This window comes from Duganella alba (assembly GCF_009674495.1).
Taxonomy (GTDB): domain Bacteria; phylum Pseudomonadota; class Gammaproteobacteria; order Burkholderiales; family Burkholderiaceae_D; genus Rugamonas; species Rugamonas alba.
In genome coordinates, this window is record NZ_WKJN01000017.1 from 56,787 (window position 1) to 114,457 (window position 57,671).

A 57,671-nucleotide genomic window follows, 5' to 3' on the forward strand; every position below is an offset into this window, starting at 1 on the left:
CGGCGTGGCCTTCGCGCCGGCCGCCGACCGCGCCTACGTGGCCAACACCGACGGCACGCTGGGCATCGTGCGCCTGTCGGACATGCGGCAGCTGCGCCGCCTTGCCGTCAGCGACGCCAACCTGAACAGCGCCTTGCTGGAGCCGGTCAGCGGCAAGGTGTGGCTGACCAGCGGCCGCCGGGCAGCGCGTTCCACCATCTATGTGCTCGATCCGGCAAGCGACCGCATCGTGGCGCAGCACGATTTCGACATCAGGAAAATCGACCCGCCACTGGCCCTGGGCGACGGCTCGGTGATGGTGCCGATGCGCGACGAAGGCAAGCTGCTGCGGCTGGCCGGCGACACACTGGCGGTGCAGTCCACCTGGAGCTATCCGGACTGCAGGCAGCCAAGCGCGCTGGCCGTCGATCAGCATCAGCGCCGCCTGTTCATCGCCTGCCGTGGCGAGCGGCCGGTGCTGGTGGTGGCCAACCTTGACAGCGGGGCGCAGGTCGCTTCGCTGCCGATCGGCCACGCCGTCAATGCGCTGGCGTATGACGCCAGCCGCCGGCTGATCCTCGCTCCCAGCGGCGCCGACGGCAATCTGACGCTGGTGCGCCAGGACGACGCCGATCACTACACAGCGCTCGGCTACGTGGCGACCCGCACCTGGGCGCACAACATGGCGTACGACGCGCGCGCCGGCAGGGCCTACCTGCTGACGATGGACGTGACCCAGCCGGCCACACCGCCGGGCGGCGCCAAACACGACCCGGTATTCCATCCCGATACCTTCACCGTACTGAGTGTGCGCATCGAATGACACGGCAGGGATTTACACGCGGCGTGTTTTATGTGAGAATGATTATCATTAACTTTGATAAATCACGCTGCTGTGTTCACCGCACCTTCTCCTTCCACCCACGATGCCTTTTCCCATATCTACCGGGATCATCATGGCTGGCTGCTTAACTGGCTCTGGCGCAAGCTGGGCTGCCGCAGCGGCGCGGCGGATCTGGCGCAAGACACGTTCACGCGCGTGCTGACCGCCGACGCGGCCGGCGGCCTGCGCGAACCACGCGCTTATCTGAGCCGGGTGGCGAACAATCTGCTGGTCAATCACTGGCGCCATCTGGGCCTGGAACGCGAGTACCTGGCCGCGCTCGCCTCGCAGCCGGAGCTGCTGGCGCCGTCGCCGGAGGAGCAGGCGATGATGATGGAAACCCTGTACCGTATCGACGCCATGCTGCAACGCCTGTCGGACAAGGCGCGCCAGGTATTCCTGATGGCGCAGCTTGAAGGCTTGCCATACGCCGACATCGGCTCTCGCCTCAGCATTTCAGAACGCATGGTCAAGAAATACATGGCGCAGGCCATGTTCGAATGCGCGCTGGCGCTGCCGGCCGACGCGGCATGAGTTCGGCCGCGACCGAGACCTCACAGGAGCACGCCGTCCTGCGGCAGGCGGCCGAATGGTTCGCCATTCTGCACGCCGGGGACGCCAGCGCGGCCGAGCACGAAGCATGGCAACGCTGGCTGGATGCGGCGCCGGAGCACCAACTGGCGTGGCAGAAAATTGAAGCTGTCAACCGGCAGTTCGGCATGCTGCCGGCCGAGCCGGCGCTGGCCGCGCTGAAAACACCCAATACGCGCCGTTCGGCCGCGAAGAAAATCCTGCTGCTGGCCACCACCGTCGCGTTGGGCGCGGCGGTGTCACGGCGCGACAGCCGCGAATACATGGCCGCTCTGGCGGCCGGCGAGCGCACCGCCGTTGGCGAGATGCGCCAGCTGGCGCTGGCCGATGGTTCTGATCTATGGATGAATACCGATAGCGCGCTGGACATCGACTTTGCCGCCGGCCTGCGCCGTGTCGCCCTGCATCGCGGCGAAATCCTGCTGCACAGCGGCCACGATCCGGTTCGTCCGGCGCGTCCGCTGGTGGTCGATCTGCTGGGCGGACGCTTGACGGCGCTGGGCACGCGCTTCAGCGTGTTCCGCACCGGCGCCGCGGCGCGCCTGGCGGTATTCGAAGGAGCGGTACGGATCGAGCTGGATTCCGGGCAGGCGCAAGTCGCCGCCGCTGGCACGCAGATGCATTTTGGCGCGGACTGGATCGGCGCCGCCGAAGCAGCCGACGAACAGCAAAGCGCATGGACCCGCAAGCGCCTCAGCGTCGAGCGCATGCGTCTCGGTGATTTTGTCGCCACGCTGGCGCGCTTCCGGCGCGGCCACCTCAGCTGCAATCCCGCCGTGGCCGACTTGCTGCTGACCGGCAGCTATCCCCTGGATGATCTGGACCGCATTCTGTCGGCGCTCGAGAAGTCGCTGCCGGTGCGGGTGCACCGGGTGATGCCGTGGTGGGTCACGCTGGAGCCTGCCGGCATTGCGCCGGCAGGGCATGCCACTTAGAAGTTGGCGTGCAGGCTGACGCGGTAGGCGCGCGGCGATCCTGGGGTGATGTTGTTGTCACCGTTGGCGTACAGGTAGTACTTCTTGTCGGTCAGGTTCTCGACATTGACCTGCAGCTTGTAGTTGGCGTTGATCGTATAGAACAGCGCCGCATCCACCCGCGTGTAGCTTGGCAGCACCACTGTGTTGCTGGTCGACGCAAACATATCGTCGCGGCGGATCAGGCCCAGGCCGGCGCCGACAGCCTGCGTGAAGTCATAGCGGTTCCACAGCGACAGCGTGTTCTTCGGCACCATGCCGACGATGGCGCCGTTCAGCGCGGTCGTCGAGGCGGTCTCCAGCAGTTTGGCGTCCTGGTGCGCGTAGCCGCCGTTGATGCTCCATGCCTTGGTGATCTTGCCGTTGATGCCGATTTCGACGCCGTTGGTGCGCTGGCCGTCGACCAGGCGGTCGGCAATGCCGGTGGCTGGATTCACCACCGCCACGTTGTTGCGGTTCAAGCGGTACACGGCCAGCGTGGCCAGCAGGTCCGGCGCGACTTCCAGCTTGCCGCCGATTTCATAGTTGATGAATTTTTCCGGCTTCAGGCCCTGGTTGATGCTGGTCAGGCTGCTCAACTGGTCGCCGCCGCGCGGGAACGAGGCCACGCTGTAGTTGGCGTAAATCGTCGCGGCCTGCATCGGCTTGTACATCAGGCCAAGGCGTGGCGACACCAGGTTGTCCTTGCTCGACAGGTCGGCGGCGCTGGCAGGAATGGCGCGCAGGCCGGCCGCCACGTTGTTGTGGTAGTCGAGCTTGAAGCTGTCGTAGCGCAGGCCGGCGATCAGCTGCCATTGCGGCGTCAGTTCGATCTGGTCCTGGATGTAGACGCCGGCGATTTTGGCGGTGCTGTTGCCGTCGCGGTCGGCGCTGCCGCCGCCCAGCACGTAGTTGACCGGCAGCGAGCCGTCCGGGCTGGCCAGTGGCACGTTGATCGAGGCGGTGTTATTCGAGAACAGGCCGGTCATGCGCAGGTAGTCGGTGTCCTGCTTGCCCAGTTCCAGGCCGGTCAGGATCTTGTGCTTGACGCTGCCGGTGTCGAGGTCGAAGGTCAGGTCGGTCTGGTTGAACAGGTTTTTGCGCCACTGGTGGTTGTTGTAGGCCGAAATCGGCACCGTGCCGGCTTTGACGTTGACCGCGCCGGCGTTGTAGTTCTGGTAGAACTTGTCGTAGTCGGTGTAGCGCGTCTTGTTCGACAGGTGCACGCCGCCGCCGAAGTCATGGTCGATGGCGGCGCTGAAGGCGTTCGAGTTCAGGCGGGTAGGGCGGCTGTCGGGGCTGGCGTCGCCGAAGAAGGCGTCCACCGGCAGGTCCATCGGTACGCCGTTCAGCGACGGCACGCCGCGGTCGGCGGCGCGTTTGTCTTCAAAGTGCTCGAAGCCCAGCACGATGTTGGTGTCCTTGCTTGGACGGATCGCCACGGTCGGGTTGATGCCCGAGCGTTTCAGCGTGGCGTTGCGCTGGTAGCCTTCCGAATCTTCCACCAGGCCGGTGACGCGCAGCGCCACGGTATCGTTGATGGCCTGGCCCACATCGACCGTCAGGCGACGGTTCTTGTAGCTGCCCAGCGTGACGTCGGCCGAGCGCACCGGCGCGCCGAAGTTGGCCTGTTTGGTGACGCGGTTGATCACGCCGCCCGAACCGCCACGGCCGAAGATCATCGCGTTCGGGCCGGTCAATGCTTCCACCTGCTCGACGTTGTACAGGTCGCGGTAGTACTCGACGTCGTCACGCACGCCGTCGATGTAAAAATCGCCGGAGGCGTTGGAGCTGCCGCGGAAGATCGGCGCATCGCGGTTGCCTTCGCCGTTGGCCATGCCGATGCCCGGCACATAGCGCGCCACGTCGGCCATGCTCTGCATGCTCAGATCTTTGATCAGCGCCTGGTTGATCACGGTGACAGTCTGCGGCAGGTCACGGATGGCGGTGTCGGTCTTGGTGCCGGCGCTGGTGCGCTTGACCAGGTAGTCGTCCTGGGCGGCCTGGCCGGTCACAGTGACGCTCGGCAGGGTGGTGTCGACCGGTTCGGCGGCGTAGGCGGTGGCGGCGAAGGCGAGTTGCAGCGCCAGTGTCAAGGTGGTGGCGCGGGGGATATTGGTGTTTTGCATGTCGATTCAATCTAAATATAAATGAGAACGAATCGCATTATTGTTTATAGATTGGCGACAAAACAACGAAAAAATTATATTTTTGGCATTCGTCGCTGGGGCGCAACTTTTTAATGCTGCGTTAATTCTCGTTTCGCTACCATCCGCCTCCTGCGCGGCCAGATAGAAGGCTGGCCGCATGAACCTGGGATACGAGAGAGTTATGGAGAACGCACCAACCACCAGCGGCGATTCGCAGGTGTTCGCGCAGTTGCGCAAACTCGGGCTGCGGCCCACCAGCGCCCGTGTCTGTGTGTTGCAGGTATTGAATGAGCATGTGCATGAATCGCTGCCGGCCGAACGCATTTTCCTGCTGTTGATCGAGATCGGCATCAGCGTCAGCCTGGGCACGATTTACCGCGTGCTCAACGAACTGGAACAGCGCGGCATGGTGCACAAGGAATGGTACGCGCTGGACCCGGCCGGCAAGTCGCGCTACGTGCTGGCGTCGGCGGTGGTGGCGCCGATCGCCTGTCAACTGCTGTGCCCGTCCTGCGGCCGCAGCCACAGCGTGACGGACAAGCTGTTCCTGGAGGCGCTGCAGCGCCAGGCGCGCGCCGGCGGTTCCGACCAGGGCCTGGCGTCGGCCGTGATCAGCATTCCTTGTAATCAGTGCGCCAGCGCGGCGCCGACCCCAGCTGCTCAAACGCCAGGAACAGCACCGGCGTAATAAACAGCGTGATCAGCTGCGAGAACAGCAGCCCGCCGACAATGGCGATGCCAAGCGGCTGGCGCAGCTCGGCGCCGGCGCCCAGGCCCAGCGCGATCGGCAGCGCCCCCATGATGGCGCACAGCGTGGTCATCATGATGGGACGGAAGCGCAGCAAACAGGCCTGCCGCACCGCATCCAGCGGCGTGGCGCCATCGCGCTGCGCCACCAGCGCGAAGTCGATGATCATGATGGCGTTCTTCTTGACCACGCCCACCAGCAGCAGTATCCCGATCATGGCGATGAAGCTCAGTTCCAGTCCAGCCAGCCGCAGCGCCAGCAGCGCACCCACCGCCGCCGACGGCACGCCAAGCAGAATCGTGACCGGATGCACCCAGCTCTCGTACAGCATGCCCAGCACCACATAAATCACCGCGATGGCGATGGCGATCAGCCAAAGCTGGCTGTTCTGCGACTGCTGGAACAGCGCGGCCGCGCCGGCGTAGGTGCCGAAGATCGACGTCGGCAGGCCGATGCGCTGCTGCGCGGCGGCGATGGCGGCGGTGGCGTCGGACAGCGACTTGCCGGGCGCCAGATCGAACGAGATGGTCACCGCCGGCAGCTGACCCTGGTGGTTGACCGCCATCGTGCCGCGTCCGCGTCCCACCTCGGTGAAGGCGCGCAGCGGCACCAGCGCGCCACTGGCGTTGCGCACATGGACCTTGGACAGGCTGCTTTCGTCGCGGCGGTACTGGTCGGCCAGCTCCATGATGACCTGGTAGCTGTCCTCCGGCGCGTAGATGGTCGACACCTGGCGCGTGCCATAGGCGCCGTACAGCGTGTTACGCACCGTGGCCATGTCCACGCCCAGCGTGGCGGCCTGCTCACGGTCGACGCTCAGTTGCGCATCCATGCCGTCGTACTGGGCGTCGCTGTTGACGCCGACCAGCACGTCGCCGCGCTTGAGTTCATCCATCAGCCGCTTGGCCCACTGGTTCAGGTCGCCCGGCGTGACCGCCTGCAGCGTGTACTGGTAGGTGCTCTTTGACGAACGGCCGCCGACCTTCAGGTTCTGCACCGGACTGAAGAACACCTTGATGTTGGGCAGGAAGCTGGTTTCCTGGCGCAGCCGCGCCAGCACCTGCGCCATCGGCGGATGGACGTCGTGCAGCGTGATGTAGAAATTGGTGGTGTCGTGGTCGACCTTGGCGGCGACATCGCGCACGGCGGGATCGGCCATGATGACCTGTTGCAGCTGCCGCAGCACGGCCAGCCGGCCTTCATACGACATATCCTGCGGCGCGTCGACGTTGCCGGACACCTGGCCGGTGTCCTCCTGCGGGAAGAAGCCGCGCGGCGCGCTCATGTACAGCCATCCGGTCAGCGCGAAGGTGGCGAGCGCCACCAGCAGCACCGGCAGGCGGTGCACCAGCGCTCGTTCCAGCAACCGCGCATAGCCGGCCAGCAGGCGCGCGAAACCGGCTTCGAAGGCGCGGCTCCAGGCCGGCGCCGGCGCGTGCAGCTGCGCCACCTTGATGAACCTGGGCACCAGAAGCGGGATCAGCGTCAGCGAGGCGGCGGCCGACACCAGCACCGCCAGCGCCACCACGATGGCGAATTCATGGAACAGCAGGCCGATGGTGCCGGGCATGAAGAAGATGGGAATGAACACGGCCATCAGCGATACCGAAATCGACACCACGGTAAAGGCCACCTCGCGGGTGCCCTGGATGGTGGCGGCGCGCGGGTCCATGCCGTCCTCGATATGGCGCATGATATTTTCCAGCACCACGATGGCGTCATCGACCACCAGGCCGACCGCGATGGTCAGGCCCATCAGCGAGATATTGTCCAGGCTCAGGTTGAGCGCGAACATCAGGCCGAAAGTGCCGAGCAGCGAGACCGGCAGGCTGATCGCCGGTATCAGCGTGGCCATCAGCTGGCGCAGGAACAGCAGGATCACCAGCACCACCAGCGCGATGGTCAGCAGCATGGTCAGGTTGACGTCGTGGATGGCGTTGCGGATCGAGATCGAGCGGTCGTTCAGCAGCTGGATGCGCACCGAGCCGGGCAACTGGCTGGCCAGGCGCGGCATCATGGCGCGGATGGCGTCGACCGTGGCGACGGTGTTGGCGTCCGGCTGGCGCTGCACTTGCAGCAGGATGGCGTCGCGGCCGTTGATGGTGCTGCTGTTCTGGGTGTTCTCGATGCTGTCCTGCACGGTGGCGAAGTCGCTCAGGCGCACCGGGCGGCCGTTGCGGCTGGCGACGATCAGCGGCGCGAAGTCGGCGGCCTTCATCAAGCCCGGCGGCAGATGCAGCGTCATCATCTGGCGCGGGCTGTCGAGCTGGCCCAGCGGCGCGTTGGAATTGGCGGCTTTCAACGCGGTGCTGACTTCATCCAGGGTCAGGTCCAGCGCGGCCAGGCGGTCGGGATCGACCTCGATGCGCACGGCGTAGCGTTTCTGGCCGTTGACCGTCACCTGCGCCACGCCGCTCAGGGTGGACAGCGCGGGCACGATCAGGTTGTCGGAATAGCTGTTCAGCTCGGACAGGCGCAGCGACGGCGAATCCAGTCCGATCAGCAGGATGGGCGCGTCGGCCGGATTGACCTTGCGGTAGGACGGCGGCGTGGTCATCTCGGCCGGCAGCGAGCGCGTGGCGCGGTACAGCGCGGCCTGCACGTCGCCAGCGGCGGCGTCAATGTTGCGGCTGGCGTCGAACTCCAGCGTGATCTGGGTTTCGCCCTGGATGCTGCTGGAGGTGGTGGCCAGCAGGCCGGGAATCGAGGTGAACTGCTTTTCCAGCGGCGTCGCCACCGAACTGGACATGGTTTCCGGACTGGCGCCGGACAGGCGCGCGCTGACCTGGATGGTTGGCGTGTCGTAGGTGGGCAGGGCGGCCAGCGGCAGTTGCAGCCAGCAGGCGACGCCGCCGACGATGACGGTCAGCCAGGCCAGCAGTGTGGCGATCGGGCGTTGCAGGCAGAAGGCGGCGATATTCATTGCTTGCCGTCCGCTGCCTTGGCTGCCGAGGCCGGCGCGACGGCGTTGTCGATATGGATGGCGTCGCCGGAGCGCAGGTTGGCGCCGCCTTCCAGCACCACCAGGCTGCCGCCCGCCAGGCCGGCCACCACGGCCTGCCCATCCTGCACACGCAGCAGGCTGACCGGCTTGCGCAGCACCTTGTTGTCGGCGCCCGCCAGATAGACGAAGCGGCCGTCAGGCCCTTCCAGCACCGCCTGCGGCGGCAGCGTGACGGCGTTGCGGTCGGCGCCGGCCAGCACCGTCACGCGGGCGTAGGCGCCCGGCCACAGGTTGTTGCGCGGATTCGGCATGCTGGCCTTCAGGCTGATGGTGCCGCTGTCGGTGTTGACCACGTTGTTGATGAAGGTGAGCTCGCCGTCCACCGGCTTGCCGTCCGGACTGTCCAGTTGCACGCGCACCGGACCTTGGGTGCGCGCGGCCAGGATCGGCGCCAGATACTGCTCCGGCAGATTGAATTCGACACCGATCGGCGCGAACTGCACCAGCGTCACCAGTGGCGCGGTGGCGCTGGTCTGCGCCAGGCTGCCCGGATGCACGGCCACCGCGCCGGTGCGGGCCGCCACCGGCGCCATGATCCGGGTGTGGGTCAGCACCACGCGGGCGCTGTCGATGTCGGCCTGCGCCGCCTTGAGCTGCGCCTGTAGCGCCTCGACCTTGCTGGCGGCCGTATCGACCGCGCTGGAGGTGATGAACTGCGACTTCACCAGTTCCGACGAGCGGCCGTAGTCGCGCTTGGCATCGGCCAGCTGGGCGCGGATCTGCGCCGCCTGCGCCTCGTTGCGCTGCAATTGGGCGCGGGCGTCGGTGTCGTCCAGCGTGAACAGCAACTGGCCGGCCCTGACGTCGTCGCCTTCTTTGAAGTGGATGCCGATGATGGTGGCGGTCAGCTGCGGCCGCACCTCGACCTGGTTCAGCGCCACCAGATGGCCCTGTGCGGTCAGTTCCAGCGGCAGATCCTGCTGGCGGGCGACAGTCACGCTGACCAGTGGCAGCGGCTTGGCGGCGGCCGGTGCGGAAGTTTTGGCGCGCAGCGCGTAGGCCAGGGAGGCGCCGGCGGCGAGCAGCAGCGCGGCGAGGAGCAGGGGACGTTTGAGTATCAGCATGCGGCGATGCTAATCGGCCCAGGGTTAAACCATTATTAAAGCAGCGCGTTAATACGCTGTTAACGAAGCGTTTCGTACACTGCGTGGCAGGTGAAAAGGTAATGAAACGAGGTGCGGTGATGCGGTTGCTCTTGATAGAAGACGATCCGATGATCGGCGAAAGCATGGAAGAAGTGCTGCGCAAGGAAAATTATGCGGTCGACTGGGTGCGCGACGGCGACAACGGCCTGCTGGCGCTGCGCCAGAACGTCTACGACCTGCTGTTGCTGGACCTGGGCCTGCCGAAGAAACAGGGCATGCAGGTGCTGCGCCAGTACCGCGCCCATGGCGGCGGCGTGCCGGTGCTGATCGTTACCGCGCGCGACGCCACCGCCTCGCGCGTCGAAGGGCTGGATGCCGGCGCCGACGACTACCTGGTCAAGCCGTTCGACGTCGACGAGCTGCTGGCGCGTATCCGCGCGCTGCTGCGGCGCGGCAAGGCGCCGAACCAGGCGGTGGTGAGTCATCGCGGCCTGCAGGTCGACATGGCCGGCCACATCGCCAGCTTCAACGGCGTGCCGCTGCATCTGCCGGCGCGTGAATTCGCCGTGCTGCGCGCCTTGCTCGACGCGCCCGGCAGCGTGGTGTCCAAGAGTCAGCTGGAAGAACGCATCTACGGCTGGGGCGAGGAAATCGAGAGCAACACCATCGACGTCTACATCCACCATCTGCGCAAGAAGCTGGGCACCGGCTTTATCCAGAATATCCGTGGCGTCGGCTACAAGCTGGCCGCCGCATGAAAACCATCCGCACCCGCCTGCTGCTGGGACTGATGACCGGCGCGTTGGGATGCACGCTGGCGGCCGTCATGCTGCTGTACATGCTGGCCGACCACGAGGCCGACGAACAGTCGGACCAGCGCCTGCGCCAGCTGGCGTGGTCGCTGCCGCTGCAATCGCCGGTGCCGTGGCGGCTGCCGCACGAGAGCGATCCCGACGACCAGTTCGACGTGCAGGCCTGGAATGCCGCCCAGCAGCCGGTGCACCGCTCGCTGCGGGCGCCGGCGCTGTCCTTGCCGCAGCAGCAGGGCTATGTGACGGTGAGCTACAAGGGCGAGCGCTGGCGCGTGTATTCCGACATGGTGGCCGGCTATTATGTGCAGGTGTCGCAGCCGATCGCCATCCGCCAGCGGGTGGCGATGCACATGGCGCTGCGCATCGTGCCGCCGCTGCTGTTGCTGTTGCCGGCGATGGCCATCCTGATCTGGATCGTGGTCGGCCGCGCGCTGAAGCCGTTGCAGCGACTGACCCACGCTGTGCGCGGCCGCACGCCGACCGCGCTGCAACCGCTGGACTCCGACGGCCTGCCGCCGGAACTGCTGCCGATCGTGGCGGCGTTGAACGGCCTGTTGCGCAAGGTGGATGAAGCCATCAGCGCGCAGCGCAACTTTGTCGCCGATGCGGCGCATGAACTGCGCTCGCCGCTGACAGCGCTCAAGCTGCAACTGCAGCTGGCCGAGCGGGCCGAGGACGACAACCACCGCCAGAACGCCTTCCGCAAGCTGCACGAGCGACTCGACCGTTCCACCCACCTGGTGCAGCAGCTGATGACGCTGGCGCGCCAGGAGCAAGGCGCCTCGCCGCCGGTGTGTGTCGACTGCGACCTGCTGAAGGTCGCCCGTCAGGTGGTGGCCGACCACGCCATCTACGCCGACAGCCGGCGCATCGACCTCGGCGTCAGCGCCGATGCGCAGAGCAGCCGCGTCAGCGCGCATCCCGAAGGGCTGGCCGTCATGTTGAGCAACCTGGTCGACAACGCACTGCGCTACACGCCGCCGGGCGGGCGCGTGGACGTGACGGCCGGGCAGGAAAGCGGCCGGCCCTACCTGCGCGTGCGCGACAACGGCCCCGGCGTGCCGGAGGCCGACCGTGCGCGCGTGTTCGACCGTTTCTATCGCCCCGACGGCAACGAGGTCTGGGGCTGCGGGCTTGGGCTGTCCATCGTCAAGAGCGTGGCCGACGCCCATCAGGCCACGCTGTTGCTGGAAAGCGGCGGCGACGGCCGCGGCCTGGTGGTGACCGTTTTCTTTCCATCTAATTAGAGGAGTACCGATGCAAGAGCTGCTGGCCACCTTCATGGCCTGGTTTATTCACCTGGACACGCACCTGCTGGAACTGATCGGCACGCATGGCGACTGGGTGTACCTGATCCTGTTCCTGGTGATCTTTATCGAAACCGGCGTCATCGTCATGCCCTTCCTGCCGGGCGACTCGCTGCTGTTCATCGCCGGCGCGCTGGCCGCCAAGGGCTGGCTCGATCCATGGCTGTTGTTTGGCTTGCTGTTCTGCGCGGCCGTCAGCGGCGACGCGCTGAACTTCACCATCGGCGCCTGGTTCAAGCGGCGCGCGCTCGACACCAGCCGGATTCCGCTGGTGAAGCCGGAACATATAGAACACACGCACCGGTTCTTCGTCCGCCACGGCGGCAAGACCATCATCCTGGCGCGCTTCGTGCCGATCGTGCGCACGCTGGCGCCGTTCGTGGCGGCCCTGGGCGCCATGCCGGCGCGGGTGTTCTTCACTTATAACGTGGCCGGCGGCTTGCTGTGGACCGGCAGCCTGCTGCTGGCCGGGTATCTGTTTGGCGGCATTCCGTGGGTCAGCAACAACCTGACGGCGGTGGTGCTGGGCATCGTGCTGTTGTCGGTGATGCCGGCACTGGTCGGATGGCTGGGACAAAGAGCAAAGCAATAGCGTAGACTGGCGGAATGCTGGTTTCCGCATAGAGGATTTCTATTCAGGAGTAAGGCATGAGAAACACATTCACTTTCATCGTTGCAGCCACCGCACTGCTGGCCGGCTGCGCCACCGAATATCACCCGCGCAATAGCGAGGGCGGCTACAGCGAGGCGGCGATCGAGCCGGGCGTGTGGCGCGTCAAGGTCGACGCCACACCGTATACGATGCCGCAGCAGGTTCAGGACTACTCCCTGTTGCGCAGCGCAGAGCTGACGCTGCAACAGGGCTACAGCCATTTCACGCTGTCGGCGCCGCCCGGTCCCGAGGTGGTGGTGCGCATGTTCAGGCAGCGTCCAACCGACGCCGCGCAATACGAGGCGCGCGCCGTGTGCGACAGGCTCGGAACCCTGTACGAAGTGCAATGCAAGTAGCGAATTTGCTACGCCAACGCACTATTTGAAAATATTTTTGCGAAATTCTCTTCCAGCAAAAGTTTTATCTCGTTGCGGAAAAGCATGGATATTTTCTTTGGGCAATAATACGTCCATACGCTGACTCACCGCTAAAAAGCCAACGAGAAAGCCGAAAAGCAGCAGAGCAGCACCTGTATTGGCCGGGCCACATGACAGCCCGGTCTTCCGCCTCCCCGGCGGGCAGAACAACTCCCAAGCAGCGAGTTGAGCTACAAAAAATCCCTTAAAAATTTTTGTATATCTCAATCTTAGGAGTTAGCCATGAACACCACCCGCCGCGCACCACGTATCGCCGTCATCGCCTTCGCAACCGCTTCGCTGATCGCCAGCCTGTCCAGCGCCGCTGTGTACAGCAACGGCAGCAAAACCGCCAACTTCGACGTGACGCTGAAGATCATCGCTGACTGCATCATCTCCGCCAACGCGCTGGACTTCGGTCAGTCGCAAGGCGTGCTGGCCACCAACGTCACGGTCAACAGCACCCTGAGCGTCACCTGCACCAACACCACGCCGTACAACGTCGGCCTGAACGCCGGCACCGGCGTCGGCTCCACCACGGCGGCGCGCGTGATGAGCGGCACCGGCGCCAACACCAGCACCGTGGCCTACAACCTGCTGCAATCGTCGGGTGGTTCCAACTGGGGCAACACGCAAGGCACCGACACCAAATCGGGCGTCGGCAGCGGCGTCGCTCAGACCCTGACCGTGTATGGCGTGGTGCCGGCGCAAATGACGCCGCAACCAGACACCTACAAATCGACCATCACCGCTACCGTGTACTTCTGATTGTTCTTCCCAGACTTTCACATGAGGAGCAATCATGGATATGCGATTTCAATGGCTGTCGCCGGCCATTCCTGAAGAAGAACATTCACAGGTTGAGCGGCTGGTGAGCGAGGCCTTGCAGGTAGCGGATTTTCTGGAGAACGAGCGCCGCAGCATCCTGGTGCGCTTTATTCCTGATAGCCCCGTCTGCTCGTCGCTGGTCGCCACGATCGAAGAGGAGCGCACTGGCAAGTTGCTAGGTGTGGTGGAAACGCCACGCAATGATGCGCTGATCAAACTGACGTCGGCGGCGGAAGCCACCGCTAGCGATCTGCCTTGAGGGCGGCGCCTGCCGCCAGCAGTGAAGCGCGCCGTGGTTCGTCCGCCGGCGTGGCGATGGTCAGCAGTTGCTGGTAATACGTCTGTGCCGCGCGCGGATCGCCGGAGCGGCTTGCCGCCAGCGCCGCGTCGTACACCGACCAGTAGCGGTTCGGATGCCGGACCAGCGTCGCCTTGAATTGCACCAGCGCCTGCGCCGGCTGCGCCATGTCCAGCAACAACTCGCCCAGCATCTCGCGCGCCGGCACGAACGGTCCCGGCGTGATCGAAGCGAGTTCCGTCACATCCTCCATTTCCGCAGCGCGGGTAAAGGTGGCAAGCGCGCCGGCGTTGTCGCCGTTGCTGCGCGCCAGTTGCGCCGACACCTCCAGTCGCTGAATCTCCGCCTGATCCGACCAGTAGCCGTCCTTGGCGCCGCGCAGCCGCTCGCGGATGCCGGCCAGCGCATCGATGGACTCCTGCGCGACCGCCGTATCGCCCCGATGCGCCGCACCGAGGCCGCGCGTGAAAATGGTGATCGCGTCGGCGTAGGGGAAGGGACTGGCGCGCGGCGTCAGCGCCATGGCCGCTGTCCAGTCGCGGCGCTCCAGGCAATAGCGCGCCGGTATCGCGGCATTGGCGAAAAACGCCGCCGATGCCGGCGCCGCGCCATTCGCATTGGCCGGATCGAAACGCCTGAACATTTCCGCCGACGCCAGCACCAGTTTTCTTGCCGCCTCGTCCTGCGCGGTTTGCAGATAGGCATAGACCATGTAGTCGCTGGCATGCAGCTCGTCCGCCGGCTGGCCCGCTTTGCGCGCCGCTTCCGCCGAACCCATGTTGGTGGCGATCGACGCCTTCCAGTCGCCCATGCGGGTGAAGGTATGCGACGGCATGTGCAGCGCATGCGGCGTGGCCGGCGCGATGGCGCCATAGCGGCGGGCGGCTTCCGCTGCGCGCGCGGCCAGCTCCGGTTCGTCGTAGGCATGGATGATGTAGTGCGCCAGACCGGGATGATCGGGATACTGGACGAACAGCGCTTCCAGCATGGCGCCGGCCTTGAGCTGTTTCACAAAGTGCTTGTCGGCCGGATCGGCCGCCGCCGCCAGCGCCAGTGCGTAGAAGATACGCGCCTCGATGTCGTCCGGATAGTCGGCGCTGACCTTGGCCATCGCTTTCTCATACGCGTCGAGACGGGACGACTGCGCGATGCGCGCACTGTCGGTGTAGAGCTGCGCCACCGCATCCAGATACGCCCGCTCGCGCGCTGTGGCCGGCGCCTTGGCCCGGCCAGCCTCCACCGCCCGCAATCCCTGCGCCAGCTGCGCCGGCGACTTGAAATTGGCGAACGGATTGCTCCAGCTGCTCAGGGAAATGCCCCAGTAGGCGATGGTGCAATTTGGATCCTTGGCGAGGATGGCGCGAAAGCCGTCAATCGCCGGACCGAACTGGAACGAGTGCATCAGCGCCACCGCCCGGTTGAATTCGGGCTGCACCGACGGCATGCAGGAGGTATCGAAGCGTACCGTGCCAAGCGCTGGCATGGCGTCGTGGTGCTCGTGCTGCGCCCAGGTACAGGGAGCGGCCAGCATGAAGAGAACGCCCGCAGCGGCGGCGGTGAGTCGCATGGATCTCTCCTGTAGGTGGGGAGTACCTCTTCAGTGTAAACCTGATTGCGGCAGTGCGCTAGCGTACCTCGAACACCTGCAAACCTGCCTGCGCCGCCTGCGGACCCCTGGTGTGGACCACGTACAGCCGGTGCAGCGACGGCACATACTGCGCGGTTTTGCCGCCCAGCGTATCGATATGCTGTTCGATGACGTAGTGGTCGGGCGTGGTGGCGGCGATCACATCCAGCCCGCCGGCGCCGGCGATGTACAGGCGCTGGTTTGCAGCGTCGACGATGATTTCGTCCGAGGTCTCGACGATGTCCATGGTTTGCACCACCTTGCCGTCGGCGGCATCCAGCACGAACAGCTTGCCCGGCTTGCGCGAGCCGACGAACAGCCGGTTGCTGCGCGGATCGAAGGCCAGCGCCGAGTTGCGGCTGGGGCCGGGCACCTGCCAGATGCCGGCCAGCTTGCCGCTGGCTAAATCGATGATGCCGATTTCATTGCGATCGCGGAAGTTGACGAACAGGCGGTCGGTGGCCGGATCGATGGCCATGGCCTTGACCTGCCTGGCCGGCACGGCGATGCGCCCGAGCAGCGCGTGATCCGCCAGCGCGATGCGGCTGATGTAGGCGTGATCTTCGCTGGTCTTGCCGCCATTGCCGAGGTAGAAAATCCCGCGCTTCTCATCGACGATGCCGGAATCCGGCTGGGCTTCGACAGCGATGCTGTGGGTGACCTTGAAGCTGGTCGCGTCGGCAATCTTCAGGCTGGCCGCGCCGGCGTCGGCGATCCACAGTTCGTCGCCGCCATGGGCCAGCAGCAGCTTGTGCGGCGAGCGCGCCAGTGTGCGGTCGCTGCGCAGATGGCGGCCATCCGGCAGGCTGAATACCTCGATGGAACCATATTCCTCGGTAGGGACGTACAGCAGTCCGCGTTCGAGGTCGACATCGAAGTGATCGAAGTCGCCGCCGCTGACGTGGGGCAGCGGCGTGGTCGTCAACAAGCGCAGCGGATCGGCCGCCATGGCCGAGGTTGCCAGCAACAGGCCCGCCACCAGGGCGCTCAGTTTCAACAGGGGTTTCATCTTATTCCAATCAAGACAAGAAACCTCCCATCATGCGCCGCCGGACGCTAACGCGATCTCTCTTCCAGATTAAAAAAAGTTCATGTGAAAACGTGCCGCGGCTGTTAATTCAGCCTTAATCTTCGGCCCGATTTAATGAGCGGCATCAATGTCTTACAGCAAGGAATGGAAGTGATGGATCGTTATACCAGCATGCTTAAACTCGTGCGCTTACTGGACGCCGGCCACACGCTGGAACAGCTGCTCGACAGCGCCGGCGCGGAGCAGGACAGTGGCCATTTGCTGATGCGCATGGCGCAGCTGTTCCAGATTTTCGGCCAGCAGGCGGAGTCCGCCGAGCTGCAAGTGCAGGCGCTGCAGCAGCGTCAGCACTACCACCTGGCGGCCGATATCCAGCCGCCGGCCCTGCGCGTGCTGGTGTTCCTGGCCGGCGGCTTCATGCTCGACAACACGCCGGTGGGCTTCCTGCTCGACGGCAGCGATATCGCGTGCGATCTGCTGTACGTGACGCAACACACGCCGCTGCCTGCCGAGTTGCCGCCGCACGATGTGGTGTTTGTCGCCGCCGGCCACTTCGAACGCCACGGACCGCTGTTCGCGCGCATGGCGCCGTTGCTGGCGCAGGCCAGCGGCCCGGTGCTCAACCAGCCGCGCTCCGACTTCGGCTTCGAGCGCGATGCGCTCAACGCCTTGCTGCGCAATATTCCCGGAGTGGTTGTGCCGCGCACCTATGCGGTCAGCCGGGATGAGCTTGAATGGATGGCCTTGAACGCGGCGGAGTCGTTCCCGCTGATCGTGCGGCCGCTGCGCTCGCAGGCCGGCAAGGGACTGGCGCGCCTTGAATGCGCGCGCGACATCGAAGACTACCTTGCGGTGCAGAACGAGGCGGAGTTCTACCTCGCGCCGTATATCGACTACCGCAGCGCCGACGGGCTGTACCGTAAATGCCGGCTGGTGCTGATGGGCGGCAAGGCCTACGTCTGCCACTACGCCATCTCGCAACACTGGGTGGTGCATTACCAGTCGGCCGGCATGGAGCAAGCCGCCGAACGGCGCGACGAAGAGGCGCGCTTCATGGCGGATTTCGACCAGGGCTTCGGACTCCGCCATGCGGCCGCGCTGGAGGAAATCGGCCGCCGCATCGGACTGGATTACGTGGTGATCGATTGCGGCGAAACGCCGGCCGGACAACTGCTGTTCTTCGAAGCCGACAATGTCAGTTTCGTGCATGCGGTTGATTCGGTGGACATGTATCCCTACAAACACGTGCAGATGACCAGGGTCTTTGCCGCCTTCCGCGCCATGCTGAAGGGAGCCGCGCATGGATGAGCTGTTGCGCGCCGCCGTGCCCTTCGCGCCGCTGATCGGCATGGCGCCGCCAATGCGCCTGGCCATGCAGGGCCGCGATCTGGGGCCGCTGGCCGCCACTCTGCTGCGGCGCGTGCGCGATCATCCCGACGACGCCAACGGTCTGCTGGACGCATCCATCGTGCTGCAACTGCTGGGACAGCCCGACGCGGCGATGCTGCTGCAACAGCGCGCGCTCGGCCTGCAAACCAGCTACGCGCTGCCGGCCTCCGCGCCGGAAATGGTCGTGCTGGTCATCATGGGACCGGGCGAACTGATGTGGAATACGCCGGTGGAACTGCTGCTTGAAGACGCCGGCGTGTCGCTCGAACTGCTGTACCTGACGGCCGACCATCCATGGCCGGAAACCGTGCCGCTGCATGATGCGATGCTGGTCGCCATGGCGGAATCCGACGCCAACCGCGCCTTGTTGCAGCGGCTGGCCGAGGCGGTGCCGGACTGGCCGCGTCCCGTCATCAACACCCCTGAACGCATCGCCGCGCTGTCGCGCGACAGCGTCAGCACGCTGCTGGCCGGAGCCGACGGCGTCGCCATGCCGCCCACCTGGCGCAGCGCGCGCGGCGCGGTGCGGGACGAGGGCTACCCTTGCATCATCCGTCCAACCGACTCCCACGCCGGGCGCGACCTGGCGCTGCTCACGCATGGCGGCGAGCTGCGCCAGTACCTCGCCGAGGTGGATGCCGCCGAATTCTACCTGTCGCCGTTCGTCGACTACCGCAGCGAAGATGGGTTGTACCGCAAATACCGTATCGCCCTGATTGACGGCCAGCCGTTCATCAGCCACCTGGGCATTTCCTCGCACTGGATGATCCACTACCTGAACGCCGGCATGGAGCACAGCGCCGCCAAGCGCGCCGAAGAAGCCGACCGCATGCACGATTTCGACTCCGGCTTCGCGCTGCGGCATGCAGCGGCAATCCGGCAGATCCACCAGCGCGCCGGACTGGACTACCTGACCATCGATTGCGCGGAGACTGCCGACGGGCAACTGCTGGTGTTCGAGATCGGCACCGCGATGGCGGTGCATGCCATGGATGACGAGCAACTGTTCCCGTACAAGCAGCCGGCCATGCGCAAGCTGTTTGCCGCCTTCCGCCGGATGCTCGATAGCCGGAGACGTTAATACGGTTTTAATGATCCGTGCTTTGTAATGTCGACAACGACCAACAAGCACGGAGCGCCGCATGCCCATTCATCCCCGATCCTTCAACAAGGTGCCGCAAGTCACCCTGACGTTCTGGCTCATCAAGATCCTGTCGACCACGGTGGGCGAGACCGGCGCCGATTACCTTGCCGTCAATGCCGGCCTGGGCGCCGCCTACACCGGCACGCTGATGGGCGGGCTGCTGATCGCGGCGCTGCTGTACCAGTTGCGCCAGGCCCGCTATGTTCCCTGGGTGTACTGGCTGACGGTCGTGCTGCTCAGTGTGGTGGGCACGCAGATCACCGATGCCCTGACGGACGGCCTGGGCGTCAGCCTGTATGCCAGCACGGCGGCGTTCAGCATCCTGCTGGCCCTGGTGTTCGCCCTGTGGTACAGGCGCGAACGGACGCTGGACATCCGCAGCATCGTCACGCTGCGCCGGGAACTGTTTTACTGGGCCGCCATCCTGCTGACCTTCGCGCTGGGCACGGCGGCGGGCGATCTGGCCACCGAGGCGCTGGGGCTGGGCTTCCGGGTCGGCGTGGTGGTGTTCGGCGGCCTGATTGCGGCGATCTATGTGGCCCGCCGGCTTGGCGCCGACGCGGTGCTGACGTTCTGGCTGGCCTACATCCTGACCCGGCCGCTCGGTGCGTCGCTGGGCGATCTGCTGTCGCAGTCGCAGGAATACGGCGGCATCGGCTGGGGAACCATCCACACCAGCGCCGTGTTCCTTGTGGTGATCGCAGGCCTGGTCACCATGGTCAGTGTTCAGCAACTTAACTCGAAGGAAAAATCATGAAAATTGCACGTATTCTCGCCGCCGCGCTGGTGGTATTGGCTTTCATCTCCTGCGCCGCCCATGCGGCCGCGTTCACCCGTTTGGGTGACCTCAGCCGGTTCCAGATCATTGCGCGCGATACCTCGACGCTGGTGGACAAGGGCGACCTGGCTGGCGCCAAGGCGCGCATCAAGGATCTGGAAACCAGCTGGGACCAGGCGGAGTCGGGCCTGAAACCGCGCGCGGCGGCCAGCTGGCATGTGGTCGATAAGGCCATCGACAATGCCTTGCCGGCGCTGCGGGCGAGCAAGCCGGACCCGGTGCAGTGCAAGCGTGCGATGGCCGACCTGCTGGAAGCGATGGACCGGAATGACCAATAGACCATCGGATCTGGAGGCGCCGCCGCGCGTTGCCAGGTACACCGGCGCGATTCTGCTGTTCGTGGTCCTGCTGGCGGCGCTGATGTTGTTCGGCATGCTGGCGGAGGATGTGGCGGAAGGCGAGCATATCTTTTTTGATGAACCGGTGCTGCACTGGCTGCGCGGACTGTCGAACGGTCCGCTGGACCTCGCCATGAAAGCGGTCACCTGGCTCGGTTCCGTCTGGACCGTGGTGCCGCTGCTGGCGTTGGCGCTGTGGTGGCTGCGGCGCGAGCGCTACGCATCGCTGTATCTGCTGTTGGCGAATGCCGGCGCGGCCTTGCTGAACGTGGCGGCCAAACACGGCTTTGCACGCATTCGTCCTACTTACTGGGAGCCGATGGTGCATGAAACCAGCTACAGCTTCCCCAGCGGGCACGCGATGGAGACCATGGCGCTGGTGGCGTCTCTGTGGCTGGTGCGGCGCCATGGCGTGCATCGCGGCTTTCTGGTGCTGGGCGTCGTCTATGTTGTCCTGGTGGGGGTGTCGCGCATGTACCTGGGCGTGCATTATCCCTCCGATGTGCTGGCCGGCTGGTGCGCGGCGTTCTGCTGGTGCCAGGGGCTGGCGATGGCGATGCGGCAGATGCATCGCTGACTTGCTCAGTGAACGCTAAGTGTGCGCCGTCAAGCTTGTCTCCAGCGCAGATTCGCGCTTACCTTATTGGAGGCTGTCATGCTGAACAAACGTCAAATGTATCTCGCCGCGCTCGCGGCTGCGCTGATCGGCGCCGGTGGTTTTGCCTTTGCGGAGAAATCCGACATGAAGGAAAACGACGCCGTTGCCGTGACCAAAGCCCAGACTTCGCTGGTCCAGGCCGTCACCGCCGCCGAACAGAGCGCCGGCGGCAAGGCCGCGCGCGCCGAATTCGAAGTGGACAAGAAAGGGCCGCACTATGAAGTCGAAGTCGTCAACGGCGCCAAGGTGTTCGACGTCCGCATCGACGCCGCCAGCGGCAAGGTGTTGTCGTCGGTGGAGGACAAGGTCGACAGCGGCGACAAGGAAGACAAGGACGACTAAGCGTCATGCGCGTTCTGCTGGTTGAAGACGATCCGATGATAGGTTCAGCCATGCATGCGGCGCTGAAGGAGGCCGGTTGCGCCGCCGACTGGGTGCGCAATGGCAGGACGGCGCTCGACACGCTGTCCTGCCAGCGCTACGACGCGGTGCTGCTGGATCTGGGCCTGCCGGAGCGCGACGGCGTCGCCGTGCTGCGCAGCCTGCGCGCCGGCGGCAACCAGGTGCCGGTGCTGATCATGACAGCGCGCGATAGCCTGGAAGACCGCATCGCCGGTCTTGATGCGGGCGCCGACGATTATGTACTCAAGCCGTTCCAGATGGCCGAATTGCTGGCGCGCATGCGGGCCGTGCTGCGGCGCCACGCCGGCGCCGGTTCGCCGATTCTCGGCAATGGCGTGCTGGCGCTGGACCCGGTTACGCGCGAGGCGTCGGCGCCGGGCGTGGCGCCGGTGCAACTGACCCAGCGCGAGTTCGCGCTGTTGCAGGCGTTGTTGCTGCGGCCGGGAGCGATCCTGTCGCGCAGCGATCTGGAAGAGCGCATTTACGGCTGGGGCGAGGAGGTGGAGAGCAACGCTGTGGAATTCCTGATCCACGCGCTGCGCAAGAAGCTTGGCGGCAGCATGATCAAAAACGTGCGGGGTGTGGGATGGATGGTTTCCAGGAGCGCCTGAGATTATCCCTGCAATGGCGCCTGTCATGGTGGTTGGCGGTTGCCATGCTGCTGGTGGCGGCGCTGGCCGCCGCCGTGTCATATCTGTCCGCGCTGGACGAAGCCAATGAAATGCAGGATCAGACGTTGCGCCAGGTCGGCGCACTGTATGGCGCAGATCGTTTGCCGGTCGCCGGCGCCATCCAGTTTGTCGGTGACGACGAAGCGCCGGTCATGATACTTGGCCTGCGTCGCACGGCAACGGCCGGGCTGGCGGCGCTGCCGGACGGCATGCACCATGCCAGCATGAACGGCGTCGCCTGCCGGGTGCTGCTGCGCACCGTGTCGCCCGGCCTGCGCCTGGCGGTAGGGCAGGCGATCGCGTTCCGCGACGAGATCGCCAACCACAGCGCATTGCGCACGCTGCTGCCGCTGTTGTTGCTTGTGCCGTTGTTGCCGCTGCTGGTCGTGCTGCTGGTACGCCGGCTGTTTGTGCCGGTGGCGGCGCTGGCGCGCGAGGCGGACCAGCGCGGCGAGCGCGAACTGCAGGCGCTGGCGCCGGACTTCCTGCCGCTTGAACTGCGGCCGTTCGTGGTCGCCATCAACCGCCTGCTGGCGCGCGTGGAGAAGTCCATGCAGCAGCAACGCCGTTTCGTGGCGGATGCCGCGCATGAACTCCGTTCTCCGCTGACCGCGCTGTCGCTGCAGGCCGAGGCTCTCGCCGCGACCGCGCTGCCGGCGGCGGCAACCGAGCGCGTCGAGGCGCTCCACCTCGGCATCGAACGCAGCCGCGTGCTGCTGGACCAGATGCTGGCCCTGGCGCGGGCGCAAACGGTGTTGCCGCGTGCCTCCGCAGCGGTGCCGGTACTGGACACCTTCCGGCGCGTACTGGAGGATCTGATGCCGCTGGCGGAAGCGCGCCAGATCGACATCGGCGTCGAAACGGCCGGCGATCCGCGTGTTGCCGGCGACCCGGTTGACCTGCTGATGCTGGTCAAGAACCTGGCCGACAACGCCATCCGCTACAGTCCAGTCGGCGGCAAGGTCGATCTGTGCACGCATGCGGATGGCGGCCAGGTCATCATCGAAGTCTGCGACCGGGGACCGGGCATCGCGCCGGAGCAGCGCGAACGGGTGTTCGATCCATTCTTCCGCGTGCTCGGCAGCGAGCAGTCCGGCTCCGGGCTCGGCTTGTCCATCGTGGCGGAAATCGCCCGCCGCATGGGCGCGACGGTGCTGCTGGACTGGACCGACGCCGCGCAGCAGCAAGGGCTGCGCGTGTCGGTGCGATTTCAGGACTGAGGCTGCCAGCCGCCGCCCAGCGCGCGGTAGAGGTCCACCAGGCTGGTCAGCTGATTCAGGCGGGCCGTCAACAGCGACTGCTGCGCGGTGTACAGCGCGGTCTGCGCCGACAGCACGTTCTGGTAGCTGTCCACGCCATTTTTGTACAACATGTTTTCCAGTTCCAGGCGGCGCTGCTGGTCTGTCGTTTCCCGCTGCTGCGCCGCCAGTTGCGCGGTATAGGTACCGCGTGCGGCGAGGCCATCCGCCACTTCGCGGAACGCCGTCTGCACCGCTTTCTGGTACTGCGCCACGCCGATGTCGCGGCTGACCACGGCCACATCGAGATTGGCCTGATTGGCGCCGGCGTTGAAGATCGGCATGGTCAGCGCCGGCAACAGGGTCCAGGCGCCGGTGCCGGCCGCGAACAGCCCACCCAGCGATGCGCTCTGGCTGCCTGCCGTCGCGGTCAGCGACAGGTTGGGGAAGAAGGCGGCACGCGCGGCGCCGATGTCGGCGTGTTCGGCGCGCAACTGCGCCTCGGCTTGCAGGATGTCCGGCCGACGCAGCAGCAGGTCGGACGGCAGCCCGGCCGGCATGTCGGCCATGATGAGGTTGTCGTCCAGGCGGCCCGGTGGCGGCAGGTCGGCCGGCAGCGCCTGGCCCACCAGCAGCACCAGCGCGTTTTCCGCCTGGGCGCGCAGGCGCAGCTGGACCTGATAGTTGGCGTCCGCCTGGTCGACCGTCGTGCGCGCCAGGCGCAGGTCCAGTTCGGAGACAGTGCCGGTGTCGTATTGCAGCTTGACCAGTTGATATGAAGCTTCGGCGGCGGTGCGTGTGTCCAGCGTCAGCTTGAGCTGGGCGTCGTCCGCCAGTGTGGTCAGGTACTGGTCGGCGATTTGCGAGATCAGCAGGATTTCCGCCGCCTGCCGCGCGTGGCCGCTGGCCAGGTATTGCTGGAAGGCCGAGTCGGACTGGCTGCGCAGGCGGCCGAACAGATCGAGTTCCCAGGCCGCCGTCAAACCGGCGGAGTAGCTGCGGCTGGTCGATGCCGGCTTGCCGCCGATGCCGTCGGGCGTGTGGGCGGCATCCATGCCGGCCTGGGCGCCGATCTGCGGCGCCAGCGCCGAGCGGGCGATGCGGTACTGCGCCTGCACCCGCTCGACATTCAGCATGGCGACGCGCAGGTCGCGGTTGTTATGCAGTCCCAGCTCGACCAGACGTTGCAGGCGGGCGTCGGTCAGCACCTGGCGCCAGTCGGTGGCGGCGGCGGTCGGCTTTTCCGCCGGCGCGCCCTGCGCGGCCGGATAGAGCGCCGGCACGGCGCTGTCGGGCTGCTGGTAGACCGGTTGCAGCGAGCAGCCGCTGGCCAGCGCCACCAGCAGCGCGCCCACGGTGAGAGTCAAAGTTTTCATGGTCGTGTTCCTATGCGGGTTGTTCGGCGCTGGCCTTGCGGCTGCCGAGCTTGTCCATGACGACGATGAAGAACATCGGAATCATGAAGGTGGCGAAGAAGGTGGCGGCCAGCGTACCGCCGATGACGCCGGTGCCGATCGAGTTCTGGCTGGCCGAGCCGGCGCCATTCGACAGCGCCAGCGGCAGCACGCCGAGCAGGAAGGCCATCGAGGTCATGACGATAGGGCGCAAGCGCATCTGCGCCGACTCCACCGCCGCTTCCAGCGCCGAGCGGCCCTGCTGCTGCAATTCGCGGGCGAACTCGACAATCAGGATCGCGTTCTTGGCCGACAGCCCGATGGTGGTCAGCAGGCCGACCTGGAAGTAGACGTCGTTGGTCAGCCCCGCCAGCGAGGTGGCGGCCAGCGCGCCCAGCACACCGATCGGGATCACCATGATGACCGAAATCGGGATCGACCAGCTTTCGTACAGCGCCGCCAGGCTCAGGAACACCACCAGGATCGACAGGCCGTACAGCAATGGCGCCTGCGAGCTGGCCTGTTTCTGTTGCAGCGAGCTGCCGGTCCATTCATAGCCGATACCGGAAGGCAGCTTGGCGACCAGTTGTTCCATCGCCTGCATGGCCTGGCCGGTGCTGTAGCCGGGCGCCGGCTGGCCCTGGATTTCCATCGACTCGACGCCGTTGTAGCGTTGCAGCTGCGGCGGGCCGTAGGTCCAGCCGGCGCTGCCGAAGGCGCTGAACGGCACCATGCCGCCGCTGCTGTTGCGCACGTAGAGCTGGTCCAGGTCCTGCGGATTCATGCGGAACGGCGCGTCGGCCTGCACGTAGACTTTCTTGATGCGGTTGTCCGTATCGAGGAAGTTGTTGACGTACTTGGCGCCCCAGGCGATCGAGAACGCCTGGTCGATGTCGGCCGGGGCGACGCCCAGCACGGCGGCCTTTTCGCGGTCGATGTTCACCTTGAAGGTTGGATTCTCGGTCTGGCCTTTCAGGTGCACTTGCGCCAATGCCGGATCCTTGGCCGCCATGGCCAGCAACTGGTCGCGCGCCTTGGCCAACGGGTCGTGGCCGAGGCCGGCGCGGTCCTGCAGCTCGAAGTCGAAGCCGGAAGCGCTGCCCAGGCCACGGATCGGCGGTGGGCTGATGGTGGTGATGACGGCTTCCTTGTCATGCGCGAAATGGCGGGTGATGCGGTCGCTCAATGCGGCGGCGCTCTGGTTGGCGGCGGTGCGCTGCGACCAGTCTTTCAGGCGCAGGAACAGCTGGCCCTGGTTCTGACCACGGCCGGCGTCGTTGTAGCCGTTGACCATGAAGGTCGCTTCCACCACCGATTTTTCCTGGGTGCGCAGGTACTGGTCGACACGGTCCAGGATGGCCCCGGTGCGCGCCTGCGTGGCGCCGACCGGCGCCTGCACCTGGACGAAGATGAAGCCCTGGTCCTCGTTCGGCAGGAAGGAGGTCGGCAGTTTCATGAACATCACCAGCACCGCGGCGATGACGACGCCGTAGATGATCATCCAGCGGCCCGAGCGGGCGGCGACGGCGCGCACCCCGTGCACGTACTTGTCGCGGCCACGGTCGAAGGTGCGGTTGAACCAGCCGAAGAAGCCTTTCTGCTTGGCGTGATCCTCGTTGGCGGGCTTGAGCAGCGTGGCGCACAGCGCCGGTGTCAGCGACAGCGCCACGAACACCGACAGCAGCATCGAGATCACGATGGTCAGCGAGAACTGGCGGTAGATACCGCCAACGGTGCCGCTGGAGAAGGCCACCGGCACGAACACCGCGCACAATACCAGCGCCACGCCGATCAGCGCGCTGCTGATCTGGCCCATGGCCTTGCGCGTGGCTTCCAGCGGGCCGAGGCCATCCTCATGCATCACGCGTTCGACGTTTTCCACCACCACGATGGCGTCATCGACCAGCAGGCCGATGGCCAGCACCATGCCGAACATCGACAGCGTGTTGATGGTGAAGCCGCAGGCCGACATCACACCGAAGGTGCCCAGCAACACGACCGGCACCGTGATCGACGGGATCAGCGTGGCGCGCAGGTTTTGCAGGAACAAATACATGACCAGGAACACCAGGGCGATGCCTTCGATCAGGGTCTTGACCACTTCCTCGATGGAAATCTTGACGAAGGGCGTGACGTCATTCGGGTACACGACTTTCAGGCCGTGCGGGAAGTAGGGCGCCAGCTGGTCGAGCTGGGCGCGGATGGCGTTGGCCGTTTGCAGCGCGTTGCCGCCGGGCGCGAGCTGGATGCCGATGCCGCTGGCCGGGCCGCCGTTGTACTTGTTGTCGACGTTGTAGTTTTCCGGACCGAGGTTGATGCGGGCAACGTCACGCAGGCGCACCTGCGCGCCGCCGGTCTGCACCTTGAGCAGGATGTTGCCGAAGTCGGCCGGCGTGCGCAGCAGCGTCGATTCGGTGATGGTGGCGTTGATCTGCTGGTTGGGCACCGCCGGCGCCGCGCCCAGCTGGCCGCCGGAGATCTGCACGTTTTGCGCGGTCAATGCGGCGGTGACGTCCTGCGGCGACAGCGAGTAGCTGTTGAGCTTGGCGAGGTCGAGCCAGACCCGCATCGCATACTGGGTGCCGAACACGTTCATGTTGCCGACGCCGTTGATGCGGCTGAGCGGCCCCTGGACGTTGGACACCACGTAGTTGGCGATGTCGAACTTGTTCATGCTGTTGTCGGTCGAGACGAAGCCGACCACCATCAGGAAGGAGTTGGTGGACTTGGTGACCTGCACGCCGCTCTGCTGCACCGGCGCCGGCAGCAGCGGCGTTGCCAGCTGCAGCTTGTTCTGCACCTGCACCTGGGCGATGTTGGGATCGGTGCCGGTGGCGAAGGTCAGCGAGGTGGTGGAGACGCCGGTGTCGTCGGTGGTGGAGGACATGTAGAGCAGGTTGTCGATGCCGCTCATCTGCTGCTCGATCACCTGGACCACGGTGTCCTGCATGGTGACGGCGGAGGCGCCGGGATAGGTGGCGCTGATCTGCACGGTGGGCGGCGCCACCGGCGGGAACTGCTCGATCGGCAGGCTGGTCAGCGCAAGCACGCCGGCAAGCATGATGAGCAGTGCCAGCACGATGGCGAACACCGGACGTCGGATAAAGAATTGGGCCATGATGTCGCTCCTTAGCGCGCGCCGGCGGCGCTGGTGGCGGCCGCAGCCGATGCCGGAGCCGCTGCGGCCGACGCTGACGCAGCCGTGGCGCGCACCTGCATGCCCGGCTTCACCTGCTGCAGGCCGTCAACGATGACCTGCTCGCCGTCTCTCAGGCCGCCGGTCACCACCCAGTTGGCGCCGGATACGGTATCGGCCTGCAGCGTGCGCTGCGCCACCTTGCCGGCGGCATCGACCACCAGCGCGGTGGCCTGCCCCTGCGGGTTATGGCTGACGGCGGGGCCGGGCACCAGGAAGGCGTTGGCGGCCGTGCCCTGCACCAGGCTGGCATGCACAAACATGCCCGGCAACAGCACGTGCTGCGGATTCGGGAACACCGCGCGCACCGTCACCGAACCGGTGGCCTGATCGACGGTGATGCCGCTGAATTGCAGCTTGCCTTGCAGCGGATACACGCTGCCGTCTTCCAGCTTGAGCGACACCGCCGGCTGGACATTGTTGTCAGCCCGTAGCTGGCCGCTGGCGATGGCCTGGCGCAGCTGCAATCCGGCGGCGCTCGACTGCGTGACATCGACGTAAATCGGATCGATCTGCTGCACGGTAGTCATCAGCGTGGCCGCGCTGGCCTGCACATAAGCGCCTTGCGTCACCTGCGACACACTGCTGCGGCCGGCGATCGGCGAGACTACCCTGGTGTAGCCCAGGTTGATGTGCGCGGTGGTCACGCTGGCCTGCGCCGCTGCCAGATCGGCGGCGGCCTGGCCTTGCGCGGCCACGGCATTGTCATACGCCTGCTTGCTGATGGCGTTGCCGCCGACCAGCGCCTTGTAGCGTTCGGCCTGGGCATTGGCGGCCACCAGATTGGCGGCGGCTTTCTGCTGCGCGGCCTGGGCGTTGGCCAGCGCGGCGCGGTAGGGCGCGTCGTCGATGGTGTACAGCAGCTGACCGGCGCGCACATCGGCGCCTTCGGTGTAGGCGCGCTGCTGGACCACGCCATCGACGCGGGCGCGCACTTGCGCCACCAGGTAGGCCGAGGTGCGGCCCGGCAGTTCTATGCTGACCTGAACGCTGGAAGGATGAACGGTAACCACGCCCACTGCCGGCGCTGGCGCGGTGGCCGGCGCGGCGGCCGGTTTGCTGCAACCGGCCAGCGTGGCCAGCAGTCCGGCCATGACGGCGCCGGAGATGAAGTGTTTTTGTTGAGCTCGCATGTCGATATCCCATAGATGTCGGCTGGCCGGTGACGGGTTGCCGCCAGCCTCCAGGGCATTCTGCCGGAGGGGCGGTTAACACCGTATCTAGGGAATATGAACAATCGTTAAGGTAGCGTGCTCAGGCGCAGGCTGATGTGGCAGCCCTGGTCGCTGTCGAGGATGGCCACCTGCATGCCGTGCAGGCGCGCCACCGCATCCACCAGGCTCAAGCCGAGGCCGTTGCCCGGCAGGTGGCGGCTGCTCTCGGCGCGGTGGAAGCGCAGGAACACCGCTTCGCGCTCGGCGGCTGGGATGCCGGGACCGGTGTCGCGGATATCGAACTGCATCGCTCCCTGCCATTCGGCCAGGGTGACGGTGATGCGGCCGCCTTCCGGCGTGAACTTGATGGCGTTATCGATAAGGTTGCCGATGGCCTCGAACAGCAGGCTGGCGTCGCCGCGCAGCGGCAGGCGCAGCCCCGGCGGGCGTTCATAGACCAGCTGGACCTGCTTGTCATCGGCGCTCGGTTCGTAGAACTCCACCGCATCGTCGGCGATGGCGGCCAGGTCGATGGCGCTGAAACCGGCACGGCGCGCGCCGTCCTGTACTTCGGAGATGCGCAGCATGGCGTTGAAGGTGGTCAGCAGCGACAGCGTCTCCGTAATGGCGGCGTCAACCGCATCGCGGTAGTCGTCGGCGCTGACGGCGCGGCGCTGGGCACGCTCCAGGCCGGCCAGCAGGCGCGCCAGCGGCGTGCGCAGGTCGTGCGCGATGCCGTCGCAGGCGCCCTTGATTTCGTGCATCAGGCGTTCGATATCGTCCAGCATGCCGTTGACCACGTTGACCAGCCGGTCCAGGTCGTCGCTGGCGGCGCCGGGCGCGCGTTGCGGCAGGCGCTGGCTCAGGTCGCCCTGGACGATGGCCTGGATGGCGGTGGTGATGGCGTCCAGCCGGTGCACGGCGCGGCGCCCGATCAGCACCGCGCCGGCCAGACCCAGCAGCAGGGCCAGCAGCGCCGCCGAGGCCAGCGCTCGTTGCAGCACTTCGTTGAACTCGTGTACCTCGTTCAGGTCCTGCGACAGCACCAGCAACTGGCCGTCGGCCAGCGGATAGGCGGCCACGCGCAGCGAGCGTGTCCTGTCGTTCTCGATCATCGACAGCGTGTACGGCTGTTCCAGCTGCGTCGGATGCGGACCGGGGAAGGCGCCGGCCAGGCGGATGCCGTCCGGGCTGTACAGGCCGAAGGGCCGCTGGTTGTCCGGGTCCAGCCGGGCATGGTAGGCGACGCGTGCGACCAGGTCGGCCGGCGCGCTGCGCAGGATGGCGTTGCGTTCGCGCGGCAGCCAGTCGTCGATGCGGCTCAGGGCGTAGCTGGAAATCTGCTGGTACAGGAAAGCGAACAGCAGCGCGGCGATCAGGCTGTACAGGCCGAGGAACAGCAGTGCGATGCGGAAGCTCGACGCCCGCCGCAGGTCGTGCAGGCTCCAGCGGTTATTCGGCGGCACGGAAGACATAGCCCGAACCGCGCACGGTGTGGATCAGCGGCGCGGTGCCGTCCGGATCGATTTTCTTGCGCAGCCGGCTGATGTGCACGTCGATGACGTTGCTGCGCTCGTCGCTGCGGTAGTCCCACACGGCCTCGAACACCATGGTGCGGGTCAGCACCTGGCCCTGGTTGCGGAAGAAGTATTCCAGCAGGCGGAATTCGCGCGGTTGCAGGTCGACCGGCTGGCCGCCCAGGCGCACGGTGTGCGTCAGCAGGTCCATGTCCAGCCGGCCCAACTGGAAGCCGGTGACGGCGGCTGGCGGGCCGTCGCGGCGGCGCAGCAGCGCGTCCAGGCGGGCGGTCAGTTCGATGAAGTCGAACGGTTTGGACAGGTAATCGTCGCCGCCGGCGCGCAGGCCGCGCACCCGTTCATCCACCGCCGACAAGGCGCTGAGGATCAGCACCGGCGTGGCGACACCGGCGGTGCGCAGAGTGGACAGCACCGCCAGGCCATCCAGGCCGCCGGGCATCATGCGGTCCAGCACGATGACGTCATAGGTTTCGCCGGCCGCGCGCAGCAGGCCCTGGCGGCCGTTGTCGGCCAGTTCGACCTGATGGCCGTAGTCCGACAGCGCCGCCTGCAACTCCTGCGCGGTTTGTGCGTCATCCTCAATCACCAATACCTTTGCCATGCCGGCCGCCTCCGCAACTGCGCCTTAGTGCGCTACTATATTGCCTATTATGCCCCACAGTCGGCTACGCGCAGTTCTCGCCAACATTAAAAATAGTTCATGTCCGGAGGCGCTATTCAGCATGCGATTACTCGTTATTGAAGACGATCCGCGCTCCGCCCAGTATCTGGTGCGCGGCCTGGCCGAGAGCGGCCACGTGGCCGATCATGTGGCCGACAGCGCTACCGGTCTGGCGATGGCGGGCGAGGGCATCTACGACGTTGTGGTGCTGGACCGGCGCATGCCGGGCCTGGACGGCATCGACTTCATGACCGCGTTGCGCCGCCGCGATCCGCAGATTCCGGTGCTGATGGTCAGCGCGCTGGGCGGCACACAGCAACGGGTGGAAGGCCTGCGCGCCGGCGCCGACGATTATCTGGCCAAGCCGTATGCCTTCGCCGAAATCCTGGCGCGCATCGAAGCGCTGGCGCGGCGCAACGACGCCAGCCGCCGCCAGCAGGTGCTGACCTTGGCCGATCTGAGCCTGGACATGGACACGCGCAGCGCCCGCCGCGCCGACCGCGACCTGCAATTGCAGGCGCGCGAATTCGCGTTGCTGGAATACCTGATGCGCCACGCCGGCCAGGTGGTGACGCGCGCCATGCTGCTGGAAGCCGTGTGGGATTACGACTTCGACCCGCGTGGCAACATCATCGACATGCATATGCACCGACTGCGCAACAAGGTCGACCGCGATTTCGAGGTGGCGCTGATCCACACGGTGGCGGGCGCCGGCTACTGCGTGCGCGCACCGGTTTAAGGAGAGTTCATGCAGCCATTGCTTTGGCCAGCCGTCGCGCTGCTGATCGTAACGGCACCTGCCGTCGCACAGCAGGAGCCGACGCCGGCTCCTGATTTGCCGCTGTGGGAGGCTGGCCTGTTCGGCGGCGTTGCCAGCACGCCGGCGTATCCCAGTTCGGAAGACCGCGTCACGCGCGGGCTGGTGCTGCCGCTGGTGGTCTATCGCGGCAGGATATTGCGCGCAGACCGCTCCGGCATCGGCGCGCGCCTGCTCAATACCGAACGCGTCGAGCTGGATGTGGGCTTTGCCTTGTCGCTGCCATCCCGCTCCAGCGACGTGGCGGCCCGCGCCGGCATGCCGGACCTGAACTCGCTGCTGGAATTCGGCCCGCGCCTGAAGGTGCGACTGGCCGACCGCGTGCGGCTCGAACTGCCGCTGCGGGTGCCGCTTGAGCTTGGAAACGGCTTCGAACGCCAGGGCCTGGTGTTCGAACCGCGCCTGGTCTATGAAACCGGCGACCGCAGCGGCAAGTGGCAGGGCGACGCCAACCTCGGCGCCGTGTTCGGCAACGCACGCCTGAATCAATATTTTTACGGTGTCGCGCCACAATACGCGACCGCCGCGCGCCCGGCCTACCAGGCCAGCAGCGGCCTGATGATGACACGGCTCGGCCTGAGCCTGTCGCGCCGATTGACGCCGGACTGGCGCGTATTCGGCTTCACCCGCTATGACAACTACACGCAGGCGGCCAACCGCGACAGCCCCTTGTTCCGCCAGAACAGCGGCCTGTCGGTGGGCGTCGGCTTCACCTGGACCGCGTACCGTTCAACAGCGCGCGCGTGGGAATAGGCTACACTCGGGCTTCCCATATTCCCAGGCCGAGGACATCCCATGCTGACATCCGCTCCCGCTCAGGCACTCAGTACGCAGCATTGGCTGTTCGCTTACGGCGGCGCCTTGCTGTCGATGCTGGCTCTGGATGCGTTGTGGATCGGCCTGTACATGGCGCCCGCCTACAAGAGCGCGCTGGGCGACCTGATGCTGGAGCAGCCGCGTATCGGTTCGGCCGCGGCGTTCTACCTGCTGTATGCGGCCGGCGCGGTGTTCCTGGCGGTCGCGCCGGGCCTGCGGGCGGTGAGCTGGCAGACGGCGATGCTGAACGGCGTGGTGCTGGGCCTGATCGCCTACGGCACTTATGACCTGACCAATTATTCGATCCTGAAAGCCTGGCCGTTGGGCCTGGCGCTGGTGGATATCGCCTGGGGCGTGCTGCTGACCGCGCTGGCGTCCGCCGCCGGCTGGTATGTGGCCAACCGCTGGGGCTGATTACCAGTCCTTGCGCAGGCGCAGCATGGCGAAGGGTTGCGTGCGGGTGATGTTGTGCTCGACGAAATCGACCACGTTGGCCAGGCGGTCGTTGCCGGCGTAGTGCGTGCGGTCGTAGGTGATGACGCGGCTGGCCAGGTTGTTCAGTTCCAGCGTCAGCATCATGTTGGACGCCGGCCGGTAGTTGACGAAGGCGCGCGCCCAGCCGCTGCCGCTGCTGGTGTCGCGCTCGGCCGTCTGCCAGCTGTCGTTGCTCCAGCCGTTGTCGACCGAGAAGCCCCAGGCCGTGCGCTGGCTGGGCAGGTCCTGCGAGAATTCGATGCGCCAGCCCAGCGGCTGCTCACCCGACAAGCGGCGCGTTTCCAGCGTGGCCGGATCGGTGACGGAGGAGGAGCGCCAGGTGGTCGACAGCTTGAGCAGGCCCTGCGGCAGCGCCCAGCTGTCGGTGGGCAGGTTCAGCATGCCGGTGACGCTGTCGGCGCTGGCGTCGCCGATATTGCCGGCGACGTCGTAGACAGCGTTCGGCGTGCGGATCTGCATGCGGTCGATGACGTCGCTGACATGCGACTGCGTATAGCTCAACATCGCCGTGCCGCGCTCCCAGAAGCGGTATTCCACCGCGCCTTCGCACAGCCAGGTCTTGGCCGGCACCACGTCCGGATAGCCGGCGCGCAGCGACTTGTCGGCCATGCCGAAATAGGCGGCGGCGTCGCCGAAGTTGAGCTGGCTGATTTCGCGCTCCATGCGCAGGCGCAGCTGCAACGCCGGCGTCGGCGACAGGGCCAGCCGCAGCCGTGGCTTGGGATAGACGTAGGCCTTGGCGTCGGCCTGCTCGGCGCTGTTGGCCAGACTGGCGTGCGACACCTTGACGCCGGCTTCGGCACTGAGCGTGTTGTCGACCTGCCAGGCCGACGACAGCTGGCCTTCGACGCGCGCTTCCTGCACCCAGGCGGCGGCCTGCGGATTGTTGCTGACGCTGCTGTCGTTGGTGGTGACGGCGCGTTCGATGCCGCCACGGATGACGACACCGTCGAGCGCCTGCCAGCTCAGTTGTCCGCCCAGGACTTGCTCGCTGGCCGAGCTGGTGGTGACCGAGTGCCCGCTGTTGCCGCCCGAGACAAAGCCCGAATCCGCGTCGATGCCCGAGCTGCGGTACAGCGCCTTGAGGTCGAGGCTGGCGCCGTGGGCCAGATCGCGGGTGTAGGCCAGGCCCTGTTCCAGCGTGTGGCCGGCGTTGTCGTTGCTGTTGAGCGAACGGGTGGCGGCGTCGTAGCTGGCCAGCGAGTGGTAGGTCCACGGGTTGTAGGCGCCGTTCCAGCTCAGCTGGCCGTCCAGCAGGTCCTGGCCGTAATTCAGCTTGATGGTCTTGTTGTCGGCGATGCCGGCGCCCGCCACGCGCACTTCGGCGGCCGGGGCCGAACCGGCGTAGACGGTGGTGCGGTAGCCCTGGCCCTGGCCGGTGTCCGGCGAGCGCGACCAGCCCAGCGTGACGTTGATGTTCTTGTCGCCGCGTTTCAGGCTGTAATTGCCGTCCAGCGAAGGCGCCAGGCTGCCGTCCGGCATCAGGTAGCTGGAGGCGTTGGTGGTCATGGACACCAGGTCCATCTGCTTGAGCAGCAGGTTGGCCACGGTGGCGTAGCCCTGCATGTCGATGCCGCCGGCGCCGCCGTTGATGACCTCGATGCGCTCGACCGCCGCCGTCGGAATACGACCCAGCACGTCGCCCAGCGCCTCGGTCTTGGACGTCGGGCGCTTGCCGTTGATCAGGACATTGCCGGAAACGCCACGCGACGCATTGCCGCCGTCAAACACAAACCCCGGCAGGCGGTTCACCATGTCCATCGCCGTGGCGGCCTGAAACTGGGTGAAGTAGTCCGGTGTGTATGGTTGAACAGCGCCATCCGCCGCGCCGGCCTGGCCGGCGGCCGTCAGCGCGCAGGCGAGCCAGACTGCGTGGCGGATAATGGACGAGTTGGTCATCCCGGCATTCTGCAATGGGCATGCCGATTTCGCAACCAGGAATGCGCAAAAGGCCGTTGTTTAGTGCGCGCGGTGTTGTCTTGCGTCAGATGGCCGCTGAAACAGGCTTGGGCCACGGCCCTGTCTTTTGGCAGGGCCGTGGCGGGGCGGTGCGGCGTTAAGATCGGAGCTTTGTCATTCACAAGGACCAGCTTTCATGAACTCCCTTCCTGCCCGCCTGCCGATCGGCTCCGCCGACGGCGTTGTCTTCGATGTGGTCGCCTGGGGCCCGGCCAACGCCGATGTCGACCTGAGTGTCGCTTGCATGTTCGAGCACGAGATGGGCGGTGCGCCGGTCGCTGGCGGACTGCTGGCGCTGGATCAGGCGCTGGGCGGCCATCTGACGCGCTTGCGTGCCGATGGCTTCTTTCCTGGGCAAGCCATGGACACGCTGCTGATCTCGCAGCCGCCGCAAGGCATGGCGCCGCGCGCGGTGCTGGTCATCGGCCTTGGCGATCCCGGCACGCTGGATGGCGAGCGGCTGCGCCAGGCCACCCGCGTCGCCATGCACGAGGCGATCCGCCACGGCGCGCGCACGATGGCCTTCGCCCCGAGCGTGCTCGACGGCGGCCATAGCGATAACGCGCAATTGAATATGCAGGAGGTGATGCTGGAAGGAATGCTTGGCGCCTTGCGCGCCGAGCTGGCGCTGGCCGCGGCGGGCCTGGCGCCGCGTCCGCTGCTCGAACAGTGCACCTTCGATGTCGGCGCGCCGCGCCTGGCCAATGCGGCGCAGGCGTTTGCGGCGGCCTTCGAAACACTGTTCGAGGCCGACTAGCGGTCAGTGGTCGGTATGCAGGTAGGACGGCGTTTTCGGCAGGCGCATGCTGACCAGGAAGGCGATCACCATCATGATGGTGACGTAGATGAAGAACCAGTCTTCATGGCCGGCGTTCTTGAACGACAGGCCGACAAACTCGGCCGAGCCGCCGAAGATGGCATTGGCGATCGCATACGACAGGCCCACGCCCAGCGCGCGCACTTCCGGCGGGAACATCTCGGCCTTCACCAGGCCGCTGATCGAGGTGTACAGGCTGACGATGGCCAGCGCCAGGGTGATCAGCGCGAAGGCGAAGAAGCTGTTGCTGTTGCCGCGCAGGATTTCCAGGATAGGATAAGTCGCCAAGGTGCCCAGGCCGCCGAACAGCATCATCGAATGGCGGCGGCCGATGCGGTCGGCCAGCATGCCGAACAGCGGCTGCATGCACATGTACAGGAACAGCGCACCGGTCATCACCATACTGGCCGTCTTCGGCGCCATGCCGGAGGTGTTGACCAGATACTTCTGCATATAGGTGGTGAAGGTGTAGAAGATCAGCGAGCCGCCGGCGGTATAACCCAGCACGGTGAGGAAGGCGGCGCGGTGGTACTTGAAGATGCCGGCCAGCGTGCCGGCTTCCTTCTTGTTCAAGTCCTCGGCCTTGCTGGTTTCGTGCAGCGTGCGGCGCAGCATCAGCGACACCAGCGCGGCAATCGCACCGACCACGAACGGCACGCGCCAGCCCCAGGCCTTCAGTTCCGGCTCGGTCAGGAACTGCTCCAGGATCACGACCGTCAGCACCGCCAGCAACTGGCCGCCGATCAGCGTCACGTACTGGAACGACGAGAAGAAGCCGCGCTGGCCGCGCAGGGCCACCTCGCTCATGTAGGTGGCGGTGGTGCCGTATTCGCCGCCGACCGACAGGCCCTGGAACATGCGGATGACCAGCAGCAGGATAGGCGCGGCAACGCCGATGGTGGCGTAGGTCGGCAGCACGGCGATGGCCAGCGAACCGCCGCACATCATCAGCACCGACACCACCATCGACTTCTTGCGGCCGACGCGGTCGGCGATGCGGCCGAACATCCAGCCGCCGATAGGACGCATCAGGAAGCCCACCGCGAACACGGCGGCCGATTTGAGGAATTCTGCTGTGGAGTTACCGCTGGGGAAGAACTGGCTGGCGAAGTAGATGGAGGCGAAGGAGTAGACGTAGAAGTCAAACCATTCAACCAGGTTGCCGGAGGAGGCGCTGATGATGGCGAAGATGCGTTTACGTTTCTCTTCGGCGGAATAATGCGGCTGTGCAGATGCTGTCATTCATGTCTCTCTAGAAATAATTCCCTATAGATTGTAAAGCATCTGGCTGGAAGCCGCAGGCGGCAGGGACTAGGCGGCCTGCAGGGTGGCGAGCAGGTCGTCCAGGTCCATCGGCTTGGGCAGCACCTTGGTCACGCCGCCGAGGCCGGCGCCGACCGCGCCGCGCGCCGTCATCACCACCACCGGGATGGCCGCCACCGCCGCATCCTGCTGGCGCGCGGCGATGAACTGGTAGCCGTTCATGACCGGCATCATCAGGTCCAGCAGGACCACCGAGGTGCGCGGATGGCGATGCAGGTAGCTGAGGGCGTCGCGGCCGTTTTCGGCGGTGGCGGTGCCGTAGCCTTCGGCTTCGAGGAATTCGCTCAGCACGGCGCGGATGTCGGCGTCGTCATCGACGATCAGGATGGTTTTCATGGCAATGCGCCGGCGCCGTCCAGCGGTAGCATCACGGTGAAGGTCGAGCCTTCGCCGAAGGTGGAGCTGACGTGGATGGCGCCGCCCATGTTGCGCAGGATCTCGCTGACGATGTACAGCCCGAGGCCGAGGCCGCCGAAGTTGCGCACCGAGACCGCGCGTTCGAAACGGCCGAAGATGCGCTCCAGGTGCTCGGCCTCGATGCCGATGCCCTGGTCGGCCACCTGGATCACGGCCTGCGCACGGTCAATGCGGACGTCGACGGCGATCGGCTTGCCGTTGCCGTACTTGAAGGCGTTCGACAGCAGGTTGTGGAACACCTGTTCGATGCGCAACCGGTCCCAGTTGCCGACCACCGGCGCGTCGCAGCGGATGGTCAGCGCCGAGCCGGCCGGCGTGCTTTCGCCGCTTTCCTTCAGCCGCTCCAGGACATCCGCCAGCACTTCGCACAGATCGACTTGCGTGCGCTGGAGCTGCAACTGGCCGCCGGTGATGCGGGCGATATCGAGCAGCTCGTTGACCAGCCGTTCCAGCCGCTTGCCCTGGCGTTGCAGCATCGCCAGGCTTTTCTGGAGCCAGGCCGCGCTGTCCGGATGGGGAAACAGCGTCGGCAGGCGGCGTTCGATCAGGTGGATTTGCAGTTGCAGCGGCATCAGTGGCGTGCGCAGCTCGTGCGAGGCCACCGCCAGGAAATCGTCGCGCACCTGGATCGCCTCGCGCGCCTCCTTGTACAGCTTGGCGTTGTCCATGCCCAGCGCGCAGCGGTCGGCCAGCTTGCGCGCCACCGCCACGTCCTGGTCATCGTAGTTGCGGCCGGACTGGGCGACGATAAACGTCAGCACGCCCAGCGTGCGTTCGCGCGCCACCAGCGGCACGGCGATCAGTGCGCGCGCGCCAAGCGCCTGGACCAGCCGGAAATGCGCGTCATCGGTGGCCAGGCTGCGCAGCTGCTGGTCGGTGATCTGCGGCCACAGCAGCGCTTCGCCCTGATGCAGCGTTTCGGTCAGCCGACGCCGATGCGGGTCGCCCGCGCCGATCGAATACTGGCGCAGCGCGGCGGCCAGCCCGGCCTGCGCCGGATCGGCAAACGCCAGCTGGGCGCGCTGAACGGTGCGTTCACCGTTGACCAGGTCGAGGAAGCACCAGTCGGCGAAGGCCGGCACCGCCAGTTGCACCACGCGCGCCAGCGTTTCGGCATAATCCAGCGATTCGGCCAGCGCCGCGCCGGCGCCGGCCAGGAAGCGCGCGGCTTCCTCGGCGCGCCGGCGTTCCATCAACCACAGGCTGTTTTCCAGCGAGATGGCCGCCTGCGCGGCCAGCGCCTGCACCACGTCCACGCGCTGCGCGGTGAAGGCGCGCGCCATGGCGTTGTTTTCCAGATAGAGCAGGCCGACCACCTGTTCGTGGCGCTTCAGCGGCACGCACAGCACCGAGCGCAGGCGCAGCTGGCGCACGACGGCGTCGGCGGCAAACGGGCCTTCGACGGCGGCGTCTTCCAGCACCAGCGGCTGCTTCAGCCGCGCCACGTAGCGGGCGATGGAGCCGGGCAGCATGGTGCAGTCGGCCAGGGCGGTATCCTCCAGCACCATGGTGGTGGCGTCGCCGACTGCGATGCGCGCACGCGCCCGCAGCGTCTGGCCTTCGCCCAGCAGCAGGATGCCGCGCTGGGCGCCGGCCACTTCGACCACGATTTGCAGGATGCGGCGGAACAGCTGCTCGGGCACCGTTTCCGCCGCGATGGCCTGGGCCGCTTTGATCAGGCCGAGCGCGTCGTGCGCGTGCGCCGTGCCGGAGCGCGTGGCTTCGTCGCGCGGAATGCCGATGCGTTGCGCATAGGTGTGCTGCAGGGCGTTCAGCTTGGCCGTCGCGCCCCAGGCGCGGTAGCCGTCCAGCGCCGCGTTGAGGTAGACGGCGGCCAGGCGCGGCTGCTTGCGTTCCAGCAGCAGGCGGGCCGCCAGCTCGTTGGCCAGCGCAGCGTCCTGGATGAAGCCCTGCTGGCGCGCGCCATCGATGGCGGCGCCGAACAGTTCGATGGCCTGCCACGGCGCGTCGTTGCGGCGCGCCACTTCGGCTTCGACCATGCGCAGCTTGTGCTGGAAATTCTCCGGGCAGTACTGGGCCCACGTCGCCAGCTGCGCCAGCAGCGGCGCCAGCGCGTCCGGCGGCGCCTGGTGCGTGCGCAGCAAGGTCAGCGCGGCATAGAAGCTGTGCTCGGCCGACGTCACCATGCCGAGTATGCCGGCCGCGATAAACTTTGCGCCTTGATCGGCGGCGCGGCGGGCGGCTGGCAGGTCGTCCAGCAGGTAGGCGGCTTGCAGGCGCGCCACCCAGAACTGGCCCATGGCCGTCTGGTTGCCGCCGGCGTCGAGCTCGAAGCGGACCTGTTCGAAGTCGTCGTCGTCGAAGCTGATGGCGCTGCGGGTACGGCCCATCAAGGTGCGTGCGAACTGGCGGAACGGCAGCGAAATTTCGGCGCCCGTGCGGTTGCGGAAACGGTTGGCGAAGTCGATGGCGAGATCGGCGTCGGCCAGCAGCTCGGGCAGCGGCACGCCGGCCGGCAGACCGTTGATCAGCAGGCCGCTCAGGTTGAAGGCGGCGTACGCCAGTTCGCCGGATTCGACGCCGGCGCGGTGGCCTTCCTCCATGATGGGCAGGCTGTCGCGCAGCGGCGCACGCCAGACCTGCACCACCAGGCCGAACACTTCGAGCGTGCGGCTTTCCTCGGCGCGGTTGCCGAAGCGCCGCGCCAGCGCCAGCGCCAGCGTGCCGAATTCGTAGCCGACGTCGTACTGGCCGGTGATGGCGTTGTGCAGCGCGCCGTAGAACACATAGGCGTAGGCCGAATAGCCGGATGGTCCGTGCAGCAGCGACAGGTTGGTGCTGCGCGTGACCAGGAAGGTCAGCACCGCCGAGCCGCTGAAGTAGGCCGGCGGGCCAAGCAGCGACAGCAGGCGCATGACGGCGCGCGTGTCGTCGTCCTCGACCTCGGCCTGGTGCACCAGGTCGGCGATGGCCTGCTCGCCGACGTTGCGCATCACCGCCGCCGCTTCGGCCTCGTTGGCTTCGGCCAGCAGGTCGAGCGGCCACTCGTGGCCGAACACGGCCAGGCCTTCGCGGCCCCAGCGCAGCGCGGCGGCCCAGTCGCTGACGACGGTGGCGGCCAGCACGCGCAGGCTGTACAGGTCGGCCGTGGCGATGCGCGATGGCGCGTGGTCCAGCGCGGCGTCCACGTACAGGTCGGCGGCCGCGTGCTGTCCGGTGAGGTAGGCGCATTCGGCCAGTTCGCGGTGCAGCGCATAGGTCAGCGCGGGTTGCGTCCGCCATGCGTCGGGCGGCAGTTGCTGTTTGCCGTGCATCAGGTAGGCGTAGCCGGCGTCGTAGGCGGCCGACTCCTTGGCCTTGCGTCCGGCCGCCAGGTTGTGTTCGGCCAGGGTGAGGCGTTCGGCGGGATCGGCGATCAGCTCGGCGCCGAGGTTGAACTGGTCGACGATGTCGAACAGCTGATCCGCCAAACCGCCATTCGCCTGGCGCAGGCGCTGGCGGCCGATGGCGAGGTGCAAAGCCTGGCGGCTGGCCGGCGGCAGCAGCGAATAGGCCGCCTGCTGCACCCGGTCGTGGACGAAGCGCATGGTGACCGGCTGCTGGGTGAATTCGTGGCCCAGCGCGGCGGCCGGGCGCGCGCCCTGGTAGGCGTCGCGCAGCGGCACCAGCAGGCCGTCTTCCAGCGCCGGCCAGAGTTCGCTCAACGCGGCGGCGCTGCTGCGCCCGGTGACGTCCGCCAGCGTGTCGAGCGCGAACTGGTGGCCGATGCAGGCGCCGGCCTGCAGCAGCGCCTGGGTGGCCTTCGGCAGGCGGTCGATGGTCTGCACCATCAGCGCCAGGACGTTGTCGCTGACGGGCGCGCGCTGGATGTCGTCCATGTCCCAGCGCCAGGCTTTGGTTTCGGGCACGTAGCGCAGCAGTCCCTGTGCGTGCAGCAGGCGCACCAGGCGGCGGATGAAGAAGGGATTGCCGGCGGTTTTTTGGGTCAACAGGGCGGCCAGCGCGGCGCAGCGCTCGGCGTCCTGGTCCAGCGCATCGGCCAGCAGCGCCGCCACATCGTCGACGTCAAGCGGATGCAGGTGAATCTGCCGGACGCTGCCGGGCAGTTCGGCGATCAGGGCGTGGGCATGCGCCTGGCCCGCCGCGCTGTCGCGATAGGCGCCGACGATCAGCAGGTGGCCGGCCTTGCCATCGCCCAGCCATTGCCTGATCAGCGCCAGCGAGCCGGCATCCGCCCATTGCAGGTCGTCGAGGAACAGCACGAACGGATGTTCGGGCCGGGCGAACACGCCGAGGAAGGAGGTGACCACCTGGATGAAGCGGTTCTTCGATTCGGTCGCTTCCAGTTCCGCCACCGGCGGCTGCGGGCCAAGTATGGCGTCGATTTCCGGAATGACGTTGGCCAGGATCTGGCCGTTCGGCGCCACCGCCGCCTGGATGCGCTGGCGCCATGCGGCCAGCGTGGTGTCCGGCTCGGTCAGCAACTGGTGCACCAGGCTGCGGAAAGCGTGCACCAGCCCGGCATACGGCACGCTGCGCTGCAATTGATCGAATTTGCCGGAGACGAAGTAGCCGCGGCAGGCGGCCACCGGTTTGTCCAGTTGCGCCACCAGCGCGGTCTTGCCGATGCCGGGATCGCCCGTGACCAGCACCAGCTCCCGCCCGCCGGCGCGCACGCGCTGGAAGGCGTCCAGCAGCACGTCGCTTTCGCGGCGGCGGCCGTACAGGTGGTCGGTGATGAGCGGCGCGCGCGTCGTTTCGCGTGCGCCGAGCACAAACGGCTGGACCTGGCTGTTGCGGCGCCATTGCGTGCTGATCTCCTGCAGATCGGCGACCAGGGCGTCGGCGCTCTGGTAGCGCTGTTCAGGCTCTTTCTCCAGCAGCTTGAGCAGCAGGTCGGACAGGATGGCCGGCACCTGCGGGTTCAGCGCGGCGACCGCATGCGGCTGGCGCGCCAGATGGGCGTGCACCAGTTCCAGCGGATCGTCGCCGGGGAAGGGCGGCGCGCCCGTCAGCAGCGCATGGAAGATCGCGCCGAGCGAGTACAGATCGGCGCGCGCATCGGGCGAGCGGCCGGTGCGGCCGGTCTGTTCGGGCGACATATAGGCCGGGTCCAGCGTCTCCGGCGCGGCGGCGCTGTCGCTGAGCTGGACCTGCCGCATGGAGGCGCTCCACGCCACATGGGCCGGATTGAGGGCGCCATGAAGCAGGCCAGCATGATGCAGATGGGAAACTTTGCGCGCCAGTTGCTGGGCGATCTCCAGAAACTCGCCCACCGCCAGCGGTGTACCGATGAGCGCACCCAGGCGCATGGCGGTGACGGCTGCTTCGGCGGAGGGCGATTCACTGCTGCGCATGACGTTTCATGGTTATCTGATTTGGAACTCCATCTTACCTGACGGCTACGGCTTTTTACCGACCTCATCCGCAATCGCGCGCAGTGTGCATTTTGGAAATATTTTTTTGCAAGGTCTTGCTTATTGAAACAGCAATCCCATCTCCTGCGCACCCTGTCAACAACTTCAACTAGTGGGATTTATGAATCGATACCCGGTCTGGAAATACATCCTGATTGCCGTCGCCATTCTGTTCGGTGCGCTGTACGCCGTGCCGAACTATTTTGGCGAATCGCCGGCGCTGCAGGTCACGAGTGGCAAGTCGACAGTCAGGATGGCGCCGGAGATGACCGCCAGGGTGGCGGCGGTGCTGGCAAAGGAGGGCATCGTCACCGATGGCGTCACCTATGACGGCAGCGGCGCCTACGCCTCGGTGCGCGCGCGTTTCGCCACGCCGGACATCCAGTTCCGGGCCAAGTCGGCGCTGGAGAAGGGCCTGAATGTTGACCCTGCCGACCCGAGCTACCTGGTCGCGCTGAACCTGCAGGCCGATACGCCGAAATGGATGCAAAGCCTGCATGCGCTGCCGATGTACCTTGGCCTCGATTTGCGCGGCGGCGTGCATTTCCTGATGCAGGTCGACACCAAGGCAGTGATCAACAAGCGCGCGCAGGGCATGCAGGCGGCGACGCGCGCCATCCTGCGCGACAAGGACGTGCGCCACGCCGGCATCGAACGCAACGACGGCATTATCGACATCCGGTTCCGCGACGACGCCACGCGGCAGAAAGCCAAGGACGTGCTGAACGGGCAGATCGCCGACCTGCTGTTCGTCGACAGCGGCGAGGGCGGCGCGCTGAAAACCTCGATGAGCCTGAAGCCGGAAGCGCTGAAGCAGGCCATCGAAGACGGCGTCAAACAGAATATCTCCACCTTGTCCAAGCGTGTGAATGAGCTGGGCGTGGCCGAACCGGTGATCCAGCAGCAGGGCGCGGACCGCATCGTGGTGCAGCTGCCGGGCGTGCAGGACGTGGCGCGTGCGCGCGCCGTGATCGGCCGCACCGCGACGCTGGAAATCCGCATGGTGGACGACTCGATCACGCCGGGCACCGAACTGTCGTCGGCGATTCCGTTCAATTCGGAGCTGCTGACGGCGGGCCGTGGCGCGCCACTGGTGGTATCGAAGGATGTGGTGCTGAGCGGCGACGATATCACCAGCGCCATCGGCAGCCTGGATTCCAACCAGCAGCCGGCAGTCAGCGTGGAATTGAACAGCGACGGCGGCCGCCGCATGCTGGAAGCCACGCGTGGCCACGTTGGCAAGCGTCTGGCGATCATTCTCTACGAGCGCGCCGGCAAGCCGGAACTGCTGTCCGCGCCGATGATCCAGGAAGAGCTACGCAACCGCTTCAACATTACCGGCATGGGCAATGCCGAGAACTCGGCCGAACTGGCGCTGCTGCTGCGCTCCGGCGCGCTGGCCGCGCCGATGGACGTGATTGAAGAACGCACCATCGGCCCGGCGCTGGGTGCGGAGAACATCAGCAAGGGCGTGCATTCGACCCTGTACGGTTTCGCCGCGATTGCGCTGTTCATGGTCGCCTACTACATGCTATTTGGCGCCTTCAGCGTGATCGCGTTGGCGTGCAACCTGCTGTTCCTGGTCGCCGTGCTGTCGCGCATGCAGGTGACGCTGACCTTGCCGGGCATGGCGGCGATCGCGCTGGCGCTGGGCATGGCGATCGACTCCAATGTGCTGATCAACGAGCGTATCCGCGAGGAGCTGCGGTCCGGCGCCTCGCCGCAGCAGGCGATCGCGGCCGGCTTCGACCGCGCCTGGGCCACCATCATCGACTCCAACGTCACCACGCTGATCGTTGGCATCGCATTGTGGGCGTTCGGCTCCGGTCCGATTCGTGGCTTTGCGCTGGTGCATACGCTGGGCATTCTGACTTCGATGTTCTCCGCCGTGTTTGTGTCGCGCGGCGTGGTCAACCTGTGGTATGGCCGCAAGAAGAAGCTGCAATCCATCGCTATCGGCACCGTCTGGGTGCCGGGCCGGAAATAATCAGGGGACATCGACATGGAATTTTTCCGCATCAAAAAAGACATCCCGTTCATGCGCCACGCGCTGGTGTTCAACGTCATCTCGGCGCTGACCTTCGTGGCGGCCGTGTTCTTCCTGCTGCATCGCGGCCTGAATTATTCGGTGGAATTCACCGGTGGTACGGTGATGGAGCTGAAATACCAGCAGCCGGCGAATCTGGAGCGCATCCGGCATACGCTGGAAACCATCGGCTACGAACAGCCGGAAGCCACCGGCTTCGGCACCGCGCATGATGTGATGCTGCGTTTGCCGGTGGTGAAAAACGTTAGCGCCAAGGACGCCTCGGCGCTGGTGTACGACGCGCTGTGCAAGGCCGAAAGCGGCGCCATGAGGCAGATCGACAGCGTGAGCGCGAAAGGAGAGCACGTGGTCAGGCGGGCCTGCTCGGACAATGCCGGGGCGGAGCTGGTGGCGCTGCAAAAGGTGGAATTCGTCGGTCCGCAGGTGGGCGATGAGCTGGGGCAGAATGGTCTGAATGCGCTGGTGATGGTGGTGATAGGCGTGATGATCTATCTGGCCGTGCGCTTCGAATGGAAGTTCGCGGTGGCGGCGATTATCGCCAACCTGCACGACGTGGTGATCATTCTTGGCTTCTTCGCCTTCTTTCACTGGGAATTCTCGCTGACGGTGCTGGCGGGTATTCTGGCGGTGCTGGGGTATTCCGTGAATGAATCGGTGGTGATTTTCGACCGTATCCGCGAAAACTTCCGCAAGCAGCGCAAGGCGTCGGTGCATGAAGTGATCGACAACGCGATCACCTCGACCATCTCGCGCACCATCATTACTCACGGCTGCACGCAGATGATGGTGCTGTCGATGCTGTTCCTGGGTGGCCCGACGTTGCACTATTTCGCGATGGCGCTGACGATTGGCATCTGCTTCGGCATTTACTCGTCGGTATTCGTGGCCGCCGCCGTGGCGATGTGGCTGGGCGTGAAACGCGAAGACCTGATCAAGCCAATCAAGGAAGACGATACAGCGGGGTAAAACGGAAGACAGCCGTGTAAAGAACCCCTGACGAAAGGGTCAGACCCCATGCGGGGTCTGACCCTGGCCGCAGCGGTGTGCGGGTTACGCGGGTGCCGCGTGCTGTTACGGCGACATGCTGCGGATGCCAGGCACGCCTACCCCGTGAAAAGCATGTCGCGCGCCGCGCATGGTATTGTCCTGGCTACTCTTCAGCCAGGACTGCCCATGAAAATCCAGACATCCTTGCCCGCTTGGACCATCGCCGCGCCTGTCGCCGGATGGCTCGCTCTCTTAGCCAAGTCGCTGATCGGCGGCGACGGCCCACCTGGCGTGTTGCTGCTGGTTGTGCTGGCCGCCTGCCTGTTCGCCGGCGTTCTCGCCGCAGTATTCCATGCCGAAGTCGTCGCCCACAAAATCGGCGAACCATTCGGCACGCTGGTGCTCGCGGTGGCCGTGACCTCCATCGAAGTCGCCCTGATCGTCTCGCTGATGGTGGCCGGCGGCGCCGAAACCACCGGCCTCGCGCGCGACACGGTCTACGCCGCCGTGATGCTGATCCTGAACGGCATGGTCGGCCTGTGCCTGCTGGCCGGCGGCGGACGGCACGGCGAACAAAGCTTCACCGCCACCGGCGTTTCGGCCGCGCTGGCGACGCTGGCCGCCATCTCGGTGCTGACCATGGTGCTGCCGAACTACACCACCACCACGCCCGGCCCGTCCTACAATACCAGTCAGCTGATCTTCATCGCCGTGGTATCGCTGGTCCTCTACGGCACTTTTGTCCTGGTGCAGACCGTGCGCCACCGCGAGTACTTCCTGCCGCAGCAGCCCGCCGACGGCGAACAGGAAGACCACGGCCCGGAAACGCCAACCCGCATGGCATGGATCAGCGGCGCGCTGCTGCTGGCCTGCCTCGGTTGCGTGGTGTTGCTGGCCAAGTCTCTGTCGCCATCGCTGGAAGCCGCCGTGCTGAGTTTCGGCGCGCCGAAAGCGCTGGTCGGCATCATCATCGCGGCGGTGGTGCTGCTGCCGGAAGGGATCGCGGCGTACCAGGCCGCACGCGCCAACCGCTTGCAAACCAGCTTGAACCTGGCCCTCGGCTCCGCGCTCGCCAGCATCGGCCTGACCATTCCCTGCGTGGCCATCGTCGCGCTGCTGAACGGCTGGACGCTGACGCTGGGTATCGACATCAAGTCGACCGTGCTGCTGATCCTGTCGCTGATCGTCACCTCGCTGTCGCTCACCGGCGGCCGCACCACCATCATGCAGGGCACGATCCTGCTGACGATTTTCGCGGTCTACCTGTTTGTCACCATCGTGCCCTAAAATGGCGGCTTTTAGCCAAGGACGGACAATATGCGATTCAGACATTACAAAGGCGGCGAGTATGAACTGGTGTGCGAGGCGACCATGGAGGCCGATCTGACACCGCTGATCGTGTACCGCGCCGCCAATGGCAGCATCTGGTGCCGGCCGCGCGCGGTGTTCTTCGAAGAGATCGAGGTGGACGGCAAGCGCGTGCAGCGTTTCACGCCGATCGGGTAGGTCCGGAAGAACGCGGCGCCCGCCGCGTTGTCGCGTAGAATACGCGCTTCCTCCTACTTTTTGTCGTCTATGCAATCGCCCAAGCCGCTGAACATCAACACCGATATCAACTGGCTGGCCGGCGGCGGCGATATGGCGGCTTTGATCGCGACCATCGACTGGTCGCTCACGCCCCTCGGGCCGATGAGCGCCTGGCCACAGAGCCTGCGCACCACGGTCAGCCTGTGCCTGTCCTCGACCTTCCCGATCCTGGTGGCGTGGGGACCGGAATACATCCAGATCTACAACGACGCCTACCGCCCGATCTGCGGCGGCAAGCATCCGCAATCGATGGGCGAGCCGTTCAAGGTGTGCTGGGCCACGGCGCTGCCGGTGGTGGGCGACAAGTTCGACCGCGCGCAGCAGGGCGAGGGCACCTACATCCGCGACCAGCGCATGTTCCTGGACCGCGACGGCTATCTGGAGGAAGCGTTCATGACGTTTTCCTTCTCGCCGATCCGCGACGAATCCGGCCAGGTGGGCGGCATCTTCCACCCGATTACCGAAACCACCGCGCAGGTGCTCAACGCCCGCCGTTCGCAGAGCCTGCGCGACCTGAGCACCGGCATCGCCGACGCCCGCACCGTGGACGATATCGGCCGCGACCTGGCACTGCAATACGAGCAGTTGTCGGTGGACGTGCCGTTCCTGCTGTTCTACCAGCGCGACGAAGACAGCGGCCACCTGCATCTGCGCGGCAGCGCCGGCATCCCGGCCGGCAGCGCGCTGGCGCCCGTGCAGGCGGCGCTGGATGATGGATGCTGGCCGTTCGCCCGGGTGGCGGCCAGCGGCAAGCCGCTGCAGGTCGATGGCCTGGCGGCGCGCTTTGGCGATATGCCATGCGGCCCGTATGAGGAAGCGCCCGATGCGGCGCTGGTGCTGCCGGTCAGCCTGCCGGGCCAGCAGGAGGTGTTCGGCTTTGTGGTCGCCGGCGTCAGCGCGCGGCGCGCGGTTGATGACGAATACCGTAACTTCTATGCCTTGTTGAGCGCCGCCTTCAACACGGCGGTCGGCAATGTCACCGCCTATGAGCAGGAGCAGCGCCGCGCCGAGGAACTGGCGCGCATCGACCGCGCCAAGACCGCGTTCTTCTCGAATGTCTCGCACGAATTCCGCACGCCGCTGACGCTGATCCTCGGTCCGCTGGACGACGCGCTGGCCAACGAGGGGCTGTCGCCCGAACAGCGCCGCCGCATCGAAACCACGCACCGCAACGCGCTGCGCCTGCTCAAGCTGGTCAACTCGCTGCTGGACTTTTCGCGCATCGAGGCCGGCCGCGTGCAGGCCAGCTACCAGCCGGTGGATCTGGCGCGGCTTACGGTGGACCTGGCGGGCGTATTCGAATCGGCCATGGTCAAGGGCGGGCTGGCTTACACGCTGGACCTGCCGCCGTTGCCGCAGCCGGTGTACATCGACCGCGACATGTGGGAAAAGATCGTCTTCAACCTGCTGTCGAACGCCTTCAAGTTCACGCTGGAAGGCAGCGTGACGCTGACGCTGCGTGAGCACGGAGGCATGGCGCGGCTGTCGGTGGCCGACACCGGCGGCGGCATTCCGGCGCACGAACTGCCGCGCACTTTCGAACGCTTCCACCGCATCGAAGGCGCGCCGGGGCGGACTTACGAAGGCAGCGGCATCGGCCTGGCGCTGATCCAGGAACTGGTGCGGCTGCACGGCGGCCAGATCGCCGTCCACAGCGTGGTGGGCGAGGGCACGCGCTTCGATGTCGATATTCCGTTCGGCCATGCGCACCTGCAGGCGGACCGCGTGGCGGCGGCCGATGCCGATCCGGCGATGGCCAGCAGCGCCACGCCGCGCACCGGCGCCGCCTTCGTGGAAGAAGCGCTGCGCTGGCTGCCGGACGAGGACGAGGACCGGCCTGCGCTACGCCAGTCCGGGGGCGAGCTGGCGGCGCCGGCGCCGCGCCGCCCGCGCATCCTGATCGCCGACGACAATAACGACATGCGCGCCTACCTCAAGTCGCTGCTCGATCCGCACGCCGACGTGACCATCAGCACGGACGGCGAGGCGGCTTTCGCGCGCCTGCTGCACGAGCCGTGCGACCTGCTGTTGAGCGATGTGATGATGCCAAGGCTGGACGGCTTCGGCCTGATCGCCCGCATTCGCGGCACCGAAGCGCTGCGCAACCTGCCGGTGATCCTGCTGTCGGCGCGCGCCGGCGAGGAGGCCAAGATCGAAGGCCTGCAGGCGGGCGCGGACGATTACCTGGTCAAACCATTCTCCACCAACGAGCTGCTGGCGCGGGTGCTGCGCCAGGTGACGCTGGGCCGCGAACGCCAGCAGCAGCGCCAGGACGCCTTGCTGCGCGAGGCTTATTTCCACGCGCTGATCGACGCCTCGCCGGTGATTCTGTGGACCACCGACGCCGATGGCGAGACCACCTATCTAAGCCAGCGCTGGTACGACTACACCGGCCGCACGCCGGAGCAGGATCTGGGCCACGGCTGGCTGGACAACGTGCATGCCGACGATCTGGCGCGCGTCACCGGGACGTTTGGCGCCGCGCTGGCGGCCGGCACGCCGTATTCGGCGGACTTCCGGCTGCGCCGCCATGACGGCAGCTACCGCTGGTGCATCGACGCCGGCATGCCGCGCATGGGCGACGACGGCAGGCCTGCGGGCTTCGTCGGCACCGTGATTGAAATCCACGCACGCAAGGAGCTTCAGGAACGCTTCGAGCGCGTGGCCGGCGCCGGCGATATCGGCGTGTGGCATGCCGACGCGCCGTTCGGCGAGCTGCGCATCAACCAGCAGATGGCGGTGCACCTGGGCATGCCGGCGCGCCAGAACGCTTCGGTGGAGGATTTGCTGGCGGTGGTGGATGAAGCGGATCGCGGCCGCCTGGCGGCCGGCATCGCGCGCTCGCTCGGTGACGGCAGTCCGTTGGACGTGGAATTCCGCGTCGCCGGTAGCGATGGCGGCGACGCGCGCTGGCTGCGCGCGGTGGGCTGGTGCGATGTGGACGACCAGTGCCGGCCGACACGCTTCGACGGCATCAGCCTTGACATCAGTACCCACAAGCGCGCGGAGCTGGAGTTGCAGCGGCTCGCCGACGAGCTGACCGAGAAGAACCGTCGCCAGAGCGATTTCCTGTTCACGCTGGCGCACGAGTTGCGCAATCCGCTGGCGCCGATCCGCGCAGGGCTGGAATTGATGGCGGCGCGGCCGGCGGGCAAGGCGGCCGACGACTTGCAAGGGATGATGCTGCGCCAGGTCGATCACATGGTGCATCTGGTCGACGATCTGCTCGATATCGCGCGGCTGGCCGAAGGCAAGGTGACCTTGCGGCGCGAGCGCGTGGTGCTGGCCGATGTGGTCAGCGACGCGGTGGAGATCAGCATGCCGCTGGTGCAGGCGGGCGGACACCGGCTGTCGCTGCACTTGCCGCACGAGCCGCTGTGGCTCGACGTGGACCGCCACCGTATCGCCCAGGTGTTGAGCAACCTGCTGAACAACGCCGCCAAGTACACGCCGGCCGGCGGCCGCATCGAGCTGTCGGCATACGTGCAGGATGGCGAGGTGATGCTGATCGTGGAAGACAACGGCATCGGCATCGCGCCGCACATGCTGGCGTCGGTGTTCGATATGTATGCGCAGGTCTCGGCCGGCGATCCGATGGCGCAGGGCGGCCTGGGCGTGGGCCTGAATCTGGTGCGGCAGGTGGTGCAACTGCATGACGGCCGTGTCGGCGCGGATAGCGCCGGCGCCGGCCAGGGGAGCCGCTTCACCGCGTGGCTTCCGTTGCCGGCGCCGCAGGCGGATACTGCGCCGCCCGCCGCCGCAGCGCCGGCGCCGGTCGCTGCCGCGCCGGGCCTGCGGGTGCTGGTGGTGGACGATAACGTCGACGCCGCGGAAACCCTGGGCGCGCTGCTGGAATTCAGCGGCCACCTGGTGCAGGTGGCGCACAACGGCGCGGCTGCGTTGAGCAGCGCGGCGGCGCACCTGCCGCAGGTGGTGTTCCTCGACATCGGCCTGCCGGACATCAGCGGCTACGAGGCGGCGCTGGCGTTGCGCAAAATCGACGGCATGGCCGCCGCCAGGATCATCGCCCTGACCGGCTGGGGCACGCCGGCGGACCGCGAACGCGCGAGCGTGGCAGGCTTCGACCACCATCTGACCAAGCCGGTCGACTTCAATCACCTGCTCGCAGCGCTTACCGGCACGGTTGACACCTAGCCGGCAACGTATCAGGATGAGGGATGACAAAACCATTCTTCTCCTTGCTGCGTATGGCTTGCTTGTTGATAGCCGCAGCGAATGCGCATGCTGATAAATGTATCGGTTTCATTCCCAGTGGTGGTGGCGACAGCTTCTGGCGCGGCGTCCACAGCGGCGCGGCGGAGGCCGGCAAGGTGCTTGGCTACGAAGTCTATTTTCGCGGGCCGCATGAAGAGAACCTGGCCGCCATCCAGAGCACCGTGCTGGAAATGGTCAAGCAGCGCGGCTGCAAGGCGGTTGTCATTTCGCCCGGTTCGTCCGATATCGGCCGCGAGGTGCGGGAGATGGCAAAGAACGGCATCCCGGTCATCTATGTCGATCGCAGCCTGGGCGAACAGGCCGCGGCCGGCAGCGTCGGCACGGACAACTACAAGGCCGGCCAACTGGCCGGCGAGGCCATGGCCAGGAACCTCAATGGCAAGGGCGCGGTGCTGCTGATGCGCATGCGGCGCGGCTGGCAGACCACCGACCAGCGCGAGAATGGATTTGTCGAAGCGGCGACCCGCAAAGGCCTGCAGGTGATCGAGGGCGGCCATGTCGGCGGCGTGTTCGGCGAAGCCTATGCCAGGGCGTCGGCCGCCATGGCGTCGCACAAGGGCCAGTTCCAGGGGGTGTTTGCGCCGAATGAGGTCAGCAGCATGGGCGTGCTGTCGGCGCTGCGCGAACAGCGCATCGCCGGACAGGTGGCCTACATCGGCTTCGACGTCACCGACCAGCTGCTCGATGGGCTGCAAAACGGCACTGTGGCAGGCCTGATCGTGCAGGCGGCGCATGCGATCGGCTATCAGGCCGTCGAGATGGCCGTCGCGGCGCTGAACAACAGGCTGCCGGCCCGGCGGCGTGTGATGGTGAACGCCTTCTACCTCACCAAAAACAATATGGACTCCTACGTGCCGTAGCCGGCTGTCAGGCCTCGCTCCACTGGCGCAGCAGATTGTGGTAGATGCCGGTGATGTTGACCAGTTCATCGCAATCGCCGACGCTGGCGCGCAGGGCCTGGATGTTGCGGTCGAGGTCCAGCAGCAGGCAGCGCTTCATGTCGTCGCGGATCATGCTCTGGGTCCAGAAGAAGGAGCAGATGCGGGCGCCGCGCGTGACCGGCTCCACCCGGTGGATGCTGGTCGACGGATAGACGATCATGTCGCCGGCCGGCAGCTTGACTTCGTGGGTGCCGTAGGTGTCTTCCACCACCAGTTCACCGCCTTCGTATTCGTCCGGATCGGTCAGGAACAGGGTGGACGAAACGTCGGTGCGCAGCCATTGGCCGCTGGTCTTCACGCGGCGCATCGAGCCATCGACGTGGTTGCCGTAGGTGCCGCCGCCCGAATAGCTGTTGAACATCGGCGGGCAGGTGCGCAGCGGCAGCGCGGCCGAGAAGAACAGCGGATTGCGCGCCAGCGCATCCAGCACGATCTGGCCCAGTTCCTGCGCCAGCGGCGAATATTCCTCCAGCTGGTGGTTGTTCTTCACTTGCGCGCCCTGCGTGCCGACCGTGGCGCGGCCGTCGATCCATTCGGCGTCGCGCAGCCGCTGGCGCATGAAGGTGACTTGTTCTGGCGTCAGAACGGCGGGAATATGTAGCATCATTTGCTTGCTTCTCCTTTGATAAACAGGTGTTCCAGCGCCAGCGCGGACATCGGCTCGCTGAAATAAAAGCCCTGCGCCTGGTCGCAATGCAGTTCGCGCAGGAAGTCGTGCTGACGCGGCGTCTCGACGCCCTCGGCCACCACGGTCAGGCCCATGCTGTGCGCCAGCGCGATCACGGCGGAGGCGATGGCGCCGTCGTCGTTGTCGGCGGCGCTGTGGACCGCGATGTCGCGCACGAAGGAACGGTCGATCTTCAGCGCGTTGATCGGGAACCGCTTCAGGTAGGACAGGCTGGAATAGCCGGTGCCGAAATCGTCGATGGCCAGCTGCACGCCCATGTCGCTGAGACGCTGCAGGGTCTGGGCGGCGGCGTCGGGACGGTCCATCAGCACCGATTCGGTGATCTCCAGTTCCAGCCGGCCGGGCGGGCAGCCGGTGTCGGCCAGCACGCGCGCCACCATCGCATCCAATCCCGGCTGGCGGAACTGGCGTGCCGACAGGTTGACCGCGACCCGCAGATCGGGCAGGCCGGCGCGCCGCCACGCCACCTGCTGCGCGCAGGCGGTGCGCAGCACCCATTCGCCGATCGGCACAATCAGGCCGGTTTCCTCGGCGATGCTGATGAAGGCGTCCGGCATGATCAGGTGCTGGCCGGCCGGATGCCAGCGCAGCAGCGCCTCGGCGCCGATGATGTCGCCGCTGGCAAGGTCGATCTGCGGCTGGTACTTGAGTTGCAGCTCGCCGCGTTCGACCGCGTGACGCAGGCCGCTTTCCAGCGTCAGCCGGTCCAGCGTGCGGGCGTTCATTTCCTCGGAATAGAACTGGTAGTTGCCGCGCCCCATGGCCTTGGCCTGGTAAAGCGCGGCGTCGGCGTTCTTCAGCAGGATCTTGCCGTCGGCGCCGTCGCGCGGATACAGGCTGATGCCGACGCTGCACGCCGGTGCCAACTCGTGGCCGTGGATCAGCATCGGTTCGAACAGGGCGTTGAGGATTTTCTGCGCCAGCGCGGCGGCGATGTCTTCGGTCGGCAGCTCGGGCAGCAGCACCACGAATTCGTCGCCGCCGAAGCGCGCCACGGTGTCGGCGTCGCGCACCGCCTGTTTCAGGCGCCGGCCGACTTCGACCACCACGCGGTCGCCGGCGTCGTGCCCCAGGCTGTCGTTGATGGTCTTGAAGCGGTCCAGGTCAAGGAACAGCATGGCCACCTGGTTGCCGCTGCGGCGCGCCTGCGCGATGGCCTGCGACACCCGGTCCAGCAGCAGGGTGCGGTTGGCGAGGCCGGTCAGCGCGTCGTGGCGCGCCAGGTGCATCAGCTCTTCCTCGTACTGCTTGCGCTGCGAGATGTCTTCCACCACCGCCACCAGCGAGGCGTGGCTGCCGTCCGGCTGCATGGCGGTGACGGTGGCCTTGACCCAGATGCGGCGGCCGTCCTTGCACAGATAGCGTTTTTCGCGCGACGAGGTTTCCAGCTCGCCCTCGGCCAGCGCGCGCAGCAGCGGGGCGTCGATCTGCCAGTCTTCCGGCGTCACCAGGTCGGAGACGTGCATGCCGCGCAGTTCTTCCTCGGTGTAGCCGACGATGTCGAGCAGCTTGCGGTTGGCGCGCAGCCAGCGGCCGTCGGCCGACAGCTGGGCCAGGCCGACCGCCGCCTGGCCGAAGGCGCCACGGAAGCGCGCCTCGCTTTCGCGCAGCTGCTGGCGGCTGGCCTTGATGTAGGTGTCGAGCGCCAGGCCCATGTCGAAGCTGGCCACCTTCATCAGCGCGTTATAGGTGGGCAGGAATTGTGCTGGACGGTCCTGCAGCAGTTCCTGCAGCAGCGGTCCCAGGTCGGCCAGGTATTTGCGGTAGGCGCCGATGTACCACTCCGGCGCCAGGCCGATGCGCTGGTGCGCCAGGCCCACGCGCAGCCGGTGGCGCACGTAGCCGGGGCCGTAGTCGCCGGCGGTCAGCGTCTCGAAATAAATGCCCTGTAGCTGATGCAGGCGGTCCAGCACCGATTTGTCCTTGAGCAGGATGCGCAGCACCGGCATGGTTTGCAAGTGGCGATAGAAGGCGGCGATGACTTCCGGCAGGCGCGGTTGCAGCAGCGGATGGATCTGGCGTAACAGCCTGATGTCTTCCGCCGTGACCTCCAGAAACAGCAGGCGCTGCTGGATTTCGGCATCGGCGGGCATCATGTTGGTGGCGATTCGGTCCAATTCGCTGGGGTCTGCGAGCATGCGGGCTTCCTGTGGCTGGGCCGGCGCGCGGGGGCGCGCCGCGCACAACGCCCAGTCTAAGCTGCGCCTTGTCAAATAAAAATGCCACAGATCAAGTTTTGCGGAGCGCCGGAGGATTCTAAGAATCGGTCTCGTTTACATAAACGCTACATTTTCCTGTAGGATACCGACTTCTTCCATAAGCAGGACGGCCACAAGCCTTGCTGCTGGCGAAGTTGTTAATTTTTGGGCAAGGGAATCACGCCAACGCTTCCTTCATGTCCCGATCTCTGGAGACGGAATGGGAGTTTCACGCCCACTTGGGCAGCGGCCAGGCAAACTGGCAGTGCTCATATGTATGATGGTTGTCGCCACCGTGGCGGCCGCCGAAGGCTGGCGCTGGTCGCGCTCGGCGCAACATCACGCCCAGCCGGATGCCGCCGCCGTGCAGGCGCCGCCCGCCATCACCCTCACTGAACTTTCCCGCGCCATCATTCCGATGCCGAAAGGCGTGCCCTCGGCGCACGCCAGCGCCCTGGCGCGGCTGCCGCATGGCGACCTGATTTCGTTCTGGTGGGCCGGCAGCCGCGAGAGCGGGCCGGACGTCAAGGTGTACGCCTCGCGCTGGCGCAACGGCCAATGGAGCGACAACTGGGTCGTGGCCAGCCGCGAGTCGCTCGGCAAGGCGCTGGGCCATGGCGTGCGCCGCATCGGCAATCCCGTCGCCTGGACCGCCCTGGACGGCAGCGTTCACCTGTATGTGGTGGCCACCGGCATGGGCGGCTGGGCCGCCTCGCGCGTGGTGCAGCTGCAATCGAACGACGAGGGCGCGACCTTCAAGGTGCGCCGCGTGCTGCCGATGTCGCCGGTGTTCAATACCAGCGTGCTGGTGCGGGCGACGCCGGTCGGACTGGCGGACGGCGGCTGGTGGCTGCCGGTGTATTTCGAAATCGGCCACAAATATCCAATGCTGGTGTCGTTCGACGCCCACGGCGATCCGCAGCGCCTGACGCGCATCGGCGCGCGCACCCGTTCGCTGCAGCCGACGCTGGTGCAGGTGTCGCCCACCGAAGTGCGCGCCTGGATGCGCGACGCCAATAAAGAAGGCTCGGTGGTGCAGCAGGCCGTCAGCCATGACGGCGGCGAAAGCTGGGACGACCTGGGCCCGACCACGATCCGCAATCTCGGCACCTCGCTGGCCGTGCTGCGCCTGCATAACGGCACCTTGCTGATGCTGGGCAACCAGGGCACCTCGAAGGCCACCGCGCGCAGCACGCTGGCGCTGTCGATGTCGAGCGACGGCCGCCACTGGGAACACGTGACCGATATCGTCAGCGGCCAGCCGCGCGACGAGTTCTCCTACCCGGCCATGTTCCAGGTCGGCGACGAGCTGCACATCACGTATACCTACCAGCGGCGCGCCATCGCCCACCACCGTTTGAAAATCACCGAGGGAAAGGAGCTTCTATGAGCCTGCCCGATCTCGCACTACAGATCATCTATGCCCGCATCGCCTGGGGCCTGATTGCGGCCGCCATGCTGCTGTCGGTGCTGCCGACGATGTTGCCGCGGATTTTCCCGCAACTGGCGCGGCGCTCGAAAGCGATCGTCGCCGTCACCATCGCCGCCGTCATGGCGCTGCCGGGCGAAGCCTCGCCGGCCTACTGGCTGACGCTGATCTTCCAGTATCCGAGCGGCCTGCTGGCGGGCTACAGCCTGGTGGCGCTGTGCGCGCGCTGGACGGAAAAGCCGGTTGACTTCCTGCTGCATCCGGCGTTTGCGCTGGCATTGACGCTGGTCGGCGCGGTGCTGTACCTCGACGCTTTCGGCGTGCTGGCGCTGGGCCTGTATTATCGCGGCTTCGATGCCGACGCGGCGGCGCTGCTGGCCGGCGCCGCCGCGCTGGCCGGTGCGGCGGCGTTCACCCTGCGCTGGGCCGTCAGCGGCGGCGCGGCCTTGCTGGCCAGTGTGCTGCTGTTTTCGCTGCTGCGCCTGCCGACCGGGAATCTGTGGGATGCGCTGCTCGACCCGCTGCTGTGGGCCTGGGCGGTCGGTTCGGTGA

At 66.3% G+C, this 57,671-nt stretch carries 46 protein-coding genes (2 of these 46 cut by a window edge); 30 read left to right on the forward strand and 16 right to left on the reverse strand.

The features are described from left to right. From GJ695_RS17455 to GJ695_RS17465, 3 genes are all read left to right on the forward strand, one after another. Nucleotides 1–802: the 3' portion of a YncE family protein gene (locus tag GJ695_RS17455; RefSeq protein WP_154366904.1), read on the forward strand. The gene continues 266 nt to the left of window position 1, outside the view; only the last 802 of its 1,068 coding nucleotides appear in the window; its start codon lies off the left edge, out of view; it ends in the stop codon at nt 800–802. 72 nt (nt 803–874) lie between these two features. Then, on the forward strand, nt 875–1,396 hold the full coding sequence (locus GJ695_RS17460; protein ID WP_166454996.1) for a sigma-70 family RNA polymerase sigma factor: 522 nt from the start codon (nt 875–877) through the stop codon (nt 1,394–1,396). Next, nucleotides 1,363–2,388: a FecR domain-containing protein gene (locus GJ695_RS17465; RefSeq protein WP_154366908.1), complete on the forward strand. Its 1,026-nt coding sequence runs from the start codon at nt 1,363–1,365 to the stop codon at nt 2,386–2,388. Before GJ695_RS17460 ends, GJ695_RS17465 begins: the two co-directional genes overlap by 34 nt. On the opposite strand, the gene GJ695_RS17470 is transcribed toward GJ695_RS17465, so the two are convergent. Beyond that, a complete protein-coding gene (locus tag GJ695_RS17470) occupies nt 2,385–4,535 on the reverse strand; it encodes a TonB-dependent receptor (protein WP_154366910.1) in 2,151 nt (716 codons plus the stop codon). The genes GJ695_RS17465 and GJ695_RS17470 overlap by 4 nt on opposite strands. Nucleotides 4,536–4,737: 202 nt before the next feature. On the opposite strand from GJ695_RS17470, the gene GJ695_RS17475 reads away from it, so the two are divergent. Beyond that, the gene (locus GJ695_RS17475; RefSeq protein WP_166454995.1) at nt 4,738–5,244 is read left to right on the forward strand and encodes a Fur family transcriptional regulator; all 507 of its coding nucleotides are present in this window, start codon (nt 4,738–4,740) and stop codon (nt 5,242–5,244) included. Here the strand turns inward: GJ695_RS17475 and GJ695_RS17480 are convergent. Continuing rightward, nucleotides 5,168–8,227 (reverse strand): efflux RND transporter permease subunit, encoded by a 3,060-nt coding sequence (locus tag GJ695_RS17480; RefSeq protein WP_154366914.1) that lies wholly within the window; start codon nt 8,225–8,227, stop codon nt 5,168–5,170. The genes GJ695_RS17475 and GJ695_RS17480 overlap by 77 nt on opposite strands. After that, nucleotides 8,224–9,372, reverse strand: coding sequence for an efflux RND transporter periplasmic adaptor subunit (locus tag GJ695_RS17485; protein WP_154366927.1), 1,149 nt, complete (start codon nt 9,370–9,372; stop codon nt 8,224–8,226). Before GJ695_RS17485 ends, GJ695_RS17480 begins: the two co-directional genes overlap by 4 nt. A 119-nt stretch (nt 9,373–9,491) precedes the next feature. Here GJ695_RS17485 and GJ695_RS17490 point away from each other — a divergent pair, with 119 nt between their 5' ends. The 6 genes from GJ695_RS17490 (at nt 9,492) to GJ695_RS17515 (ending at nt 13,667) form a co-directional block, all read left to right on the forward strand. Further along, nucleotides 9,492–10,151 carry a response regulator transcription factor gene (locus GJ695_RS17490; protein WP_154355756.1) on the forward strand — a complete coding sequence of 220 codons (660 nt, stop codon included), beginning with the start codon at nt 9,492–9,494 and terminating at the stop codon, nt 10,149–10,151. Further along, complete coding sequence (locus tag GJ695_RS17495; RefSeq protein ID WP_154366929.1) at nt 10,148–11,452, forward strand: ATP-binding protein; 1,305 nt, start codon at nt 10,148–10,150, stop codon at nt 11,450–11,452. Before GJ695_RS17490 ends, GJ695_RS17495 begins: the two co-directional genes overlap by 4 nt. Nucleotides 11,453–11,462: 10 nt before the next feature. Continuing rightward, complete coding sequence (locus tag GJ695_RS17500) at nt 11,463–12,104, forward strand: VTT domain-containing protein (protein ID WP_208023344.1); 642 nt, start codon at nt 11,463–11,465, stop codon at nt 12,102–12,104. 56 nt (nt 12,105–12,160) lie between these two features. Next, a complete protein-coding gene (locus tag GJ695_RS17505; RefSeq protein ID WP_154366931.1) occupies nt 12,161–12,520 on the forward strand; it encodes a CC0125/CC1285 family lipoprotein in 360 nt (119 codons plus the stop codon). Nucleotides 12,521–12,823: 303 nt separating this feature from the next. Next, nucleotides 12,824–13,348: a Csu type fimbrial protein gene (locus GJ695_RS17510; protein WP_154366933.1), complete on the forward strand. Its 525-nt coding sequence runs from the start codon at nt 12,824–12,826 to the stop codon at nt 13,346–13,348. A 34-nt stretch (nt 13,349–13,382) separates the two neighbouring features. Then, entirely contained in the window at nt 13,383–13,667 is a 285-nt protein-coding gene (locus GJ695_RS17515; protein ID WP_154366935.1) for a hypothetical protein, read from the forward strand. Here GJ695_RS17515 and GJ695_RS17520 read toward each other — a convergent pair. Both GJ695_RS17520 and GJ695_RS17525 read right to left on the reverse strand, forming a co-directional pair. Further along, nucleotides 13,651–15,273, reverse strand: coding sequence for a tetratricopeptide repeat protein (locus GJ695_RS17520; protein ID WP_154366936.1), 1,623 nt, complete (start codon nt 15,271–15,273; stop codon nt 13,651–13,653). The genes GJ695_RS17515 and GJ695_RS17520 overlap by 17 nt on opposite strands. A gap of 58 nt (nt 15,274–15,331) precedes the next feature. After that, a complete protein-coding gene (locus tag GJ695_RS17525; protein ID WP_154366938.1) occupies nt 15,332–16,342 on the reverse strand; it encodes a YncE family protein in 1,011 nt (336 codons plus the stop codon). 174 nt (nt 16,343–16,516) lie between these two features. Here GJ695_RS17525 and GJ695_RS17530 point away from each other — a divergent pair, with 174 nt between their 5' ends. From GJ695_RS17530 to GJ695_RS17565, 8 genes are all read left to right on the forward strand, one after another. After that, a complete protein-coding gene (locus GJ695_RS17530; protein ID WP_154366940.1) occupies nt 16,517–17,671 on the forward strand; it encodes an ATP-grasp domain-containing protein in 1,155 nt (384 codons plus the stop codon). Beyond that, entirely contained in the window at nt 17,664–18,833 is a 1,170-nt protein-coding gene (locus GJ695_RS17535) for an ATP-grasp domain-containing protein (protein ID WP_154366942.1), read from the forward strand. The genes GJ695_RS17530 and GJ695_RS17535 overlap by 8 nt, the downstream gene beginning before the upstream one ends. A gap of 61 nt (nt 18,834–18,894) precedes the next feature. Further along, on the forward strand, nt 18,895–19,653 hold the full coding sequence (locus GJ695_RS17540) for a COG4705 family protein (protein WP_154366944.1): 759 nt from the start codon (nt 18,895–18,897) through the stop codon (nt 19,651–19,653). After that, on the forward strand, nt 19,650–20,012 hold the full coding sequence (locus tag GJ695_RS17545; protein WP_154366946.1) for a histidine kinase: 363 nt from the start codon (nt 19,650–19,652) through the stop codon (nt 20,010–20,012). Before GJ695_RS17540 ends, GJ695_RS17545 begins: the two co-directional genes overlap by 4 nt. Further along, a complete protein-coding gene (locus GJ695_RS17550; RefSeq protein WP_166454994.1) occupies nt 20,002–20,649 on the forward strand; it encodes a phosphatase PAP2 family protein in 648 nt (215 codons plus the stop codon). Before GJ695_RS17545 ends, GJ695_RS17550 begins: the two co-directional genes overlap by 11 nt. A gap of 78 nt (nt 20,650–20,727) precedes the next feature. After that, entirely contained in the window at nt 20,728–21,072 is a 345-nt protein-coding gene (locus GJ695_RS17555) for a PepSY domain-containing protein (protein WP_229260278.1), read from the forward strand. A gap of 5 nt (nt 21,073–21,077) precedes the next feature. After that, nucleotides 21,078–21,743, forward strand: a complete 666-nt coding sequence (locus tag GJ695_RS17560) for a response regulator transcription factor (protein ID WP_154366957.1) — start codon at nt 21,078–21,080, stop codon at nt 21,741–21,743. Continuing rightward, complete coding sequence (locus GJ695_RS17565) at nt 21,719–23,023, forward strand: sensor histidine kinase (protein ID WP_154366959.1); 1,305 nt, start codon at nt 21,719–21,721, stop codon at nt 23,021–23,023. The genes GJ695_RS17560 and GJ695_RS17565 overlap by 25 nt, the downstream gene beginning before the upstream one ends. Here the strand turns inward: GJ695_RS17565 and GJ695_RS17570 are convergent. The 5 genes from GJ695_RS17570 to GJ695_RS17590 all read right to left on the reverse strand — a co-directional run bounded on the left by GJ695_RS17570 (nt 23,014) and on the right by GJ695_RS17590 (nt 30,924). Continuing rightward, nucleotides 23,014–24,417, reverse strand: a complete 1,404-nt coding sequence (locus GJ695_RS17570) for an efflux transporter outer membrane subunit (RefSeq protein ID WP_154366960.1) — start codon at nt 24,415–24,417, stop codon at nt 23,014–23,016. The two genes, GJ695_RS17565 and GJ695_RS17570, sit on opposite strands and share 10 nt — an antisense overlap. Before the next feature lie 10 nt (nt 24,418–24,427). After that, nucleotides 24,428–27,553, reverse strand: coding sequence for an efflux RND transporter permease subunit (locus tag GJ695_RS17575; protein WP_154366962.1), 3,126 nt, complete (start codon nt 27,551–27,553; stop codon nt 24,428–24,430). Nucleotides 27,554–27,564: 11 nt separating this feature from the next. Further along, on the reverse strand, nt 27,565–28,764 hold the full coding sequence (locus GJ695_RS17580; protein ID WP_154366964.1) for an efflux RND transporter periplasmic adaptor subunit: 1,200 nt from the start codon (nt 28,762–28,764) through the stop codon (nt 27,565–27,567). Between the two features lie 107 nt (nt 28,765–28,871). Beyond that, entirely contained in the window at nt 28,872–30,260 is a 1,389-nt protein-coding gene (locus GJ695_RS17585) for a sensor histidine kinase (protein ID WP_154366966.1), read from the reverse strand. Next, entirely contained in the window at nt 30,238–30,924 is a 687-nt protein-coding gene (locus tag GJ695_RS17590; RefSeq protein ID WP_154366968.1) for a response regulator transcription factor, read from the reverse strand. The genes GJ695_RS17585 and GJ695_RS17590 overlap by 23 nt, the downstream gene beginning before the upstream one ends. Before the next feature lie 121 nt (nt 30,925–31,045). Here GJ695_RS17590 and GJ695_RS17595 point away from each other — a divergent pair, with 121 nt between their 5' ends. Genes GJ695_RS17595 through GJ695_RS17605 form a run of 3 tightly spaced genes read left to right on the forward strand, consistent with a single transcriptional unit; the run spans nt 31,046 to nt 33,031 of the window. Beyond that, nucleotides 31,046–31,723: a response regulator transcription factor gene (locus GJ695_RS17595; protein ID WP_154366970.1), complete on the forward strand. Its 678-nt coding sequence runs from the start codon at nt 31,046–31,048 to the stop codon at nt 31,721–31,723. Between the two features lie 9 nt (nt 31,724–31,732). Further along, nucleotides 31,733–32,554 (forward strand): MipA/OmpV family protein, encoded by an 822-nt coding sequence (locus GJ695_RS17600; RefSeq protein ID WP_154366972.1) that lies wholly within the window; start codon nt 31,733–31,735, stop codon nt 32,552–32,554. Between the two features lie 42 nt (nt 32,555–32,596). Beyond that, a complete protein-coding gene (locus GJ695_RS17605; RefSeq protein WP_154366974.1) occupies nt 32,597–33,031 on the forward strand; it encodes a DUF2177 family protein in 435 nt (144 codons plus the stop codon). Here GJ695_RS17605 and GJ695_RS17610 read toward each other — a convergent pair whose 3' ends face one another. Beyond that, on the reverse strand, nt 33,032–35,011 hold the full coding sequence (locus GJ695_RS17610) for a TonB-dependent receptor plug domain-containing protein (protein WP_154366976.1): 1,980 nt from the start codon (nt 35,009–35,011) through the stop codon (nt 33,032–33,034). Between the two features lie 196 nt (nt 35,012–35,207). Between GJ695_RS17610 and GJ695_RS17615 the strand changes: the two genes are divergently transcribed. After that, complete coding sequence (locus GJ695_RS17615) at nt 35,208–35,828, forward strand: M17 family peptidase N-terminal domain-containing protein (RefSeq protein WP_154366977.1); 621 nt, start codon at nt 35,208–35,210, stop codon at nt 35,826–35,828. Nucleotides 35,829–35,831: 3 nt separating this feature from the next. Here GJ695_RS17615 and GJ695_RS17620 read toward each other — a convergent pair whose 3' ends face one another. From GJ695_RS17620 to GJ695_RS17630, 3 genes are all read right to left on the reverse strand, one after another. After that, nucleotides 35,832–37,130, reverse strand: coding sequence for an MFS family transporter (locus GJ695_RS17620; RefSeq protein WP_154366979.1), 1,299 nt, complete (start codon nt 37,128–37,130; stop codon nt 35,832–35,834). A gap of 69 nt (nt 37,131–37,199) precedes the next feature. Beyond that, on the reverse strand, nt 37,200–37,547 hold the full coding sequence (locus tag GJ695_RS17625; protein WP_154366981.1) for a response regulator: 348 nt from the start codon (nt 37,545–37,547) through the stop codon (nt 37,200–37,202). After that, nucleotides 37,544–42,946, reverse strand: a complete 5,403-nt coding sequence (locus GJ695_RS17630; protein ID WP_154366984.1) for an AAA family ATPase — start codon at nt 42,944–42,946, stop codon at nt 37,544–37,546. The genes GJ695_RS17625 and GJ695_RS17630 overlap by 4 nt, the downstream gene beginning before the upstream one ends. Before the next feature lie 181 nt (nt 42,947–43,127). On the opposite strand from GJ695_RS17630, the gene secD reads away from it, so the two are divergent. From secD to GJ695_RS17660, 6 genes are all read left to right on the forward strand, one after another. Continuing rightward, on the forward strand, nt 43,128–44,993 hold the full coding sequence (gene secD, locus GJ695_RS17635; protein ID WP_154366986.1) for a protein translocase subunit SecD: 1,866 nt from the start codon (nt 43,128–43,130) through the stop codon (nt 44,991–44,993). A gap of 15 nt (nt 44,994–45,008) precedes the next feature. Continuing rightward, nucleotides 45,009–46,019: a protein translocase subunit SecF gene (secF, locus tag GJ695_RS17640; RefSeq protein WP_154366988.1), complete on the forward strand. Its 1,011-nt coding sequence runs from the start codon at nt 45,009–45,011 to the stop codon at nt 46,017–46,019. Between the two features lie 207 nt (nt 46,020–46,226). Further along, the gene (locus tag GJ695_RS17645; protein ID WP_154366989.1) at nt 46,227–47,327 is read left to right on the forward strand and encodes a calcium:cation antiporter; all 1,101 of its coding nucleotides are present in this window, start codon (nt 46,227–46,229) and stop codon (nt 47,325–47,327) included. A 30-nt stretch (nt 47,328–47,357) separates the two neighbouring features. Further along, entirely contained in the window at nt 47,358–47,546 is a 189-nt protein-coding gene (locus GJ695_RS17650; protein ID WP_154366991.1) for a DUF1653 domain-containing protein, read from the forward strand. 69 nt (nt 47,547–47,615) lie between these two features. Next, on the forward strand, nt 47,616–51,782 hold the full coding sequence (locus GJ695_RS17655; protein WP_208023343.1) for an ATP-binding protein: 4,167 nt from the start codon (nt 47,616–47,618) through the stop codon (nt 51,780–51,782). 23 nt (nt 51,783–51,805) lie between these two features. Then, complete coding sequence (locus tag GJ695_RS17660) at nt 51,806–52,723, forward strand: substrate-binding domain-containing protein (RefSeq protein ID WP_154366993.1); 918 nt, start codon at nt 51,806–51,808, stop codon at nt 52,721–52,723. A 7-nt stretch (nt 52,724–52,730) separates the two neighbouring features. Here the strand turns inward: GJ695_RS17660 and GJ695_RS17665 are convergent, their stop codons facing one another. Both GJ695_RS17665 and GJ695_RS17670 read right to left on the reverse strand, forming a co-directional pair. Next, a complete protein-coding gene (locus GJ695_RS17665; protein ID WP_154366995.1) occupies nt 52,731–53,411 on the reverse strand; it encodes a Fe2+-dependent dioxygenase in 681 nt (226 codons plus the stop codon). Further along, nucleotides 53,408–55,630 (reverse strand): putative bifunctional diguanylate cyclase/phosphodiesterase, encoded by a 2,223-nt coding sequence (locus GJ695_RS17670; protein ID WP_154366997.1) that lies wholly within the window; start codon nt 55,628–55,630, stop codon nt 53,408–53,410. The genes GJ695_RS17665 and GJ695_RS17670 overlap by 4 nt, the downstream gene beginning before the upstream one ends. Before the next feature lie 337 nt (nt 55,631–55,967). On the opposite strand from GJ695_RS17670, the gene GJ695_RS17675 reads away from it, so the two are divergent. Next, a complete protein-coding gene (locus tag GJ695_RS17675; protein WP_229260277.1) occupies nt 55,968–57,080 on the forward strand; it encodes a sialidase family protein in 1,113 nt (370 codons plus the stop codon). After that, nucleotides 57,077–57,671: the 5' portion of a hypothetical protein gene (locus GJ695_RS17680; protein ID WP_154367001.1), read on the forward strand. Its footprint extends 101 nt past the window's final position; 595 of the gene's 696 nt are visible here — the first part of the coding sequence; its start codon is at nt 57,077–57,079; its stop codon lies off the right edge, out of view. The genes GJ695_RS17675 and GJ695_RS17680 overlap by 4 nt, the downstream gene beginning before the upstream one ends.

Coding starts and splice junctions, on each gene's coding strand:
- GJ695_RS17465 (WP_154366908.1), top strand. CDS start 1,363: ATGCGCGCTGGCGCTGCCGGCCGACGCGGCATGAGTTCGGCCGCGACC.
- GJ695_RS17470 (WP_154366910.1), bottom strand. CDS start 4,535: ATGCAAAACACCAATATCCCCCGCGCCACCACCTTGACACTGGCGCTG.
- GJ695_RS17475 (WP_166454995.1), top strand. CDS start 4,738: ATGGAGAACGCACCAACCACCAGCGGCGATTCGCAGGTGTTCGCGCAG.
- GJ695_RS17480 (WP_154366914.1), bottom strand. CDS start 8,227: ATGAATATCGCCGCCTTCTGCCTGCAACGCCCGATCGCCACACTGCTG.
- GJ695_RS17485 (WP_154366927.1), bottom strand. CDS start 9,372: ATGCTGATACTCAAACGTCCCCTGCTCCTCGCCGCGCTGCTGCTCGCC.
- GJ695_RS17490 (WP_154355756.1), top strand. CDS start 9,492: ATGCGGTTGCTCTTGATAGAAGACGATCCGATGATCGGCGAAAGCATG.
- GJ695_RS17495 (WP_154366929.1), top strand. CDS start 10,148: ATGAAAACCATCCGCACCCGCCTGCTGCTGGGACTGATGACCGGCGCG.
- GJ695_RS17500 (WP_208023344.1), top strand. CDS start 11,463: ATGCAAGAGCTGCTGGCCACCTTCATGGCCTGGTTTATTCACCTGGAC.
- GJ695_RS17505 (WP_154366931.1), top strand. CDS start 12,161: ATGAGAAACACATTCACTTTCATCGTTGCAGCCACCGCACTGCTGGCC.
- GJ695_RS17510 (WP_154366933.1), top strand. CDS start 12,824: ATGAACACCACCCGCCGCGCACCACGTATCGCCGTCATCGCCTTCGCA.
- GJ695_RS17515 (WP_154366935.1), top strand. CDS start 13,383: ATGGATATGCGATTTCAATGGCTGTCGCCGGCCATTCCTGAAGAAGAA.
- GJ695_RS17520 (WP_154366936.1), bottom strand. CDS start 15,273: ATGCGACTCACCGCCGCCGCTGCGGGCGTTCTCTTCATGCTGGCCGCT.
- GJ695_RS17525 (WP_154366938.1), bottom strand. CDS start 16,342: ATGAAACCCCTGTTGAAACTGAGCGCCCTGGTGGCGGGCCTGTTGCTG.
- GJ695_RS17530 (WP_154366940.1), top strand. CDS start 16,517: ATGGATCGTTATACCAGCATGCTTAAACTCGTGCGCTTACTGGACGCC.
- GJ695_RS17535 (WP_154366942.1), top strand. CDS start 17,664: ATGGATGAGCTGTTGCGCGCCGCCGTGCCCTTCGCGCCGCTGATCGGC.
- GJ695_RS17540 (WP_154366944.1), top strand. CDS start 18,895: ATGCCCATTCATCCCCGATCCTTCAACAAGGTGCCGCAAGTCACCCTG.
- GJ695_RS17545 (WP_154366946.1), top strand. CDS start 19,650: ATGAAAATTGCACGTATTCTCGCCGCCGCGCTGGTGGTATTGGCTTTC.
- GJ695_RS17550 (WP_166454994.1), top strand. CDS start 20,002: ATGACCAATAGACCATCGGATCTGGAGGCGCCGCCGCGCGTTGCCAGG.
- GJ695_RS17555 (WP_229260278.1), top strand. CDS start 20,728: ATGCTGAACAAACGTCAAATGTATCTCGCCGCGCTCGCGGCTGCGCTG.
- GJ695_RS17560 (WP_154366957.1), top strand. CDS start 21,078: ATGCGCGTTCTGCTGGTTGAAGACGATCCGATGATAGGTTCAGCCATG.
- GJ695_RS17565 (WP_154366959.1), top strand. CDS start 21,719: ATGGATGGTTTCCAGGAGCGCCTGAGATTATCCCTGCAATGGCGCCTG.
- GJ695_RS17570 (WP_154366960.1), bottom strand. CDS start 24,417: ATGAAAACTTTGACTCTCACCGTGGGCGCGCTGCTGGTGGCGCTGGCC.
- GJ695_RS17575 (WP_154366962.1), bottom strand. CDS start 27,553: ATGGCCCAATTCTTTATCCGACGTCCGGTGTTCGCCATCGTGCTGGCA.
- GJ695_RS17580 (WP_154366964.1), bottom strand. CDS start 28,764: ATGCGAGCTCAACAAAAACACTTCATCTCCGGCGCCGTCATGGCCGGA.
- GJ695_RS17585 (WP_154366966.1), bottom strand. CDS start 30,260: ATGTCTTCCGTGCCGCCGAATAACCGCTGGAGCCTGCACGACCTGCGG.
- GJ695_RS17590 (WP_154366968.1), bottom strand. CDS start 30,924: ATGGCAAAGGTATTGGTGATTGAGGATGACGCACAAACCGCGCAGGAG.
- GJ695_RS17595 (WP_154366970.1), top strand. CDS start 31,046: ATGCGATTACTCGTTATTGAAGACGATCCGCGCTCCGCCCAGTATCTG.
- GJ695_RS17600 (WP_154366972.1), top strand. CDS start 31,733: ATGCAGCCATTGCTTTGGCCAGCCGTCGCGCTGCTGATCGTAACGGCA.
- GJ695_RS17605 (WP_154366974.1), top strand. CDS start 32,597: ATGCTGACATCCGCTCCCGCTCAGGCACTCAGTACGCAGCATTGGCTG.
- GJ695_RS17610 (WP_154366976.1), bottom strand. CDS start 35,011: ATGACCAACTCGTCCATTATCCGCCACGCAGTCTGGCTCGCCTGCGCG.
- GJ695_RS17615 (WP_154366977.1), top strand. CDS start 35,208: ATGAACTCCCTTCCTGCCCGCCTGCCGATCGGCTCCGCCGACGGCGTT.
- GJ695_RS17620 (WP_154366979.1), bottom strand. CDS start 37,130: ATGACAGCATCTGCACAGCCGCATTATTCCGCCGAAGAGAAACGTAAA.
- GJ695_RS17625 (WP_154366981.1), bottom strand. CDS start 37,547: ATGAAAACCATCCTGATCGTCGATGACGACGCCGACATCCGCGCCGTG.
- GJ695_RS17630 (WP_154366984.1), bottom strand. CDS start 42,946: ATGCGCAGCAGTGAATCGCCCTCCGCCGAAGCAGCCGTCACCGCCATG.
- secD (WP_154366986.1), top strand. CDS start 43,128: ATGAATCGATACCCGGTCTGGAAATACATCCTGATTGCCGTCGCCATT.
- secF (WP_154366988.1), top strand. CDS start 45,009: ATGGAATTTTTCCGCATCAAAAAAGACATCCCGTTCATGCGCCACGCG.
- GJ695_RS17645 (WP_154366989.1), top strand. CDS start 46,227: ATGAAAATCCAGACATCCTTGCCCGCTTGGACCATCGCCGCGCCTGTC.
- GJ695_RS17650 (WP_154366991.1), top strand. CDS start 47,358: ATGCGATTCAGACATTACAAAGGCGGCGAGTATGAACTGGTGTGCGAG.
- GJ695_RS17655 (WP_208023343.1), top strand. CDS start 47,616: ATGCAATCGCCCAAGCCGCTGAACATCAACACCGATATCAACTGGCTG.
- GJ695_RS17660 (WP_154366993.1), top strand. CDS start 51,806: ATGACAAAACCATTCTTCTCCTTGCTGCGTATGGCTTGCTTGTTGATA.
- GJ695_RS17665 (WP_154366995.1), bottom strand. CDS start 53,411: ATGATGCTACATATTCCCGCCGTTCTGACGCCAGAACAAGTCACCTTC.
- GJ695_RS17670 (WP_154366997.1), bottom strand. CDS start 55,630: ATGCTCGCAGACCCCAGCGAATTGGACCGAATCGCCACCAACATGATG.
- GJ695_RS17675 (WP_229260277.1), top strand. CDS start 55,968: ATGATGGTTGTCGCCACCGTGGCGGCCGCCGAAGGCTGGCGCTGGTCG.